Source organism: Streptomyces sp. CWNU-52B, from assembly GCF_047444975.1.
GTDB lineage: Bacteria > Actinomycetota > Actinomycetes > Streptomycetales > Streptomycetaceae > Streptomyces.
On sequence record NZ_JBLFJV010000010.1, the window covers coordinates 1 to 55,925 of the forward strand.

A 55,925-nucleotide genomic window follows, 5' to 3' on the forward strand; every position below is an offset into this window, starting at 1 on the left:
GGGGGCTGGTCGCGCAGTTCCTCGCGCCCCTGGGTGGGTGGGGTCTGGGGTTGTGTGTTGTCTGCGGGTGCGTGGGGGCTGAGCGCGCAGTTCCCCGCGCCCCTGGGTGGGTGGGGGTGGAGGCTGGTGGTCGGGTGCGGGTGGGGGGTGCGTCGGGACATGCGTCCGCAGCCGGAAACGCGTCGGGCCGACCACGTTCCTGGAGGTGGGTGGGAGTCGTCGTACGCTGCGGCCACACATCCCGCCACACCCCCTACACCGAACAACCGGCCCGAGCCCCCACCAGTCAGGGGCGCACCCAACAGCGCCGCTGAACCCCCACCTACCTAGGGGCGCGGGGAACTGCGCACCCAGCCCCCACCGGGCCGCACCCGACACCGAACCTGAACCCCACCTACCCAGGGGCGCGGGGAACTGCGCGACCAGCCACCACGCACCCGCACCCACAAACCCGCCCAAGCCCCCAGGGACACATGGGTTAAGTGCACCACCACAAGAAGCGGTCGCAGGATTCTGTCGGGGTTGGGGTCGGGTCGTCCGGGGTGGGGTCCGGGGTGGCGGGGGGCGAGGCCTCCGGGTCGTCCGGGGTGGACGGGTTCGAAGCGGGGGGTGACGACGTGGGATCGCCCGTCGGTGATCCTTCCTCCGTCGATTCCTCTCCCTCGCCCTTCCCTTTGTCCTTGTCCTTTTCGTCCTTGGTCTCGGTCTTCTCGTCCTTGGCCTTCTTCGACTTCGTCGGGGTCGGGGACTCGTCCGCCGATCCCGACGAAGTCGAACCGCCCCCGGAGGAACCCGACCGCCCCGGAGACGCCGACGCACTCTCCGACGCCTCCTCCGCCGCCGACGCCTTCGGCTCGGACGACGGCGCCTCTATGCCCAGCTCCGCCAGACTCAGCCCGCCGGCGGCCAGCAGCAGCCCGGCAGCCACCAGCAGCACCCGCTTACGCCGCCGCCGGTGCAACGCGGCCTTCCGGTCCCGCCGGTTCGCGCGGACCCCGCGAGCCCCCCGGCTACCCCGCCGCCGCGACCGCCGCCCCGCTCCGCCCTCCGGCCCGCCGTCGCCGTCCTCGTCCCCCAGGTCGTCGCGTTCGTCGCGCTCACCGGTGCTCTCGCGGTCCTTCAGGGAGGCCGCGTACTCCCGGCAGGCTTCGGCCGATGTACCGCACCCCGGGCAAGCGAGGGCGCCGTTGAGGTGCCGTTGGCACGGGTGGCAGTAGTCCATGACGCCGGAAGACTAAACTCCGCCCAGGTCACATTCACAGGCACAGCCGTGAAGGTTCTGTGCCGAACTACCCGTTCCCATGTGCTCAGTTGGGGACAGGCCGGAACATACGCCGCCTTCTCCCGCCGACCTGTCCGAAACCGTTGTCCGTACGACCCATTGACACTGCCGCCGCCCCGTCCTTACTGTCTGGCCAGCATTTCGAACGTGTGACGAAATCTCGAACAGAGCCGTAGAGTACGAGCCGTAGAGCATCAAGGGGCAATTTCCGTGCGTATCACCGGAATCAGCACTCACGTGGTCGGGACGCCGTGGCGCAACCTGACCTATGTCCAGGTGCACACCGACGAGGGGATCACCGGAGTCGGCGAGACCCGCATGCTGGGGCACACCGACGCGCTGATCGGCTATCTGCGCGAGGCGCAGACCAATCACATTCTCGGCTCCGACCCCTTCGCTGTCGAGGATCTCGTGCGCCGTATGAAGTACGGCGACTTCGGGCGCGCCGGCGAGATCGTGATGTCCGGTATCGCCGTGATCGAGATGGCGTGCTGGGACATCAAGGGCAAGGCCCTGGGCGTACCCGTGTGGCAGCTGCTCGGCGGCAAGGTCACCGACCGCGTGAAGGCGTACGCCAACGGCTGGTACACCACGGAGCGCACCCCGGAGGCGTACCACAAGGCGGCGAAGGCGGTCGTCGAGCGCGGGTACAAGGCGCTGAAGATCGACCCCTTCGGGACGGGCCACCTCGAACTCGACCACGAGCAGTCGCTGTACGCGGTCTCGCTGATCGAGGCGGTCCGGGACGCGATCGGCCCGGAGACCGAGCTGATGCTGGAGATGCACGGCCGCTTCTCGCCGGCCACCGCCATCCGGCTCGCCCGGGACCTCGCGCCCTTCAAGCCGGCCTGGCTGGAGGAGCCGGTCCCGCCGGAGAACCTGAAGGCGCTGGAGAAGGTCGCGGCGAAGGTCGACATCCCGGTCGCGACCGGTGAGCGCATTCACGATCGCATCGAGTTCCGCGAGCTCTTCGAGAGCCAGGCCGTGGACATCATCCAGCCCGACGTCGGCCACATCGGCGGCATCTGGGAGGCCCGGAAGCTGGCGGCGACCGCGGAGGCGCACTACGTGCTGGTCGCGCCGCACAACGTGGGCGGGCCCGTGCTGACCGCGGCGAGCCTCCAGGTCGGTTTCACCTCACCGAACTTCAAGATCCTTGAGCACTTCAACGACTTCGCGGACGCGGACATCAAGAAGGTCGTGAAGGGCGCTCCGCAGGTCGTCGACGGCTATTTCGAGCTGTCGCACGAGCCCGGTCTCGGCGTCGAGCTGGACACGGACGCGGCGGCGGAGTTCCCGCAGCAGCAGGCGCGCTTCGACCTGTGGGCGGACGGCTGGGAGCAGCGCAGGCCGAAGGGCGGTGCCAAGTGACGGCGCCCGGATCGGAGTTGCCCAGGGGCCTGTGGGAGGCTGTCCAGCGCCGCCGAACGCCTCCGCCGCGGTCGCGCGCCGCGGTGGACCGAAGGGGGCCCCGCCTCCTCGGGATCCCGGCCCGCCCCACCGTCACGGAGCTGTCATGAGCACCGCACCCCAGGCCGCCGCCGTCGCCTCGTCCCAGGCTGTCGTGATCGAGGGGCCGGGCGAGCACCGGCTGGCCCCCCACGAGCCCACGGCACCCGCCGCGGGCCAGGCCCTCGTACGGGTCCACGCGAGCGGGATTTGCGGCAGCGACCGCGAGGTGTACCAGGGCAACCGCCCCGAGGGGTACGTCCGTTACCCGCTGGTCCCCGGCCATGAGTGGTCCGGCACGGTCGAGGCGGTCGGTCCCGGGGTCCCCGAGGGGCTCGTGGGCCGCAAGGTGGTGGGCGAGGGCTTCCGCAACTGCCAGGTCTGCGACCGCTGCCACGAGGGCGAGACAACGTTGTGCACGGCCGGCTACGAGGAGACGGGCTTCACCCAGCCCGGAGCGATGGCGGCCACGCTCACGCTGCCCGCGCGGCTGCTGCACGTGCTCGCCGACGACGCCGATCTGACGGCGGCGGCGCTCCTGGAGCCCGCGGCCTGCGTCGCGGCGGCGGCTCTCAAGGCGAACGCGCGGCCCGGCGAGCGGGTGGCGGTCGTCGGCACGGGCACGCTCGGGATGTTCGCGGTGCAGTTCCTGAAGGCGGGTTCGCCCTCGGAGCTGCTCGTGGTGGGCACCCGCCCGGACCGCGAGGAGCTGTCGAGGACCTTCGGCGCCACCGACTTCCGTACCCGGGACCAGGAGCTGCCCGCCGACTTCGACGTGGTGATCGAGACCGCCGGTTCGGCGTCCGCCGCGACCACCGCCGCCGCCCTGCTGAGGCGCGGCGGCCGGCTGGTGCTCACCGGCATCCCGGCCCCGGGCGCCGAGGGCCTCGACCCCACCGATCTCGTCGTACGGCAGCTGGAGGTGCACACCGTGTTCGGGGCGCCGCCCGATGCCTGGGCGCACACGGTACGGGTCTTCGGCGCCGGTCTCATCGATCCGCTCCCGCTGGTCACGCACGAACTGCCGCTGGACGAGTTCGCCCACGCCATCGAGCTGGTGGGGTCGGGCGATCCGAAGGTCGGCAAGGTGCTGCTGCGGCCCTAGCAGGCTTCGGCGGCGCCCTTCCGGCCCGGCCCCGATCCGTACGCCGGTGCGGAGACCTGACGCTCCGTACCGGCGTGCGACTCCCGACCCGAACCCTGTCCGACGTCCCGGGATCCCGAAGTTCCGGGATGTCGAACGCATCGAACGCATACTTTGCCAGAGCTAAGGAAAGCTTGTGACCGACGCTTCTCCCAAGGCGGCCCGTCGACCCGGTGAGCAGGCGCTCGCCGCGCTCGGCCTGGGCGCGCCCGCCCTGTCCCCCGCCGACGCCTCACCGCACGCCTTCCCGGGAGGCGGCCGCTGGCGCACCGAGATCCCCTCGTGCGAGGGGCCCGAGGCGCTGGCCGTGGTCCTCAAGGAGTCCTCGCGGCTCGATGTGCCGATCCACCGGATCAGCCAGGGCAGCGGTATCTGGATGCTGACCGACGCCGAGATCACCGAGATGGTCGACGCCACCGCCGAGCGCGACATCGAGCTGTGCCTCTTCACCGGCCCGCGCGGCACGTGGGACATCGGCGGCTCGACCCGTACCGACTCACGGGGTGGCGGCACCCGGGCCCGCGGTCACGACGCGGTGGCCGGCTGTCTTGAAGACGCCGTGCGCGCAACGGAGTTGGGCGTAAAGTGCCTCCTCGTGGCTGACGAGGGCGTGCTGTGGACCCTGCACAGGGCCCGTGTCTCCGGGATCATCCCGGCCGACACCACGCTCAAGGTCTCGGCGCTCATCGGTCCGGTCAACCCGGCCGCGTACGCCGTGTACGAGCAGCTCGGCGGAGACTCCATCAACGTGCCCAGCGATCTCACGCTGGACCACCTGACGGAGATCCGCAGAGTGAGCGCAGCCCCTATGGACATGTACATCGAGGCCCCCGACGATCTCGGTGGCTACGTGCGCATGTACGAGGTCGCCGAGCTGATACGGCGCGGCGCACCGCTGTACCTGAAGTTCGGCCTGTCCAAGGCCCCCGGGATCTACCCGTACGGCCATCACATGAGGGATCTGACGCTGTCCACGGCACGGGAGAGGGTCCGGCGCGGCCGGCTGGCCCTGGACCTGCTGGCGCGGCACGGGGCGGACGGTGACATGGCACCGCTCGGCTCCCGACTGCCGGGCGCGCTCCAACGTTTTGACATTCCCTCATAACGTTCCGAGTACACCCCCTTCACAAAAGCCGACGTGGCCGAACACAATCCCACACACCTCCTCTCGGTCGATCCGCGCTCCACCGCCCCACAACTCCAGACCGAGCCCGTCAGAGCATCAAGGAAGATGATCATGCGCAATCGCAAGGCAGCCCTCTCCGCCATAGCCGCGGCAGCCTCCCTCGCCCTTACCCTCTCCGCCTGCGGGCAGGACAGTGACGGCGGCAGCGAGGGCGACAAGGGAGACGCGAAGGGTTCCACCGTCGGCATCGCGATGCCGACCAAGTCCTCCGAGCGCTGGATCGCCGACGGCGCCAATGTCGAGAGGAACCTCAAGGCGGCCGGCTACAAGACCAAGCTGGCCTACGGCGAGGACGACCCGGACACCCAGGTCTCGCAGATCGAGAACATGATCACGCAGGGCGTGTCGGCGCTGATCATCGCGGCGATCGACAACAAGTCGCTGGACAACGTTCTCCAGCAGGCCAAGGAAGCCGACATCCCGGTCGTCTCCTACGACCGCCTGATCCTCAACTCGCCGAACGTCGACTACTACGCGTCGTTCGACAACGAGAAGGTCGGCGAGCTGCAGGGCGGCTACATCGTCGAGAAGCTCGGCCTGAAGGACGGCTCGAAGAAGGGCCCGTTCAACCTCGAACTCTTCGCCGGCTCGAACGACGACAACAACACCCAGTACTTCTTCAAGGGCGCGATGAAGGCCCTGCAGCCGTACATCGACAAGAAGCAGCTGGTCATCAAGTCGGGCCAGACGAAGCTCAACCAGGTCACCACGCTGCGCTGGGACGGCGGCACCGCCCAGAAGCGCATGGACGACCTGCTGACGTCGGCGTACAAGAGCGACAAGGTCGACGCGGTGCTCTCGCCCTACGACGGCATCTCCATCGGCATCCTGTCGGCGCTCAAGTCGGACGACTACGGCTCCAAGAACAAGCCGCTGCCGGTCGTCACCGGGCAGGACGCCGAGGTCGCCTCGCTGAAGTCGATCAAGGCGGGCCAGCAGACGGCGACCGTCTTCAAGGACACCCGTGAGCTCGCGAAGGTCGCCGCGAACATGGTCGACTCGGTGCTCAACGACAAGAAGCCCGAGATCAACGACACCAAGTCGTACAACAACGGCTCGAAGGTCGTGCCCGCGTTCCTGCTGACCCCGGTGAGCGTGGACAAGACCAACTACCAGAAGGTGGTCATCGACTCCGGCTACGTCAAGGCCGACGCAGTCAAGTAACCGCCACCTCCTAGGGATTGGAAGGCACGACCATGGCGGGACCCGTCCTGGAAATGCGCTCGATCGTCAAGACCTTTCCCGGCGTCAAGGCGCTGTCGGACGTCTCTCTGAGCGTCCGGCCGGGCGAGGTCCACGCCATCTGCGGGGAGAACGGCGCCGGAAAGTCGACCCTCATGAAGGTCCTCTCCGGCGTCCATCCGCACGGGACCTACGAGGGCGACATCCTCTTCGAGGGTGAGTCCTGCCGGTTCAAGGACATCAGGGCGAGCGAGCAGCACGGCATTGTGATCATCCACCAGGAGCTTGCCCTGGTGCCGTACCTCTCCATCGCGGAGAACATCTTCCTCGGCAACGAGCACGCCACGCGCGGCTTCATCAGCTGGACCGAGACGCTGAAGCACGCGACCGAACTGCTGCGGCGGGTCGGGCTCGACGAGCACCCCGACACCCGCGTCGCCGACATCGGCGTGGGCAAGCAGCAGCTCGTCGAGATCGCGAAGGCACTGTCGAAGAAGGTGAAGCTGCTGATCCTCGACGAGCCGACGGCGGCTCTGAACGACGAGGACAGCGGCAAGCTCCTGCAGCTCATCCTGGGTCTCAAGGACCAGGGCATCACCTCGATCATCATCTCGCACAAGCTCAACGAGATCGAGACGGTCGCCGACTCGGTGACCATCCTGCGCGACGGGCGGTCCATCGAGACCCTCGACGTGAAGGCCGCGGAGACCACCGAGGACCGGATCATCAGCGGCATGGTCGGGCGCGACCTCGACAACCGCTTCCCGGAGCGCACCCCGCACCAGCCCGAGGTGGGCGCCGCGCCGGCCCTGGAGATCCGCAACTGGACCGTGCACCATCCGCTCGACCAGCAGCGCAAGGTGGTCGACGACGTGTCGATCCAGGTGCGCCGCGGGGAGATCGTCGGTATCGCGGGGCTGATGGGCGCCGGGCGCACCGAGCTGGCGATGAGCGTCTTCGGGCGCACCTACGGCCGGTACGCGGGCGGCACCGTCCTCAAGGACGGCACGGAGATCCGGACGAAGACCGTGTCCGACGCGGTCAAGCACGGGATCGCGTACGTGACCGAGGACCGCAAGCACTACGGCCTCAACCTCATCGACACGATCAACCGGAACATCTCGCTCAGCGCCCTCGGCAAGGTCTCCAAGGGTGGTGTGGTCGACGAGCACAAGGAGCGGCAGGTCGCCGAGGGCTTCCGCACCTCGATGAACATCAAGGCGCCGACCGTCTTCGAGCCGGTGGGCAAGCTGTCGGGCGGCAACCAGCAGAAGGTCGTCCTCAGCAAGTGGATCTTCGCGGGGCCCGACGTGCTGATCCTGGACGAGCCGACCCGCGGCATCGACGTGGGCGCCAAGTTCGAGATCTACACGGTCATCGACCGGCTGGCCGCCGAGGGCAAGGCGGTCGTCTTCATCTCCTCCGAGCTGCCGGAGCTGCTCGGAATGTGCGACCGCATCTACACGATGTCCGCCGGGCGGCTGACCGGTGAGGTCCAGCGGGCCGAGGCCACGCAGGAAGTGCTGATGCGCCAGATGACGAAGGACAAGAGGTAAAGAGCGATGAGTACGAACGTGACCGCCAAGTCCCCGGCCCCGGCACCCGCCGGCAAGGGCGGCTCGACCGGCGGCGACAGCCTCGTGCAGCTGATGACGGCCGGCCTGCGTCGCAACATGCGGCAGTACGGCATGCTGATCGCGCTGGGCCTGATCGTGGCGCTGTTCGCGGTGTGGACCGACGGCGACCTGCTGCTGCCGCGCAACGTCTCCAACCTGGTACTGCAGAACAGCTACATCCTGATTCTCGCGATCGGCATGATGCTCGTCATCATCGCGGGCCACATCGACCTGTCGGTCGGCTCGCTCACCGCCTTCGTGGGCGCGGTGGCGGCCGTGATGATGGTCAAGCACGACTTCCCCTGGCCGCTCGCCGTGGTGCTGTGCCTGCTCCTGGGCGCCGCCGCGGGAGCCGCGCAGGGATTCTTCATCGCGTATCTCGGCATACCGTCCTTCATCGTCACCCTCGCCGGCATGCTGACCTTCCGCGGTCTGACGGAGATCTTCCTGGAGGGTCAGACCCTCGGCCCGTTCCCCGAGGGGCTGCAGAAGGTCTCCAACGGCTTCCTGCCCGAGGTCGGCCCGGACACCAACTACCACAACCTCACGCTGCTGCTCGGTTTCGCCGTGATCGCGTTCATCGTGCTGCAGGAGTTCCGTGACCGCAGGCGCCAGCAGGAGTTCGCGCTCGACGTACCGCCCTTCAAGCTGTTCCTGCTGAAGATCGTCGCCCTGACCGCCGCGGTGCTCACGGTGACGATGATGCTCGCCAGCTACAAGGGCGCCCCGGTGGTGCTGATCATCCTCGGCGTCCTCGTGGTGGGCTTCGGCTATGTGATGCGCAACGCCGTCATCGGCCGTCATGTGTACGCGATCGGCGGCAACCTGCCCGCCGCGAAGCTGTCCGGTGTGCGGGACAAGAAGGTCACCTTCCTGGTCTTCCTCAACATGGGCATGCTCGCGGCGCTCGCCGGACTGGTCTTCGCGGCCCGCTTCAACGCGGCCTCGCCCAAGGCCGGTGTGAACTTCGAACTCGAGGCGATCGCCGCGTCGTTCATCGGCGGCGCGTCGATGAGCGGCGGTGTGGGTACGGTCCTGGGTGCGATCATCGGTGGTGTCGTCCTGGGCGTGCTGAACAACGGCATGAACCTCGTCGGTGTCGGCAGTGACTGGCAGCAGGTCATCAAGGGCCTGGTGCTGCTCGCGGCGGTCGGCTTCGATGTGTGGAACAAGCGCAAGGTCGGTTCGTAACGTGCCAGGTGGGGCCCCGTGGACGTACGGTCCACGGGGCCCCATTTTTTGTTGTGCGCGTTGTGCGCGACATGAACCACCCACGTCTCGGGAAGTCAGGAACCGGTGAAAGAACTCTTTGGCGAACTCGCCGACGGAACGTTGGTCCACCGCTGGTCGCTGGAGAACGGCGGCACCCGGCTCAAGGTCCTCAGTTACGGCGGCATCGTCCAGTCCCTGGAACTCCCCGACCACCGCGGCCGGTACGCCGGCGTCTCGCTCGGGTTCGACACCGTCGAGGCGTACGAGACGTCCAGCCCGTACTTCGGCGCGCTCATCGGCCGGTACGGCAACCGCATCGCCAAGGGCCGGTTCAGCCTCGACGGCGAGGACCACCGGCTGCCCGTCAACGACGGCGGCCACAACCTGCACGGCGGGCCCGAGGGCTTCGACCGGCAGATCTGGGACGTGGCGGAGTTCACGTCCGGCTCCGACACGGGGCTGGTGCTGCGCCGCACCAGCCCCGACGGCGAGATGGGCTACCCCGGCACCCTGACGGCGCAGGTCACCTACACCCTCACCGGGCAGGGCGACTGGCGTGTCGACTACGAGGCGGTCACCGACCGCACCACGGTCGTCAACCTCACCAGCCACGTGTACTGGAACCTGGCGGGCGAGGGGACCGGCTCCGTCCAGGACCACGAGCTGACCGTCGCCGCGTCCCGCTACACACCGGTCGACGCGGGCCTCGTCCCGACCGGCGAACTCGCCGAGGTGGCGGGCACACCCTTCGACTTCCGTACGCCCAAGGCGGTCGGGGCGGACCTGCGGCGGGCCGATCCACAGCTTCTGCATGCCCAGGGCATCGACCACAACCTGGTGCTCGACAAGGGGCTCACGGCACGGCCCGAGCACATCGCGACCGTCCGCGAGCCGGTCTCCGGCCGCACCCTGAGCATCGCGACGACCGAGCCCGGCGTACAGCTCTACACGGGCAACTTCCTGGACGGCACCCTCGTCGGGTCCGGCGGCCGGGCCTACCGGCAGGGCGACGCGCTGTGCCTGGAGACCCAGCACTTCCCCGACTCGCCGAACCGTCCGGAGTTCCCGTCGACCGTGCTCAGGCCCGGCGAGACGTACCGGTCGACGACGGTCCACTCGTTCGGTTTCTGAACACACGACGCGGGTAGACGACGCGTGCGCGTTACCCGAAACGTGCCCCAAACGCTCCGGCGTACGCCAATCTCCCCAGCTTTCCCATCAGTTGAACACAGGCAGTCCTCCGCCCGTACTTAGGAGCGGCCCGCGTATCCCCGCACGGGCCGCCCCTCAAGGACGGAGGGTCCATGGCCGACAATGTCACCTCGCTGTTCCGCACCGGCGCGCACAGCCCCTCGATGGCCGCGCTGGCACGCGAGAGCGGGGAGGCGGGTCCGCTGGACTTCTGCATCCCGTGCAATCCGTATTTCCCCACGCCCGCGATGTTCGACGAGCTGACCCACCGGCTGCGGGACATCATCACGTACTACCCGAGCAGCGCGGACACCATCACCGCCGAACTGTGCAACCTGCTCCAACTCCCGCCGCAGTGCGTGGCGATGGGCAACGGATCCACCGAACTGATCACCTGGATCGATCACCTGCTGGTCCGGGAGTCGCTCGCCATCCCCGTCCCCACCTTCGGCCGCTGGACCGACCAGCCGCTGGAGACCGGCAAGCGCGTCGACATGTTCCCGCTCCAGGAGAGCAACGGCTTCGCCCTCGACCCGGCGCAGTACATCCAGTTCATCCGCTCCCGCGGCACCCGCGCGGCCGTCATCTGCAACCCGAACAACCCCGACGGCGGCTTCCTGCCCCGGCAGACGGTTCTGGCCTTCTGCGACGCGCTCGCCGATCTGGACCTGATCGTCATCGACGAGTCGTTCCTGGAGTTCGCCGACGCGGAGAACGAGCCGAGCATCGTCGAGGAAGCGGTGATGCGCCCCAACGTCATCGTGCTGCGCAGCCTCGGCAAGAACTTCGGACTGCACGGCATCCGGTTCGGCTACATGGTGGCCAACCCCGGCCTTGCGGGCAGGATCCGCTCGATGCTGCCCAAGTGGAACCTGAACGCCTTCGCGGAGACCGTGGTTTTCATGCTCAAGAACCACGGGCCCGAGTACCTGGAGAGCCTGCAACTGGTGCGCCGCGACCGGCTCGACATGGCACACCAGCTCTCCGCGCTGCCGGGTCTGACGGTCTACCCCTCACAGGGCAACTTCCTCTTCGTGCGCCTCCCCGTGGGCGCCGAAGGCACCGTGGTCCGGGACCGGCTGCTGACCGAGCACCGGGTCCTGGTCCGCGAGTGCGGCAACAAGATCGGTTCGTCCAGCCGCTTCCTGCGGCTCGTGGTGCGCCCCCAGGCAGACGTCCGACGCCTGGTGTCCGGCCTGGAGTCGGTGCTCTACGGGACCAGGAGGGGAAACGCCGTGCCCGAGCTGAGCACAGGGACCAGCTACAGCTCGGGCACGGCGGCCGTCGACCGGCTCGTCGGTTCGACCAACGGACAGGGCTTCCCGGGGCTGGCGAGTGCGGCGAACGGCATGGTTCCGCAGCCCCAGCCGCTCACCGCCGGTCTCAACGGGATGGTCCAGCAGCCGCAACCACAGCCGGTGCCGATGCCGGTACAGATGCCGGCGCCGGTGGCGCCGCAGCAGCAGCCGCCCCAGCCGATGGTGGCCGCGGCGAACGGGGTGGTCGGGCAGCCGCAGCCGCTGACGGCCGCCCAGACCCGGGGCACGAACGGCATGCCGGGCGGGCTGACCGCGCTGAACCCCCAGGGGTATCCGCAGCAGGGGTTCCCGCAGCAGCCCCAGGCGATGCCGCAGCCGGTGCCTCAGCAGCAGCCCGTACCGCCCCAGCAGCCGGCGGGCTGGCCGAACACGGCCGGGGCGTCCAACGGAGCGGGGTGGCCTGCGGCCGGCGCGGCGACGGGGGTGGGCTGAGGCCGGGCCGCCAGGCGCGCCGAAAAGAATCGCGCAGTTCCCCGCGCCCCTTTTCAGGGACGCGGGGAACTGCGCGATCGGCCCCCGCCGGGGCCGCACCCGGCCGGCCTCGGTGTCACGTCGCGGTGAAGCGCCACTGCTGGCACGTGTTGTTCAGCCAGGTCCACTGACGGACGTCCGCTCCGTCGGCGGTGGAGCAGTCCGCGACATCCGCGACCTTCCCCGTCGCCTGGTTCACGATCCGCGTGTAGCCGTCGCTCGTGACCAGGAACCGGAACCGCTGGCAGGTGTTGTCGAGCCAGGACCACTGCCGCAGGTCCGCCCCGTCCGCGGTGGAGCAGTCCGCCGTGTCCAGCACCTTCCCCGACGCCACGTTCACCAGCCGGCTCGTGTCGTCGCCCCGGTCCTCCACCCGCCACTTCTGATGGTTCCCGCCGTTGCAGGCGTACTGCTGGACATTGGCCCCGTCGGCGGTCGAACCACCCACCACCTCAAGGCACTTGCCACTGTTGCGATTGGTGAGCGTGTACGTCGTCGACGTACTCGAAGGCTCCCCCGCCGGCCCCGCCAGACTCGCCCCGAGCGCGACCGGCGTACCGAGGTTCGGCGACCCGTCCGCGTTCCACGTGAACTTCTGCGCCCGCGTGGTCCGCCCGTTGTCGCAGCCGTCGCTCGCGCTGTCGTTGGCGTGGTAGACGATCCAGCTCTCGCTGCCGTCGGGCGAGGTGAAGAACCCGTTGTGGCCGGGCCCGTACACCCCCGCCGCGTCGTTGCGCTGGAAGACCGGCGTCGACTTCTTCGTCCAGGACGACGCGGACAGCGGGTTGGAGCCGGTCAGGGTCAGCTGCCCGAGCTTGTAGTCGGGCGTCCAGCAGCCGCTCGCCGAGTAGATGATCCGCGTCACCCCGCCCCGCTGGAGCACTTCGGGCCCCTCGTTCACCGTCCCGCCCGACGTCTCCCAGCCGTACGTGGGTGTCGAGATCGTCGAGAAGGAACCGCTGAGCGTGTACGGGTTGGACATCGGCGCGATGACGAGGTTCTGCGTCCCGCCGCTCGCGCTGCCCAGCAGATACAGCTGCCCGTTCACGTTCATGACGCTCGGATCCAGCATCCAGGCGCTGTTGAGCTGGTTCTTGTACGTGTACGGGCCCAGCGGGTCGGATCCCGAACTCTCCAGGACGTGGGTGCGCTGGGTCGGGTTGTAGTCGGAGACGTTCTGCCCGGCGACGAAGTACAGGTACCACTTGCCGCCGGAGTAGAAGAGCTCGGGCGCCCAGATGTTGCAGCAGCGCGAGGCCGCGTCGCCCTTCCACACCTGCACGCTGGGCGCGGTCGAGAGCCCGGCCAGGGTCGGCGCCTTGCGCATGGTGATGACGTCGGTCCAACTCGTCGTCACCAGGTAGTAGTTGCCGTCGTGGTACGAGATCCAGGGGTCGGCGCCCTTCACCGACTTGACCGGGTTGCTGAAGGTGGCCGCGCTCGCCGACGGCTGCCCCACGGACAGGGCGAGGAGCAGCGCCGCCAGCAGGGTCAGTAGGCGACGGGCCATCCGCTGCTCCAGTTCAGGAGGTTGATGCCGAGCTTGGGAGTGCCGTTGTCCTGGCCGTCGTAGTAGTGGTAGACGATCAGGTCGCCGTCCGAGTCCGCCATGATCGACTGGCCGCCGGGGCCGATGTACCGCCCGTGCGACTCCAGTACGGGCGTCCCGCCGTTGTTCGTCATCGCCACGCCGCTCTTGTCGTAGTACGGCCCGGTGACACTGGTGGCCCGGCCGACCTTGACCTTGTACGTGGAGCTGGTGCCGGCGCAGCAGGTGTCGTACGAGGCGAACAGGTAGTAGTAGCCGTTGCGCTTGACGATGTACGGCGCCTCGACGGCCTTGGTGCCGGTCGGACGGGACGCGATCGAGTAGCGCGTGGTGTTGGTCGAGAGCTGCTTGCCGGTCGACGGGTTGATCTGGATCATCTTCAGCCCGGTCCACCAACTGCCGAAGGACAGCCACCATTTGCCGTCGCCGTCCACGAAGAGGTTGGGGTCGATGGCGTTGTAGTCGCTGGAGGTGGTGGACGTGTAGACCGTGCCGTAGTCGCTCCAGGAGCCCGGCAGTCCGGTCGTCGAACCGGCGAGGCCGATGGCCGACTTGTTCGAGCCGAAGGTCGAGACGGCGTAGTACATCAGGTACTTGCCGCCCTGGTACGAGATGTCGGGCGCCCAGGCCTCGGTCGCGTACCCCGCCCACCAGCTCGGCTTGGTGCCGAAGGCGTCGGCGCCCGCGCTGAAGGCGATGCGGTCGGTCGACGTCCTGTAGCCGAGGCCGCCGCCGGTGGCGTACAGCAGGTACCGGCCCGACGAGGTGCGGATCATCGTCGGGTCGTGGACGACGGTCGAGCCGGTGACGGTGCCCGGGTTCGGGTACGCGGAGGCGGTGCTGGGGACGAGGGCGAGCAGGACGGCGGCGGGCAGGGCGAGAAGCGCCGCCCGGCGGGTCCTGGTACGGCTGGTCCGGCTGGCCCTGCTGGAGGTGCTGGAGGTGCGGCTCACGCGGATCCTCCTACGAGTGGGGGTTGTGAGTGGGGCTGCGAGTGGGGGGAGTCGCCCGCGACGAGTTGTTCGACATCACGGACATTGGTCACGACTTCGAACGGGACCGTAGAATCGAACCCCTCGCGCGTCAACGGTTCGCACAGCACCTCGCGCCCCGGGAAACGTCGAAAGTTTTTCGGCACCCCGGCTGTCTCACAAGAGACTTGACGCATCGTCACTTTGCCCGACACACAGCGTCCCGACAGCTTCCGTTCCTAAGGTGCCGTGTTCATGACAGACACATCGATCGGACGTCGAACCCTGCTCATCGCCACGGGTGCCACCGCGGCGGCGTTGACCGTGGGCGCCACGGTCCAGGACACCCCCACCGCGGCCGACCGGGCGCCGGCGGCCTCCGCGGCCGTCTGCACCCTCACGAAGGAGATGACCGAAGGCCCGTACTACCTGGACGGACAGCTGGTCCGCGCCGACATCAGCGAGGACAAGACCGGCATCCCCCTGCACCTCGTGCTCACCGTCGTCGACGACGACACCTGCGCCCCGCTCGCGAACGCGCTGGTGGAGATCTGGCACTGCGACGCGCTCGGCGAGTACTCCGGGTTCGTCGGCGGGAACGGGCACGACGAACCCGACAACGGCACGTTCCTGCGCGGCGGGGTCCTGACGGGCTCCGACGGCGTCGCGCGCCTCACCACGGTCTACCCCGGCTGGTACCGGGGGCGCTGCGTCCACGTCCACATCAAGGTGCACACCGACGTCACGCTGACCCCCGACGGCTCCTTCGAGGGCGGCCAGGAGCTGCACACCGGGCAGCTGTTCTTCGACGAGTCCCTCACCACGCAGGTCGCGCGGGTACCCGTGTACGCGGCCAACACGGTGCCGCGTACGACGCTCGCGCAGGACGGCATCTACGACGACGGAGGCGCCGCCTCCGGACTCCTGACCCTCACTCCACTGGGCAGCTCACCGACGGCGGGCTACACGGGAGCCCTGACGCTGGGCGTCGAATCCGGCTGATCGCCCCGTCTTTCAGGGGCGCGGGGAACTGCGCGACCAGCCCCCACCGGGCCCGCAGGGACATCGCCCCCCGTCACCCCACCCCACCGCGGCTGAGCACCCGCATCCCGCCCGCGTCCACGACCCGCACCTGGAGCGACCCGCACCCACAGCGCGTCCACACCGTCTGGCCGCCCGCGGTGCCGTGCCGCGACACCACCTGGAAGGGCTCCGCACGGTCCGGCCACCCGCAGTACGGGCACGCGTCACCCCCGGGCCGCCCACCCCGCGCCGTACCGGCCTCCTGGGCTGTGCTGGTCATCGTCAACTCCTCCTAGGGGGTGGCCGTACGAGCCGTCCGGACGTCGCGACACAGCCAGCGTGCAACGGCACCTCCATGTACGTCCAGGTTGTCTTTCTGGACCACACCTTGAAGCCCAGCCTTTACAATGTCCTCCATGATTGACCTGCGCAGACTCCACGTCCTGCGGGCGGTCGAGCACTACGGCACGGTGACCGCCGCCGCCCGCGCCCTGCATCTGACGACCTCCGCGGCCTCCCAGCAGGTCCGCCAGCTCGGCCGTGAGCTGAAGGTGGACCTGCTGGAGCCGCAGGGGCGCGGTGTCCGGCTGACCCCGGCCGCGCGGAGTCTGCTCACGCACGCCGACGCGATCCAGGCCCGCTGGGACCAGGCGGAGCTCGACCTGCGGGCCGAGGCCGACCACGACGATCCGGCCGGACTGCTGCGCGTGACCGGCTTCCCGACGGCCGTCTCGGTGCTGCTCGCCCCGATGGCGGCCCGGCTGCGCGACCGGCACCCCCGGCTGGTCGTGCGGATCCAGGAGGTGGAGGTGCCGGAGAGCTTCGACCTGCTCTTCGAGGGCGGGACCGACCTCGCGATCGTCGAGGCGACGTCGCGCAACCCACCGCTCGGCGACGCCCGCTTCGATCAACAGCCGCTCCTGGACGACCCGTTCGACCTGGTCGTACCCGAGACGCACCGGCTGGCGGGGCGTGAAGGGGTGGACGTGGCGGAGGCGGCGCGCGAGGACTGGATCGCGCCGGTCCCGGACAGCCCCTGCCTCCCGCACGTACTGTCCGCGTGCGGCGCCGCCGGCTTCACCCCCGAGGTCGTCCACCGGGCGATGGACTGGAACGCCATGGCCCACCTGGTCGCCCACGGACTCGGTGTCGCCCTCGTCCCCCGGATCGCCCACCTCGCCCCCCACCTGCCGATCACCCGCGTCCGCTGCACCGGCGTCCCGCACCGCAAACTCCTCACCTGCACCCGGGCCGGGGGCCACGGACGCCCGGCGGTCGCGGCGGCCCTGGGCGCGCTACGGGAACTGGCGACCACAGCGGTGTCGTGAACACCACGGGACGGCGGACTAGGGTGCCGACCACAGAGGCGGTGGACGCGGTGCCGGGAAGGTGAGGGGCTGTGGAGGTACTGGGGCACGGACACGGGGAGGGTCTCGACGAGTTGCTGCGGTTCGTGCGGCGGCAGGGCAGCCCGGCGGAGGTGCTGGAGATGCTCCGCCGGCGCATCGGGGCGGACGTCGCGTGGATCGGGCGCGGGGGCGCGGTCGAGGCGGCCACGGCCGGATTCCCCCGGCGGACGGTGTCCGCGCTGACCTCGCACGTGGCGCGCCTGGCCGGTGGGCAGGTGGCCGCGGCCACCACCCGGGTCGGTGAGCTGGAGGTACGCCTCGAAGCGTTCGGAGGGCGCGAGCCGCGTCCGGTGCTGGTGACCGTCAGCGCGTCGGCGCTGCCGCGGGAGTCCGCCGCGCTGGCCTCGCAGGCGGGCGGCATCGTCGACCTGCTGAGCCGGGCGTCGGAGGCCGACGACGGCACGCGGGGGTACGAGGCGAAGGCGGCGCAACTGCGCTTCGCGGTGCTGACGGCCCTGCTGGCGGGGGACGTCACGATGGCCCGGCGGATGACCACCGGCGACGTCCCGCCGATCCTGAACGCGGAGCGCGTCCGGGTCCATCTCCTGCACTGCACGCCCGCCGACCGCGACCGGCTGACCCGGACCTATCTGGACCCGTCGGGCTACCACGGCCCGGGGCTGATGGTGAACTGCCCGGTGTTCAAGGAGCAGTTGATCTGCCCTGTCGCCGAGGACCCGGAACTCGGCGGCCGTTTCCAGCAGGGTGAGGTGCTGCGCCGGCTCGTCAGGGAGAACCCCGGGTACGCGCTGGGGGTCAGCCGGCCCCATCCGCTCGCCGCCACCGGCGAGGCCTACGGCGAAGCCGTGCACGCCCTCGCCGTGGCCCGTAACTCCCCCGGCCGGCTGGCCGCCTACCGGGGACGGCCCTCGCTGGTGCACGTACTGCCCCGCCGGGCGGCCGTCGCCTGGGCGAGCGCGTATCTGGAGCCGCTGCAGGACGTGCCCAAGCCGACGGTGGACGTCGTCCGCCTGGCCGTGACGTTCTCCCGGTCCGGCGTGGCCCGCCTGCTGCACCTCAGCCGCACCACGGTGACGGCCCACTGCCGCCGGGCGGAGGAGGCGCTGGGCATCGACCTCGGCGAGGTCCGTACCCGGGCCGAGCTCGATCTGGCCCTGTCCCTCAACGCGCTCCCGTCCGACCCCGCCGACGCCGCCCAGCAGGTCGCGCCGCCACTCGGTGAGCTGCTGCGCACGTACGCCGCCACGACCTGGGCGGAGCCCTTCCTGCACCCGCTGTGCGACACCCGGCACCGCGATCTGTACCTCACCGTGGCGGCCTGGATCGACGCCAACACCGACGCGCAGCGAACGGCGGCGCGGGTGGGCCTGAGCCGCAACACGGTCCGCACCCACCTGCGAGCCGCCGAACGCCTCCTCAACCGCGACCTGCTGACCACCGGTTCAGGCATCCACGACCTCGTACACGCCCTGCGCGTGACGGGTGGACAGCGTGCACACCTGTCGCGCGAATCTGGCCAGCGTGCACGGTGGCCGACGACGCACGTCGCCTCATAACGTGCACAGTGCGCGGCGGATGGCCCACGGGGGAGGCCATTCGCCGCGGCTCCGCCGCGCGGCGGTTCGGCTCCGCCCGGTCCTGCGGGAACGGCCGGTGTCGGACGGGCGTCGAGGGCGGTCATTCGGTCGATACCTCCCGGCCGGCCTCCCCACCGTTCTCGCCGTCCGGCGTGGCGGGCAGACGCATGCCCCGTGACTCGGCCACCCGCAGGGCGTCGGCCAGACACTCGGCCAGCCGGATGCCCGCGTAGCGGACCTCCGTGTACGGCGACATCGGGTCGTCCAGCAGCGGACGCGCGAGGGTGAGCACGTCGACGCCCATGGAGAGCTGCGCCGCCTCCAGCTCGTCGGCGAGGCGGGACAGGTATCCGCCATCGTTGTCCGTGATCAGGTAGTTGGGTCTGCCGTCGAGGGACGGCCAGGGCAGGAGGCGGGGCGCGAGGGGGCTCGTCACCGTCGCGGGCTCGTCGGTGTGTTCCGTCAGACGATCCGTCATGCGCTCCATCAGGCAGCCACCTCCCGCGCGCCGACCAGGCACCCGTCGAGGTCGATCCCCAGATCGGCGGCGAGGTAGGGGCGTACGAGGGCGGGGTGGGAACCGTCGAGAGGGGTGGCGAGCCCGTACGGGGAACGGTGGCGGGGAAGCCGTGGCGGCAGGGGCGCTGAGGGGTGCCGTACGGCGGAGATGTGGAGGCAGACGTAGGCGCGATGGCGGGTACGGCGCCGTTTACCGGTGCCCGCGCAGAAGAGGAGACGCATCCATTCGAGGGTGCGACGGATAGGGTCGTGCATGTCGACGCTCCTGATTCAGCGTTGGCCGTGCCCCGGGAGGTCTAGCCACCTCGCCGGGGACCTTTCGTCCCAGATCACCTCAGACGCTACATCGGGATGCAGCCCTCTGCATACAAGTACAGAGGGATCCACACGATCGTGGAAGTCACCATCGCTCTACGTTGGACATATGAGCGACAAGGAAGAGCCGGAAGAGCCGAAGGCAACCCTGGACCCGCTGAGCGCACGACCGCTCTACGTACAGCTGGCCGACGTCATCGCCAGGAAAATCGAGTCTGGCGAGCTGGCACCGGACAGGCCCATCCCCTCGGAGAACCACCTCGCCGACGAGTACGGCGTCGCACGGCTCACCGCACGGCGTACCGCTCAGGAACTGCGCGAGCGCGGGCTCATCATCACCGTGCGCGGCAAGGGATCCTTCGTCGCCGAACAGCCACCCGGCGACGAGCCCGACGATGGCGCGCCGGACGCCTGAGTCTTGCCTGTGGGCTGCCCCATCAGACAGACGCCGGATGACCGATGACGAACGCGCTCTGCCGGTCGTACTTCGTGACGGCCGCAGCGAATTGGGGCTCGGCGCTCGACAGAAGGGCTACGACTCCCGGCCGTTACGCTCGTGGCATGAGTGAGCATGTGCAGGTCTCGACCGTCACCCCCGCCCGACAGGACGCCGTCGAACTCGCCAAGGGGCTTGACGGGTCACGGGGCAGGGACTCCGCCGACCGGCCCCCGATCGCTCAGGGGCGCTTCTCGACGTCCTTCACCGAGGTCGGGCCCAGCTGCTTGGCGCTGGCGTACTCCGGCATCGTCATGGGCTTGTCGAACAGGAAGAAGGACTGGTTCGTGCCGACCGTGAACTCCATGTACGCGCCCGTCGTGGCATCGAAACCGTAGTAGGCGTTGCAGGTCGAACCCGACGTGTACGTGCCGTCCATGCCGGGCTGTGCGAGGACCGCGACGCCACGGTCGGACGACTCCACCCTCTCTGTCGGGGTGAGCATCTTGCAGCGCGGCACCGGCAGGCCCTTCATGATGAAGTACCCGTACTCGCCCGTGGCGTTCTGGATGTAGACGTACGAGAGTTTGCCCCGCTTCCCCCACGTCTTGACCCACTGGTTGATCGCTTCCCGGGTCGGTGAGTACTCCATGCGGCCCGCCGGCTGCTGGGCCACGAGGTGGTCGTAGTTGCTCTGCTTGGCCTTGTTCTCCTTGTCCTGGCTGGAGTCGCCGGTGCAGGACGTCAAGGCGAGGCCCACGACGAGCGCGACAACGGCGGCCAGGGCCATGCGTGCGAACTTCTTCATACGGTGCTGCCCTCTTCCTGGAATGAGGGTGGAGATCAGGACGGGACGGGGATCAGTCGGTGCACTTGGTGCGCTCGGCGGCGACATCCAGCCGGTACGGCAGATCCTTGTCACGGAAGGGCGCGCGGTGCTCCTGGGCGGCCTTCGAGTTGTAGTCGTTGACCGACTCGATCCGCGTGGCCTTCAGCGCGGTGACCGACTGGTCGATCTGCGTCGTGCGGGTCTCCGAAGCGGTCTTCCGCTCCTCCTTGAGCACCTGGATCGTCCCCTCGGCGTTCTGCACGGCCTCGCACAGATCGAAGAACTCCTCGTACGTGGTCTGCCGGAACTCGCCCGAGGCGACGACGTTCTCGCGCTCGTCCCCCTCACCGCGGAAGGGGGCGGTGATCCACGCCGCACCGCCGAAGGCGAACACCCCGACCACGTACAGCACCGCCAGTCCGATGACCCCGCCGACGGCCCAAGCCCCTATCCGCGCCCCCTCGCGCAACTGCCCCATGGCCCATCCCCCTTCACGGGCGGTCCCGTGGCGTGGAACCACCTTCCGCGAAGAAGGACACGACGCCTGGCGAAACGGTTCCGCCGGCGTGAGTGTCAGGAAGGGCTACCGGCGCGGCCGAGCCACGACTGGCGCATGCCGCAGTGGATGCGGACGCCACCCGGGGAACAACTGCGCCCTCAGGCCTGCCCCGCAGCCGCTCGCGAGCGATCCAGGTCCGAGAGCCCGCTGGTGATCAGCTCAGGGCCTTCTCGATGGCCTCGAAGATGTCGGCGTCGGTCTCCTGCTGCCAGGGCGGCAGGTCGGGCCAGTCGGCCACGTAGCCGGGCTTCGGGTCCTCGAAATGCTTGAACATCTGCGCCGTCCAGCACGTCGCGACGAAGCGGCTCTTCTGCTCTCGGGACAGCCGCGCCGTAGTGCCGTCGCTGATCTCGACGAAGTGGCGGACCTGCTCATAGACGGAACCCGCAGCCTCGCGCTCCCACTGCGGGGTGTCGTCCCACGGCGTGACGTAGCCGGCCTTCGGCTCTCCCGGAAAGTGCTGGCGGACTCCGGCGATCCAGGTCTCCCGGAACAGTCGCGCACCCTCGGTCTGCGGCATGCCTACCCCTCTCATCACTGCGTGTGCAAAGCGGCGATCTCCGCCCCCAGCTCCGCCACGCGGTGGTCACGGCTCACGGGAGCGAACTCGTCACGCAGCGCTTGGAGTCTACGGGCGACGTACCCCGATCCTGAGGATCGAGCCAGTTCGACGGCTTCCCTGCCGTACTCCACCACCTGGTCGATGTCCCGCCGCTTCGCACCGACAGCTGCCAGGCCGGCGAGCACCGCTCCGCGGCGTCGGTAGGACTGCCCGGCCGCCAGGGCTGTCTGCCCCAGGGCGTCCCTCAAGGCGTTCTCCGCCAGGTCCAGACGGCCGAGCTGTACGTAGCGCGACCCCCGCTCCTCCGCCAGACGCGCGCCGTTGAACCGAAGCCATCCCGCGTTGACACTGTCCGCGCCGAGGTCGCGAACACTCTCCGCCCGGTCCAGCGCGCGCTCACACGCGTCCAGGTCACCGAGGCCGGCGTACGCCTCGGCCTGGACGGACGCGACCCACTGCCGGGTCGCAAGACTGCTGTCCCCTCGGTCGGCCAGTCGCCCGGCCGCGTCAAGCATCTGTGCGGTCTGCCGGTACCGCTTCTCGGACATGTCCACGTAGGCGTGACGGACAAGCGCGCATGCCCACAGGTCGTACGCTTCGGCGTCCTTGCCGGCCGACGCGGCAAGCGAGTACGAAGCGGCCGCGTCGGCGTACCGATTGCCGTCGAACGCCACCTCGCCGGCCAGCTGAAAGAGGTCGGCAGCCGCCCTCAGCAGGGGCCGCGCACTGCCATGGTTGCCTGCCAGCGCCTCGTTCAGCATCGTCAGTTGGTCCCGGACGACGAGACAGACAGAGTTCTTGGAGCGGGCCAGTCGGTAGACCTGCCAGAGGTGTCTGTTCATACGCGTGAAGTCGGCAGGTGCTCCCCGACGGACGCCCTCGGTCAGAGCCTCGGCCTCCTCGACCGGCAGGGCATTAAGGGCTCCGCTGACAGTCAGTATGCGGAGGAATTCACGGCGGATCATTTCGTCGGAATCTCCCTCGCTAGGGGAAACACTGGACTGGTGACCGGCATTCTCCTGGCCTGCGGCTCGCGGTGGCTTCAGGATGACGTCCAGCTCTTGGAGGCTCACTTCGAGGGTGGCGGCCAGACCCCGTCGCTGAGGCGGCTGAGGAGCGACTCTCCCGCTTTCCCAGCGTCCGATTGTTGTGCGGTCCACACCCAGCGACTCGGCCAGCTTCTCCTGACTGTAGCCCAGGGCCCTGCGCCGTTCCGCCAGTCCCATGGTGCCCCCTTCCCAAGGGCTGCGGCCCCTTCGGCGCCCGTGCACGGACCTGCGTCAAGACTGCCGCATCGATGCCGTGGAGACCGCCGGCTCATGGCGCTTTCCTGGATGTTGCCCCGGACGAGCAACGGGATTCACAAAGGAGTTCGGTCATGACCACAAGAAGCGAAGCTCTGGCGCGCGAGCCGGACGGCAGCGCGCGGGCGCAGTACCTGGGTGACGAACAGCGAGTTCTCATGACGCTCCGGGTCTCCCGTGACTCCGGCCGGTCTTGGGGCCAGGTGACGCATGTGCGGGAGGACGAGGATCAGGTGGTCCTCGGCAACCCTTGTGGCTTTCCACCGTGCAGATGCCCACGCTGCACGGGCCGCTCCGCACACTGCGAAACTTCCGCTCGGATGGAGTCGTAGTGCGGTGCACACACTGGCGTTGGGCACCCCTGGATCTGGTGCGGGAAACACGGGGAAGGTCGGCAGCGGAGTGCGTCGACAGCGTCGTGCAGTGCCAGTTGTCCGCGCACGACGACGGTGAGCACTACGGTCTCCTCGACGACCTGGGCGAGTACGGGACCGCGCTGTGGCTCCGCTGGTCGGGGCGGACCGACGTGGATCTGGCCGTACTGCCGGACTGCCCGGTGGCCGCCCCGGGAGCCGACGGTGAGGGTTGCTGTCTGTTCGCCGGCCATGCCGAGCAGCACAGCTGGGAGGACGTTGCGGAGGAGGCCTCGCGCTTCAGATGATCACCAGCCCGCGCAGTGGCACGTTCCGCGTCGCACGCCTCGACACAACGGAGTGCGCAACGCGGCACCCGCATCCAACTGCAGGACTCACCGACCGCCCCCGCTCGCGGGCGATCCCGAACCAGTCCGGTCGAGGCCGACCGGCAGCCCGAGGCCGAGCGCGGCAGCCGCAGGTCACGGCAGCGCATCCACGCCTTCCGTGCCCTGCGCGACCGGCTCCCGTTGATGTTTGACAGCCCAGAACTCTCGTCGCGTGCACGGCGGGAGCTGGAGAGCATGCGGTACGCGATCCGCCTCACCGAGGCGTGAGAGGAGTCCACTGTGTCGGACGAGGATCTGACCCCGGTCGCTCGATTCCTGTACGAGGCCGGGACGCTGAAGGCGACGAAGCGCACCGGGTGGTGGATGGCCGGTGTCCGTGATCCCGAGTCGGTCGCGGAGCACTCCTGGCGGACCTCCCTGATCGCGTCCGTCATCGCCAAGCTGGAAGGTGCCGATCCGGCTCGCGCCGCGTTCCTCGCGGTCTGGCACGACTCTCAGGAGACCCGCACCGGCGACGTCAACCACCTCGGGAAGAAGTACAGGGCAGGCGGGGCGGACCCGCGTGCCATCACCGCCGATCAGGTCGCCGAGTTCCCCGAACAGCTGGCCCGGGCCGTGACCGAACTCGTCGCCGAGTACGAGGCGAAGGAGTCGCCGGAGGCGGTCTGCGCCCGCGACGCCGACAAACTGGAGTGCATGATCCAGGGCATCGAGTACCGGGCGCAGGGATACGAGAACGCTCAGCGCTGGATCGACAACAGCCGCGGCCGGATCATCACGAAGTCCGGGCAGGCCCTCGCGGATGCCGTCCTGGAGACCGGTTCGCTCGACTGGCTCCGCGCCGCGCTCGGCGAGGCCCCGAACTGACCTACTTCACCGAGCTTCGCCCTGCCGCCGCATGCGACAGGGCGAAGTAACCGGCCTCCGGGGAAGGCCCGGTATCGCGTCCCCGTCACGCCAGCCTGATCACGTTCCAGGACAAGGGTTCCAGCGTGGCGGTGAGGCCGCCGTCGGACTGGAGCGATGTTCCCGTCACCTCGTGCGGGACGACCCTGTTCGGCTCGGTGCCGGTGTTGCGGGCGTCCGGGTCCGGGTCGGACAGGGCCGTGTGTGCCACGACCGTCGTCAGGCCCAGGGCGCCCAGGGTCACCTCCAGCGGCAGCGCCTCCGTCTGGCTGCGGTTGACGGCGAAGAGCGTGACCGAGCCGTCCTCGGCCCGTACCGCGGTGGCGTGCAGCAGGTCCGTCTCGCCGTATCTCTTCGTCTCGTACGTCGGTGAGTCGACCCGTACGTCGAGGACCTGGCCCCGGCCGTACCGCGAGGCCTGGGAGAAGGGGAAGAAGGTCGTCTGGCGCCAGGCCGCGCCGCCCGGCTCCGTCATGATCGGCGCGATGACGTTGACCAGTTGGGCCAGGCACGCGACGGTCACCCGGTCCGCGTGCCGCAGCAGTGCGATGAGCAGCGAGCCGAAGACCACCGCGTCGGTGACGGAGTAGACGTCCTCCAGGATGCGCGGGGCCTCCTGCCAGTCCTCGACGGGGTGCGGGTTGGGGCGGCTCTGGTACCAGACGTTCCACTCGTCGAAGGAGAGGTTGATCTTCTTCTTCGACTTCAGGCGGGCGCCCACGTGGTCGCAGGTCGCCACCACGTTCTCGATGAAGGACTCGGTGTCGACGGCGGAGGCCAGGAAGGAGTCCCGGTCGCCGTCGTGCTCCTCGTAGTACGCGTGCAGGGAGACGTAATCGACCAGGTCGTACGTCTCCTGGAGCACCGTCGCCTCCCACGCGGCGAACGTGTCCATGCCCTGCCCCGAGGAGCCGCACGCGACGAGTTCCAGGTCCGGCTCGATCTGCCGCATCGCGCGGGCGGTCTCCGCGGCGAGGCGCCCGTACTCCTCGGCCGTCTTGTGCCCGGTCTGCCAGGGCCCGTCCATCTCGTTGCCGAGGCACCACAGCCGGATGCCGAAGGGGTCCTTGTCGCCGTGGGCCACGCGCAGGTCGGACAGGGTCGTACCGGCCGGGTGGTTGGCGTACTCCTGGAGTTCCAGGGTCTCGGCGACGCCGCGCGTGCCGAGGTTGACCGCCATCATGGGCTCCGCCTGCGGCCCGACCTTCTTGAGGAACGCGATGTACTCGGAGAGGCCGAAGCGGTTGGTCTCCGTGGAGCGCCAGGCGAGGTCCAGGCGGCGGGGGCGGTCCTCGGCGGGGCCGACCGAGTCCTCCCACTTGTAGCCGGAGACGAAGTTGCCGCCGGGGTAGCGGATGGTGGTGACGCCGAGTTCCCTGACCAGGTCGAGGACGTCCTGGCGCAGGCCCGCCTCGTCGGCCGTCGCGTGGCCCGGCTCGTATATGCCGGTGTAGACGCAGCGGCCGAGGTGTTCCACGAACGAGCCGAAGAGACGGGGATTCACCTCACCGACGGTGAAGGCGGGGTCGAGGGTGAAGCGGGCTGTGTCGTGCATGGTTACCTTGTTCGCCTTTCGGGAGGGGCTGAGGGGTGGGTGGCCTGCGGGTCATTGGCGGGTGCGGGTTCGTCGTGGCTGGTCGCGCAGTTCCCCGCGCCCCTGAAAAGGGGGGTTACTGGCCCGCCAGCCCCGTGTGCGCCACCCCCGCCACGATCTGGCGCTGGAAGAAGACGAACACGATGATCAGCGGCAGGCCCGCCATCAGGCCGCCCGCCATCAGCTGGGCCCACTGGATGCCGTACGAGTTCATGACGGTCGCGATGCCGTTGGGCATGGTCATCAGGTCGGGGTTGTTGGTCACCATGTACGGCCACAGGAAGTTGTTCCAGGACGCGATGAAGGTGAAGATGCCGACCGCCGCGAGGGACGGGCGGGAGAGCGGGAGCACGATCGTGAAGAAGACCCGCCAGCGGCCCGCGCCGTCGATGAACGCGGCCTCCTCCAGTTCGCGCGGGATGCCCTGGAAGAACTTGTAGAGGATGTAGACCATCGCGGCGGGCGCGCACTGCGGCAGGATCATGCCCCAGTAGGTGTCGACCATCCCCATCTGCTGGACCGTGGTGAACAGCGGCACGCCCAGGACCGCGGGCGAGACCATCAGACCGGTCATGACCAGACCGAGCAGCGCCTTCTTGCCGCGGAACTCCGTGCGGGCGAAGCCGTATCCGGCCAGCGCGCTGACGCTCAGCACCACGGCCGTCACGCACACCGAGACCACCAGCGAGTTCACGAACCAGTTGGTGATGTTGCCGGTCTCGAAGATGGCCCTCCACGCCTGGGCCGTCCAGTCCTTCGGCAGCCAGTGCGTCGGCACCTCGACCGCCTCGGTCTCCGACTTGAGCGAGGTGAACAGCGCCCAGACGAGCGGCGCCAGGAACACCACGGAGACGGCGGCGCCGAGGAGGGTGAGCACGATCTGGCTGGGCGTCCAGGGCCTGCGGGGTGCCTTGCCCACCTCGACCCCGTCACGGGCCGCCTCTCGGGCCGCCCCGCGGGCCCCCTTGCGCGACGTGACACCTGTCTGTGCGGCGGTGCTCATCGGCCGCCCTCCTCACGGTTGCGCAGCAGCCACATCCGCGCGAGGGCGACGACCGCGATGATCACGAAGAAGATGATGGAGATCGCGGAGGCGTAGCCCACGCGGTAGCTGGTGAAGCCCTCTTCCAGCGTGTACTGCACGAAGGTGCGGGTGGAGCCCTCCGGGCCCGGCAGGAAGTCCATCATCACCACGGCCTGGTCGAAGACCTGGAGCGAGGCGAGGATCTGCAGGGCGAGGACCAGACCGGTGATGTTCCGCAGCATCGGCAGGGTGATGTGGACCATGCGGTGCCAGGCGTTCGCGCCGTCCAGCTTGGCGGCCTCGTAGAGGTGCGCGGGGATGCCCTGGAGGGCGGCGAGGTAGAGCAGGAAGCTGAAGCCGACCGTCCACCACAGGGTGCAGATGACGACGGCGAGCATGGCGTACGACTTGTCGGTCAGCCACGCCGTATCGACGCCGAAGACGTAATTGACCATTCCCGTGCCGGGGTTGAACAGCCACTGCCACAGGTTGGCGGCGACCGTGGACGGCAGCAGGAACGGGGCGAAGAAGCACAGCCGCCACAGCCACTTGCCGCGCTCGATGTGGTGGGCGAGCATCGCGAGGAGGAAGGCCAGGACCGTGATGCAGGGGACGACCAGGAGCGTGAAGTACGCGCTGTGGCCCAGCGATTCCCACACCAACGGGTCGTCCAGGGCCTCGCGGTAGTTGTCGAGGCCGATGAAGTTCGTGGCGTCGCCGGAGATGTTGGCGTCCGTGAAGCTGAGGTAGACGCCGCGCAGCAGCGGCCAGATCACGAACAGCGCGAACAGCACGAGGAACGGCGCGACGAACCAGGCGCCGTGCTGGAAGCCCTGCTTGCGGCGGACGGTGGTGCCGGCGGTGGCGGTCCTCGCGCGCGCCGGGGCGATGACGGTCTCCGCGCTGGTCGTCGTCATGCGACCGCACCTCCCTGCGCGGCGGTCCGGCCGTCCATGGGGTTCTTCGAGGCGAGCAGTTCGGTGAGCGTGCTCTTCATGCTGCGGGCGGCCGCGTCCGGCTTCGCGGAGCCCAGCGTCGAGGAGACGACGATCGGGCCGACGCGCTGGGCGAGGATGCCGGTGGACCCGGCGAACCACACCTTGGGCTCGGTGGCCTGGTGGTCCATCGCCGAGACGTACTCGCTCTGCGGGTTCAGCTTCTTGTACGCGGCCGTGGTGAGGGTCGGTGTGTACGCCGGTATGTGGCCGCCGGCCGCCCACTGCTGGGCGTGCTGGACGATGTACGCGGCGAGTTGGTGCGCGCCCTCGTCGGCTGCGCCGCCCCGGCCGGACTGGTGCGGCAGCACGAAGGCGTGCGACTCGGCGTGGGTGGCCCGCTTGCCGAAGACGGGCGGCAGCGGGGTCGCGCCGTACTCGATCTTCGCGCCGTCGAAGACCGGCACCGACCAGTTGCCCTCCCAGACGAACGGGCCGCCGTTGACGAACTGTTCGGCGCCCGCGCCGCCCGCGAAGCCCGGATCGGAATACCCGTCGGTGATGTGGCGGCGCAGGAACTCCAGTACCTGGACGGCTTTTTCGGTGTCGAAGGTGACCTCGGTGTCGGCGTCGTCGAACCAGGTGCCGCCGAGCTGGGTGTAGAACGCGACGAAGAACCACCACTGGAAGTTCTGGTCGCTGGACCACATGCCGATGGTCTGCAGGCCCTTCTTGGTGGCCTTCTTGGCCTCCTTGAGCACGTCGAACCACTCGTCGACGGACGTGACCGGCACGATGTGGCCGTCGTCGCCGAGCAGGCCCGCCTTCTTCAGCACGTCCTTGCGGTAGAAGCAGAGCTGTACGTGGATGTCGAGCGGCAGGGCGTAGAGCGTGCCGTCGATGACCGCGCGCTTCCACAGCTCGGGGTTGAAGTCCCCTTCCCGCACGCCGTACTTGGCGAGCAGGTCGACGTCCCAGGGGTCCAGGAGGCGGCCGGGTGAGAAGCCGGTGACCCGGCCCATGTGCATGACGCCGAGGTCCGGCGCGCGGTTGCCCGCGGCGGCCATGGCCAGCTTGGTGTAGAAGGGGCTCCCCCACTGGAGGGTGGAGTCCTTGACGTCGATGTCGGGGTTCGCCGCGCGGAAGGCGTCCAGCATCGCGATCATGTTGTACCCGTCGCCGCCGCTGAAGAGGTTCCAGTAGCGGACGCGGGTGTCGGCGCCGGAGGCGAGCGCGTCCGCCCCGGTGCCGAGCGCGGCGAATCCGAGGCTTCCCGCGACCGTCAGCCCGCCCAGTCCCGCCAGGAAGTGCCTGCGATTCAGGCCAGGTAGTCCCATTCCCTGCCCTATCTGTTCGAGTTGCCACTGTTCGAGATTTCGATGAGTGCTCGTAACTTCGAACGGACCGTAGATAGGAAGCGCTTACTCGTCAATGGTTTGCGCAAAAACAGCGGCCCCCGGCCGGACTCGGAGACCGAGTCCGGCCGGGGGCCGAAAGTGCTGTACGTGCTCTGCCGCAGGTCCCGCCGGTGCCGGCCCGCGGGTCCCGCCGGTGTCAGCCCGCGAACGAGGGCTGGGCGAGGCCCTTTCCGGCTCCGGGGACCACGAGCACCGAACCCGCCAGCGGGTGCGGCGCCTCCAGACCCGTACGGGCTGTCGTGATGTACAGGTCGGTCAGGTCCGCGCCGCCGAACGTGCAGGCCGTGGGGCGCGGTACGGGCAGTTCGACCACGCGGTCCAGCTTGCCGGAGGGCGTGTAGCGGCGGACCGCCGCGCCGTCCCACAGGGCGACCCAGACGCAGCCGTCCGCGTCGACGGTGAGTCCGTCGGGGTAGCCGACGCCCTCCTCGATGGCCGCCAACGGGCGTCTGTTGGTGGCCTGTTGACCCTCGGAGGCGACGTCGAAGTCGAAGACGTCGATCCGGCCCGTCGGTGTGTCGATGTAGTACATGAGGCGGCCGTCGGGGCTCCAGCCCGTGCCGTTGCTCACCGTCACGTCGTCGAGGACGGAGGTGACCGTGCCGTCGGGGGCGATCCGGGACAGCGTGCCGCCGCCGGGTGCCTCGTCGTACCGCATGGTGCCCGTCCACAGGGCGCCGTCGGGCGCGACCGCCGCGTCGTTGGCACGGCGGCCGGGCACCACCTCCCGGTGCAGCCAGCGAAAGTTCCCGGAGCCCGCGGACCCCTCCGGGTCCGGACCGTAAAGGCCCACCCCGTCACGGAGGTTGACCACCAGGCCGCCGCCCGCCCGCGGCTTGGCCGCGCCGACGTGCTGCTCGGTGACCATGACCGTGCGCCGGCCGGAGACCGGGTCGTACGTGCACACCCGGGAGCCGAGGATGTCGATCCAGATCAGCCGCTGGGCGTCGGCGTCCCAGGTGGGGCCCTCGCCGAGGGCGGCCTCCGCCCGGACGGCCACCTCGTACCCGTGCGTGCGCGTACGCGCCCGCGCCGCTCCCGTCCCGGGCGTCATCCGACGCTCCGGTAGCCGAGCCGCTCCGACAGCTCGGCCGCGCCCTTGGCGGCGAGCTGCTCCAGCTCCACCCGGCGGTCCTCGCTCCAGCGGATCATCGGTACGGAGATGGAGAGCGCCGACACGACCTGGCCCGTGCGGTCGCGCACCGGCGCGGCGACACAGCTGACGTCGGGGTTCGACTCACGGCTCTCCACCGCGATGCCGCGCGCCCGGATCCCGACGAGGGCCTCGCGCAGGGCGGCCGGGTCGGTGATGCTGTTCGGCGTCATCCGGATCAGGTCGGCGTCGTCGGGGATCCGCGAGGTCAGCTCGGGCTCGGACAGCGAGGCGAGCAGCATCTTGCCCACGGAGGTGCAGTGGGCGGGGAGCCGGCGGCCGGCGGCGGACACCATGCGCACCGCGTGCGTGGAGTCGACCTTGGCGATGTAGATGACGTCCGTGCCCTCCAGGATCGCCACGTGCACGGTCTCGTCGCAGGTCTCCGCGACGGACCGGGCGACCTGGTGCCCCTCCGCCGCGAGGTCCAGCTGCTCGGAGTAACGGCTGCCCAGCTGGTAGGGCCGCACGCCCAGCCGGTAGCGTCCCGGCTGGCCCGGCACCGGCGTGATGTACGAGCGGGCGGCGAGCGTCGTCACCAGTTCGTGCACGGTGGTGCGCGGCAGCTGGAGCCGGCGCACGATGTCGGGGGCGGAGAGTGTGCCGTCCCCGTCGAGGAAGAGCTCGAGTATGTCGAGAGCCCTGGTTACGGCAGGCACGAGGCGTCCCACAACTGGCCCCCTCCCTTGTGTTCGAAATTTCAACAGCCGATCGGCATAGCGAACACAGGCTACTCATACGGGTCAGGGCCGAGCAATGGGCGTGCCACAACGTGCCGCAACGGGTGGGGCGCACCTGACGTGCACGGGGAGGCACGCGGTGGACAGGGGGCGGGTGGGAAAGAGGGAAAGGGAGAGGAAAGACGCGTCAGCGCCTGGCACGGGGATCACCCAGCTCCCCCCGTAACCGCTGCGCCCGCAGCACCAGCTCCAGCTCGAAGCGGCGGTCCGGGTCGTCGACCTCGTCCCCCCACAGCTCCCTGATCTGCCGAAGGCGATACCGCACGGTCTGCGGGTGGACGCCGAGTCGCGCGGCCACCTCGGGAGCGCCGCCCCGCGTCTCCAGCCAGGCCAGCATCGTCTCCGCGAGCCGCCGCCCGTGCGTGGGGCCGCAGTGGGCGAGCGGCTCCAGACAGCGCAGGGCCAGGTCGTCGATCAGCTCCTCGGGCTGCAGCAGGACCAGCGCCTCGGTGTGCTCGGTGCAGTACAGCACCTCGCCGGCCGGCAGCAGCCCGCGCTCCATCAGCCGTACCGCCGCCTCGGCCCAGCGCAGCGACTTCGCCGCGTCGGCCAGCGGCACGGGCGGGCCGATCGCGCCGGCCCAGCCGGTCAGCGCCCGGTGCAGCAGTTCGGGGCGCCCGGCGGCATCCGGTTCGGGCACGACCATGCGGGGCTGCTCGTACTCCATGTCCAGCAGCACGCCCTGGCTCACGGCGGGGGCGACGGCCTCCCGGGCGGGCCGCAGCAGGACACCGACCGCGACCTTGGCGGGCAGCGGCCAGCCGATCCGCGCGGCCCGCTCCGACAGGGCCTCGGCCGGATCGCCCCGGTGGTGCTCGGCGAGCAGCAGCTCCATCAGCCGGCGCTGCAGCCGCAGCCGCTCCCCGGCCTGCCGGGCGGCCGCCTCGGCGTAACCGCGTACGGACTGGTCGACCAGCCCGTCCAGGTACTCGTATCCGGCGTCGACCAGCTCGTACATCGCGGGCGGCGGGATCTCCACGCGCTGCCCGATCTCCGCGAACCGCCGCCACGCGAGCCGTACGCCGAGCCGGTAGATCGCCTGGAGCGAGTCGAGGCTGCGGCCGTCGAGGCCCTCGCCGCGGCCGAACTCCTGGAAGACCTCGGGGTGGGCGCGCGGCCGGCCCTCGGCGGTCTCCAGGTGCTGGACGAACACCTCGATGGCCCGGCGGATGCCGATCAGCGCCATCGGCTCGCCGGAGTCGTCCAGCACGACGGGCAGATGGGGGTACTCGTGCCGGATCTGCCGCAGGATCTCCTCGGCGAGCACGGGCGCCTCGGCCATCGCGAGCGCGGCGAACTGCCGCACCTGCAGACGCGGTACGTCGTGCCAGGCCGAGCGGGCGGTGACGGGTCCCGGCGGGAGGGCGGCCATGGTCAACGCTCCCGGCCGGCCGTCTCGTAGGTGATGAGTGGTGTGTTCGGCTGGTCGGGGGTCGCGTCGAGCAGTGCGACGACGCCGAGGGCGGCGCCCACGGCGAGGAGGGCCGCGGCAGCCACGGTCAGCAGGGCGGCGAGCAGTCTGGGCATCGCGGGTCAGCCTCTCTGTCGGAGGTCCGCCCCACCCCGGGCGTCCGCGATCACGGCTCGCGAGCCCCGGCCCTGTTCACCGTTCACCGGTCCCGCCCGGCAAGTCCCCAGTGTCGAGAACGCATTGACACTTCGTCAAGGGTGCGCCTACGGTTCCCGGCCCATACCGCACGTGCACCCTCCCCCACCGTGCCGGCACCCCCACGTGCCGTGCCACCAAGAGCCTTTGGAGTGCCCGGATGCGCCGTAAAGCCACACCCTTCTCACTGGTCGTCCTGGGTCTGGGCGTGTTCCTGCTCGTCCTGGCCCCGCTGCTCGCCTGGTACGTCGAACCGCGCGCCCAGCGCACCCCGGTCGACATCGACACGACGACCGTCTTCACCGGAACGGGCAGTTATTTCGACACCGACGAGATCGAGACCGTCCGCGACAAGAAGATCACCATCACCCGGCAGGTCCGCGGCGACGTCGCCGACAGCGAGAGGAGCGGCCGGGCGGTCTGGGACGTGTCCACGTCCGTCGACACCGCCAAGTCGCTGCCCGCGGCCGACCCGCACGACTCGCTCCAGTGGACCGTGGAGCGCTGGGTGACCGACCGGAGGACGAACAAGCCGGTCCACTGCTGCCAGGAGGAGCCGTACTTCGAGGGCGAGGCGTATCTGAAGTTCCCCTTCGACGTGCAGAAACGCTCGTACATCTGGTGGGACAACACGCTCGGCTCGACGGTCACACTGGCGTACCAGGGCAAGAAGCGGATCCAGGGGTACGAGGGCCTGCGGTTCACCGGCACCGTGCCCGCGACCAGGACCGGTACCCGGCTCGTCCCGGGCACCCTCGTGGGTGTGAAGGACGCCGGGCAGGTGCTCGCCGAGGAGTGGTACGCCAACCACGGCATCGAGCTCGTCGCCGACCAGCGCACGGGCCGGATCATCTACGCGGCGATCGGTCCCCGTAAGACCCTGAGGGCGCCCGGGGGCGAGAAGGACGCCGTCGTGCTGCTCGACAGCGAGCGGATCGCCTTCACCCCGAAGACCCAGCAGGAGCAGGTGGATCTCGCCGACCAGGACAGTGGTCTGCTGCGCCTGGTGGGGCGGACGTTGCCCCTGGGAACAGGAATCGCCGGCTTCGTACTGGCTGCCGTGGGTGCCGTTTTGGTCACCCGAGGGCGTCCGTATCCCGATACGCCCGAGAGCTCCCAGCAACCGCTCACAATGTGATGAGACGTCAGCTCGACAAAGCCCCGAAATTGTCACTTCGGTGAGTAGCCGCAGCGAACCAGCGGGCGAAAACTGTCCACCCCACCCGAACACAGCCCGCCCACACTCCCGTCACAGCCGGACCCCGACGCTCCCGCCCCACCCGCCACTGTCACCGCCGCCGTCACCACCACCGCCAGACCCGAACCCCCCACGGAACACCCCCCACCCCCACGCTGGTTCCGCACCCCGAGACGAGTTGGAGCACCCATGCCCCAGCACGTACCTCCGTCGTTGCGCGCCGCTTTCCCCCGCTCCGCGCAGCGACACCAGGCGCTCCCCCCACAGCCGCGCCGCATCGTCTTCCTCGCCCGTCGTGACGTCGCCAACGAGGCCGCGGGCGGTTCCGAACTCCTCGTCGACAGACTCGCCGAGGGGCTGACCCACCTCGGCCACCAGGTCACGCTGCTGTGCGGCGGGCCCGCCTCGTACCGCGACTACCGTGTCGTGTCGGCGGGCGGCGACCTCGGCCACTACCTGCGCGCGAGATCGGCGTTCCAGCGTCAGGTGGGCGACTGCGATCTGCTCGTCGAGGTCTGCAACGGCATGCCGTACCTGGCTCCGTTGTGGCACCGCGGGCCGACCCTGTGTCTGGTCAACCACGTGCACACCGACCTGTGGCGGATGCGGTTCGGCGGGCCGCTGGCGCCCGCCGCCCGGCTGGGCCGAAGACTCGAACACTGGGCGCTGGCCGGCGCGCAGCGGGGCGGCCTGCTCGTGGCCGTCTCCCCGTCGACGGCACACGCGCTGCGCGCGATCGGGGTCGAGCGCGAACGCATCCGGGTCGTGCACAACGGGGTGGAGGAGCCTGGCCCGCCCGCCGAACGCTCACCGGAGCCGATGTTCCTGGCCATGGGCCGGCTCGTCGAGTACAAGCGGATCGATCTGCTGCTGCGCCTGTGGGAGCGGGTCCGCCCGGTCACCGGCGGCCGCCTGGTGATCGTCGGCGACGGTCCCGAGCGCGAGCGGCTTCGGCACCTCGCGGGCCCCGGCGTCGAGTTCACCGGCCATGTCTCCGAGGCCGAGAAGCACCGGCTGCTCAGTGCCGCGTGGCTGCTGCTGCACCCCTCCGCGGTGGAGGGCTGGGGCCTGGTGGTGACGGAGGCGGCGGCCCGCCGGACCCCCGCGATCGCCTTCGACGTGCCCGGCCTGCGCGACTCGATCGTGGACGGCGAGACGGGGCTGCTGGCGCGCGGCGAGTCGTCGTTCGCGGCGGCCTGGTGCGCCCTCGCCCTGTCCGCCCACCGCCGCACCCTGATGGGCAAGGCGGCCGGCGACCGAGCGGCCCAGTACCGCTGGAGCCGGACGGTACGCCAGTTCAGAGCGGTGGCGACGGAGGCGGTGAGGGACTGGACACCATGACCCCACGGCGTGACACCCCCCGCCCCGAGCAGGAGCCCCTTCCGCAGGAGCCCGCGCACCGGGAGACCCCGCGGCGAGAGGCCTCTGGGCAGCCGGCCCCTGGGCGGAACGGCCCACCGGACACCGGCACCGACACCGGATCGGAAACAGGCCGGGGACCGGGCACCGGATCCGGCACCCGTACCCGCTCCGGTCTCAAAGACCCCTCCCTGCGGCGCTCCCTCGCCCTCTTTCGGGCCTTCCGTCATGAGCAGGACGACCCCGCTGCCTGCTACTCGCTGCTCGCCCGGGACGCCGTCGACCAGGTGGAGGCGTACGACGGGCCGGTGGACGGGCGGACCGTGGTGGACGTGGGCGGCGGGGGCGGCTACTTCACCCGGGAGTTCCGGCGGCGCGGCGCACACGGCTTCCTCTTCGAGCCGGACCCGAGCGAACTCGGGCCCGCGCCCCCGGAGGGGTCCGTCGTCGCCGACGGGTACCTGCTGCCGCTCGCGGACGGCGTCGCCGACGTCTGCTTCTCCTCCAACGTCCTTGAGCACGTCGCCGACCCGGGGACCTTCCTCAGCGAGATGGTCCGCGTCACCAGACCCGGCGGGCTGATCTACGTGTCGTTCACCAACTGGCTGTCCCCCTGGGGCGGTCACGAGTGGGCGCCCTGGCACTACCTGGGCGCCGAACGGGCCCGCGCCCGCTACCGGCGCCGTACGGGCAGGCCCGCCAAACACACCCTCGGCGAGAACCTCTTCGCCGTGCACATCGGACCCACCCTGCGGCAGGTACGCGCCCGCGACGACGTCCTGGTCGTCTCGGCGCGCTCCCGCTACTGGCCGTTCCTCGCCCAGGCGGTCGCCAGGGTGCCGGGACTGCGTGAGTTCGCCACCTGGAACCTCCTCCTCATCCTCCGGCGGTGTCCATGACCAGCACGGTCCAGGCCCCTCCCCCGGCGACGACCCGCCCCCTCGTCCCGGACCCGGGCCCCGCCCAGGGGCCCCGGTCGAGGCGGTGGCTGCTGGGCTTCTGGGCCGTGGTCCTCGTGCTGTTCCTGGCCGTGCACCCGGGCCGGCAGACCTTCGACACGAAGCTCGGTGTCGCACTCGCGCCCCGCCGGTTCCTGTCCGACCTGGGCCAGTTGTGGCACGACCAGGGCGGCTTCGGCGGCATCGCGGACCAGTACGTCGGCTACGCCTTCCCGATGCTGCCCTACTACTGGCTGACCGACCTGGTCAGCCTCCCGGTGTGGCTGGCCGAGCGGCTGTGGATGTCGCTCGTCGTCGCGGTCGCCTTCTGGGGCGCGCTGCGGCTCGCGGAGCGGCTGAACATCGGCAGCAGCGCGTCCCGGCTGCTCGGCGCGGTCGTGTACGCGCTGTGGCCGGTGTTCACGATCGTCGTCGGCTCGACCTCGGCCGCCGCGCTGCCCGGCGCCTTCCTGCCGTGGGTGCTGCTGCCGCTGACGAACGACCGCTACAGCGCCCGGGTCGCCGCCCTGCGCTCGGCGCTGCTCATCCCCTTCATGGGCGGTGTCAACGCCGCCTCGACGCTGGCCTCCCTGCTGCCGGTCGGCCTCTGTCTGCTGTCCCGGCCGCGCGGCCCGCGCCGGCGCAAGCTGATCACCTGGTGGGTGCCGGGCGTGCTCCTGGCGACGGCCTGGTGGGTGGTGCCGCTGCTGGTCCTCGGCATCTACGGCGAGAACTTCCTGCCGTACGTGGAGAGTTCGCAGACCACGACGGACACCATGTCGGCGACGGAGACACTGCGCGGCGCCGGCAACTGGGTCGCCTATCTGCACTTCGGCGAGGCCTGGCTGCCCGCGGGCTGGACCGTGGCGGCCTCGGCCGTCGTCATCGTCTCCTCGGCGCTCGCGGCCGGGCTCGGCCTCGCCGGGCTGGCCCGGCGGGACCTGCCCGAGCGGCGGTGGCTGGTGCTGACCGTGCTGTCGGTCGCGCTCATCACCCTGGCCGGCTACGGCGGTTCGTTCGGGGCGCCCTTCCACGGGGTGGTCCAGGACTGGCTGGACGGCGGACTCGTACCCTTCCGCAACATCTACAAGTTCCAGCCGGGCCTCGCCCTCGCGCTGGGGCTCGGGCTGACCCATCTGGTCGGGGTCGCCGCCCGGCCCCAGGGCGCCCGGCCGATCCGCGGCCGCCGGTACGCGGCACTGGTCGCGGCGGTCCTCGTCCTGCCGGGGCTCGCCTGGCCGTACCTCAACGGGTCGATCCTGCAGCCGGGTTCGTTCCAGGAGCTGCCCAAGTACTGGCAGTCCACGGCGGACTGGCTGGAGAAGTACTCGCCGGACTCCCGCGCCCTCGTCGTGCCCGCCACCGCGCACGGCATCTACACCTGGGGCTCCCCCATCGACCAGCCCCTCGACGTGCTCGCCGACTCCCGCTGGGCCCAGCGCGACTACGTGCCGTTCGGCACCGCGGGCAACCGGCGCGCGATGGACGCGGTCGAGCAGTCCCTGCTGACGGGCGGCGAAGTCCCGGGTCTGGCCGACTACTTGAGCCGGGCCGGCGTCCACTACGTGGTCGTACGCAACGATCTCGACCCGGACCAGCTCGGCTACGTACCGACCACGACCGTGAAGCGGACCCTGGAGGAGTCGGGCTACCGGCGCACCACCGGCCTCGGCCCGCTGATGACGGGCGGGCGCATCGCGGAGAACACCCCGATCCAGATCGAGGGGCTGTACCCGCGCCAGCGCGCCGTCGAGATCTACGAGCCGCCCGCCGACGTGCCCCGGCCTGGCCAGGCCGGGCTGAAGGCCGTCGCCCACACCGCCGTCGTGTCGGGCGGGCCCGAGGCGCTGCTGCCGCTGTCCGCCGACCCGACGATGCGGGACCGGGCGAGCGTGCTGACCGGCGACAACCACCCCGGGCTCGGCTCCCCCGAACTCCAGGTGGTGGGTGACGGGCTGCGGCGCGCCGACACCCGGTTCGGCCTGGTCAACGCCAACACCTCGTACACGTACACCCGCGACGAACGCAATCACTCGGGCAGCTTCCAGGACGCCGGGGAGGAGCCGCACCAGATCCTGCCGACGGAGGGGATACGGCACCAGACGGTGTCCGAGCTGCGCGGGGCGCGTTCAGTGACCGCCTCGTCCAGCGGCAACTGGCTGTTCTACCTCCCGCAGTACGACCCGGTGAACGCCTTCGACGGCAACCCGGACACCGCGTGGGCGGAGGGCGCGGCGGGCTCGGCGGACGGGCAGTGGCTGCGGATCGGCTTCACGGAGGAGACGGAGATCCCGTCGTCGATCCGGGTCACTCCGCTGCCGCAGGACAGTGTGCGCGCGGCGCCGACCCGGGTGCGGGTGGAGACGGAGCGCGGTTCGGAGACGAGCACACTGCGGGCCGACGGATCACGGCAGCGCATCAAATCCCCTGAGGGGGCGACGAGTTGGCTGAAGGTCACCGTCGTCGAGTCGGCGGCCCGGCACTCCGGTCTGTCCGGGGCGGGCTTCTCCGAGATCAGCGTTCCGGACGTCCAGGTGACCCGGCTGCTGAAGCTCCCGACGGACGCCGAGAACACCGAGGCGTCCGCCGAGACGATCTCCCTGCACCGGGCCACCGACCCGGGCGGCTTCTCCCCTACGGGCACGGAGGTCGGGCTGCACCGCCGCTGGACCTCGGAATCGGCGGGCACGTACGCGGTGAAGGCGAGCGCGGTCCCGGTGCCGGGCGACGCGCTCGACGCGCTGCTGTACGACGTGGCGCCCGAGCAGCGGGAGCGGATCACGGCGACGGCCGGTTCGACGGCCCTGCTCGGCACGGGCCTGTCGCCGCGCAACCTCACCGACGGCGATCTGACCACCGCGTGGATCGCCGGGGACGACCCGACCGTCCACCTGAACTGGCCCGGCAAGCAGGCGGTGGGCGAGATCGTCCTCGCCCCGGCCGGCGGCCTGTCCACCCGGCCGACCGAGGTCGACATCAGTTCCCCGGACGGTTCGACGACCGCCGGTGTGGACGAGAACGGCGTGGTCCGCTTCGACCCGATCACCACGGACCGGTTCGACATCACCGTCACCGAGACGGCCCCGATGACCGTCCACAATCCGCTCGCGGACGAGGACCTGCAACTGCCGGTCGGGCTGACCGAGGCGTACATCCCCGCCCTGGACGACCGCTACCGCACCCCGAAGGCCCTCTCCTCGCGCGCCTTCGAGCTGCCCTGCGGCAAGGGCCCGACGCTCGCCGTCGACGACGAGCTGTACGAGACGAGCGCCAAGGGCACGGTGGGTGACCTCGTGGAGCGGCGACCGGTCGAGCTGACGCTCTGCCAGGAGGGCCGCGCGGACACCGAGTTGTCGCTCGGCTCGGGTGCCCACCGGGTCGAGGCGGGCGACGCCGGGCCGCTGGCCGCCACCGATGTGACCCTGACCCGCGGCACGGTCACCACGCCCACGGCCCTCGACCGCGAACTGGGCATACACGACTGGCTCGGCGACCGCCGCGAGGTGACCGTCGGCTCGGGCGCCGCCTCCTACCTGACGACGTACGAGAACTTCAACGACGGCTGGAAGGCCACGCTGAACGGCCGGGAACTCAACCCGGTACGCCTCGACGGCTGGCAGCAGGGCTGGCGGATCCCGGCGGGCGAGGGCGGCACGGTGAAGCTCTCGTACGAGCCGTCCACGCTGTACGAGGCCGGGCTGATCGGCGGTGGGGTCGCGGTCGTCGTACTCGCGGGCCTGGTGCTGTTCCGGCGGCGCTCGCCCAACCCGGACGCGCCCACGCCGGTGCCGCCGCTGCCCGGTCCGCTCCTGGGCACGGTCGCGCTCACCCTGGTGGGGATCGTGATCGCCGGGTTCTTCGCACTGCTGGTGCCGGTGCTGGCGCTGCTCGCCCGGCGACGGCACGCGCTGCTGGTGCCGGTCGCGTTCCTCGCGCTCGCCGGGGCCGGGATCGTCGCCGCGACGGGCGCCGGGGAACCGGTCTCCGAGGGCGCCGGATCGTTCGGTCGTACGGCCCAACTGCTGGCGTTGATCGCGCTGTTCGCGGGACTGGTGTCGGTCGGCGAGCCGTCGCACGGCAGGCGGGGCGCTGCGCGGGGCGGCGGACCGGGTGAGGGGCCGAGTGAGCCGAGTGGTGGGCCGGGCCACCCGGACCACGCAGGTCAGCCGGCCGCAGCCGCCCTACCGCCTCCACCACCGGAGTTCGAGGCCCCGACGCACCCACTGCCGCAGCGGCGACGGGGGGAGAACGCGGGCCCGGGGGCGACGACCTCGCCTGCCCCGCCGGGGGTACCGGAGGCGACAGCTTCACCTGGCGCGCTGAGGACGCCCGGGGCGCCGGGGACGCCGGGGACGCCGGGGACGCCGCAGGCGATGGTCGCGCCTGCCGCGCCTGGGGCACCCGGGGTGCCGAGGGTGCCGGGAGCTCCAGGGACTCCGAGGACGCCGGGCGCGCTGGGGACGCCGGGAGCTCCGGGGACGCCGGGGACGCCACAGGCGACGGTCTCGCCTGCCCCGCCGAGGGCACCCGGGACGCCGAGGACGACGGAGGCGACAGCCTCGCCTGCCCCACCGGGGACACCCGGGACGCCGGGCGCGTCGAGGACGCCGGGGGTGCCGTCGTCCTTCATGCCGGCGGAGCCACCCCGTGCCGAGTCCGGTCCGACGCTCTCCGCCCGCGGACCGGGATCCCCCCGACCGGGGCCTGGGACCGGGGCTGAGGGGGCGGAGCCCGAGGACGGCAGAGGGACGGGGCGGAGAGGGAGGACCGGGAAGCCGAGGGAGGGCGGAGGCTCATGACCGCGCTGGACCGCCCGACACGCGACGGCACGGACGGGCCCGGCGGGCCGCCCGCGCGCGTCCCCTTCCCCGTGGTGGACGAGGTCGCCCGGCACTGCCTCCAGGAGGAGGAGCCGGAGACCGTCCACATCGAGGTCCATCTGCCGGGCCCCCTCGACCCGGACCGCCTGCGGAGGGCGTTCACCGGGGCCCTGCACCGCCACCCCCGGATCCTGATGCGCGAGGCGGCGCGCCCCTGGTACGGGCGGCGGTACGAGTGGGAGCTCACCCCCGAGGCCGACGTGGAGGCCGTCCTGTTCCCGGCGCCCGACCGGGACGCCCTCAAGCACGCCCGGGACAGGGCGCTGCGCGACGCCCCGCCGCTGACGGCCTCGCCACCGATCCGCCTGGAGGTCGTCCGAAGCCAGGGGACGGGGGCAGGCTCGGGAGCGGAGGCGGCGGAGGGTGACGGTGGGGACACGGTCCTGTTCCTGACCATCAACCACACCGCCCTCGACGGACCGGCCTGCCTACGAGTCCTGGCGACCGCAGCGGAGCTGTACGGCGGCCGGGACAACTCCCCGACCGCTCCCCCGACCCGCACGGCCCCCGAGGCACCGCACGCCTCCGACACCCCCGCCACCTGGGCGCCGCCGGCCCGGGTGGCACACGGGACGCCCGAGCCTCCCCAGCACCACGGCAACGGCATGCTCGTCGCCGAACTGAGCGTGCCGCACCGGCCCAAGGGCGCCCCGTACACCGTGAACGACCAACTCATGGCCGCCACCGCCCTGATGATCACGCACTGGAACCGGGAGCACGGCGCCCGCCCGCGCCCGCTGCACATCACCATGCCGGTGGACGACCGCCCGCGCGGCACGGACATGCCGATCGGCAACGGCACCCGGCTGGTCGAGGTCCCCTTCGCCCCCGAGGAGCTGGACGCCTCGGACATGGCCGCGCTGCTGCGCCGCACGGCGGACCGCACCCGTGCCCTCAAGGTCCGACCACGCCCCCAACTGGGCCACGGCGCCTCACTGTTGACGGCCCCCGTGGTGCCCGTCGCCTGGCGGGCCGCCTTCACCAGGGGGCTGCGGAGAGCGGCCGGGCCCTGGACGTCGACGACCTTGCTGAGCAACATCGGCCGCGTCCCGTACGCCCTCGACTTCGGCGCGGAGGCGGGCCGGGCCCACGCCGTGTGGTTCTCGGCGCCGGCCCGGATGCCGCGCGGGCTGACGGTGACGACGGCGTCCACGGCGGGCCGCCTGCATGTCGCGCTCCGCTGGTCCCGCGCGCTGCTGAGCCACGGCGACGGCCAGCACCTGCGTGACCTCTTCGAGCACTACCTGCACGCGACGGAACACCCCACGGGAAGTGCCCCATGACCACGGCCCCGTCCCGCCGCCCCCCGCACACTCCCCACGGGCTGCGGGACTTCTACGAGAACCCGGCCGTCCCGGTCGCCTCCGGCACGCCCCGCAGCCTGCGCCAGGCCCGGATGCTCGCCGCCGCGCTGGGCCCGGCCACCTCCGGCCGGCGCACGGTCCTGGACATCGGCTGCGGCGACGGCACCGCCGCGGCGACCGCCGCACCGCTCCTCGCCGGGCACCGCATCGTCGGCGTCGACTGGTCCCAGGACGCCCTCAGACGCGCCCACGCCCACCTCCCGTACGCGGTGCGCGGTGAACTCACCGACGGCGGGCTGCCGTTCAGGTCCGCCTCCGTCGACGCCGTCCTGTTCAGCGAGGTCGTCGAGCACCTCGTCGACCCGGACGCGGCGCTCGACGAGATCCATCGGATCCTCCGCCCCGGAGGTCATCTCATGCTCTCCACACCGAACTTGGCCACCTGGTACAACCGTGCCCTGCTCCTGGCCGGTGTCCAGCCCGTCTTCTCCGAGGTGAGCCTGCGCGCGATCCACGGCCGGCCGGGCAAGGAGGTGGTGGGTCATCTGCGGCTCTACACGGCCCGCGCGCTACGGGAGTTCGTGGCGGCGTCCGGCTTCGAGGTCGTGGGGCTGCGGGGCGCGCCCTTCCACGGCGTACCGCGGCCGCTGCGCCCGCTGGACCGACTGGCGTGCCGTGTCCCGTCGATGGCCTCGATCCTGCTGCTGCACGCGCGAAGGACGTAGACCATGTGGTGGGGAGTGGCCGCGGCCCTGTTGGCGAACACGCTCTACAGCGCCGGATTCGTCCTGGAGAAACGGGCGTTGGCAGCACTGCCCGAGGTGAGCGTGCGCCGGCCCGCCCGGCTGCTGCGGCTGGTGCTCGGCAGTCCGCTGTGGATCAGCGGGTCCCTCGCCCTGGCGTCGGGCTTCGGCGCGCAGCTCGTCGTCTACCGCACCCTGCCGATCGCCGCCGCGCAGGGCATCTTCGTCTCCGGCCTCGTCATCCTCGTACTGCTCTCCTCCGTGCTGCTCGGCGAGGAGACCTCGGGCCGCGAACGGTACGCGCTCGGTGCGATCCTCCTCGCGCTCCTCATGGTGGTGCTGTCCCTCAAGGAGGGCTCCGACACGGTCAGCCGCAGCGCCCCGGCACCGCTGATCCTGCTGCTCTGCGTGCCGTCGCTCGCGCTGGGCGTCTGGCTGTACGGGTCCGCCGAGCGCCGCGCCCGCCACCGGCACCGCATGCCGACGACGGGCGTCGAGTACGGGGTGGCGGTGGGCCTGCTGTACGGGGTCAGTTCGCTGGCCATCAAGGGCGTGTCGAGCCACCTCGACGGCGGCGGGCTCGGCGCCGCGGTGCTCGGCGTGCTGCGCTCCCCGTACCCGTATCTCCTGCTCTTCACCGGGGCGTTCGGCCTGGTGATGTCGCAGGCGGCGCTGCAGCGCTGCCGGGCCTCGCTGATCGTGCCGGTCTGCACGACGGTGACGTGTCTGTTCACTGCGGTGCTCGGCACGCTCGCGTTCGGCGAGACGCTGCCCGCCGATCCGCTGCGGCTGGCGTTGCGGATCGGCGGTACGGCGCTGGCGGTCTCCGTACTCCTCGCGATGCCGAAGCACGACCCGCCGCCACCGCAGCCTCCACAACCCCCGCCCCTTGCAAAGGAGTTACCAGGTCATGAACCCCGACGACCCGCTGCTGAAGATACTGGCGTGCCCGCTCGACAAGGGGCCGCTGCTTCTCCTCGGAAAGGAGCCGGAGGGCCGGGAGATCACTGACGTTGCCACCGGTGGCGCCGGGAGCAGGGGGGACGCCCTCTACAACCCGCGGCTGCGCCGCCGCTACCCCATCGTGGACGGGATCCCGCAGCTCCTGCCGTCCTCCGGCGAGCAGGTGACGGACCGCGAACACGAGGAACTGTTGCGGCGTATCACCGAGGACGGCGAGGTCAGCGAGGACGGCGAGGACGGCGAGGCCGGCGGGCCCCGGTCCCCCGCCTCCGGGACGATGACGCCATGACCCTGGCAGCCCGTCTGGTCCCCTTCGTACCGGTGCGGCTGGTCGCCGCGGCCGCCAGGTTCGTCTATCCGCGCTTCGAGCCCGAACTGGCCCGGCTCGGCGACCTCTGCCCGCGCGGCTGCGGCACGGCGGTGGACGTGGGCGGCTGGTACGGCCCCTGGACCCGCCGTCTCTCGGACCGGGCGCGCCGCGTGGTGACGGTCGAGCCGGTCCCGCACCTGGCCCGGCTGCTCGCCGCCGTGACCCCCGGGAACGTACAGGTGGTCCGCGCCGCCGCGAGCGACAGGGCGGGCACGGCCCGGCTCTGGCTGCCGCCGGGCGACCGGGGCGACCGGGGCGTCTCGTCCCTCGTACGGCGGGACATCCACGCCCGCGCCCTGGACGTTCCCTGCGTCACCCTGGACAGCCTGAACCTCCGTGACGTCGACTTCATCAAGATCGACGTGGACGGCAACGAGCTGGCGGTGCTGCGCGGCGCGGGAACCCTCCTCACCCGGGACCGCCCGGCCCTGTTCATCGAGCTGGAGGCCCGTATCCAGCCCGTCGACGCGGTGGTCTCGTACCTCTCCGAGCGGGGTTACGAGGGCTGGGTGCTGCCCGGCGACACCTGGCTGCCGCTGTCCTCCTTCGACCTGGAGGCCCACCAGGCGCGCGCCGCGCACGTGGTCTCCCAGGGCCTGCTGCGCCGGGTGCTGCCGTTCCGGGGCCCGGGGTACGTCCGGTACGTGAACTCGGTGCTGTTCCTCCCCGACGGCCGACTCCCGGGCGAGCGATACGCACGGCACGCACGGCACGTACCGCGTGTACGACAGGATGGAACGCATGCCCCCCGCCAAGCGACCGGCTAGCCCGCGCACCCCAGGCACCCCGCCCGCCCCGTTCACGCCGCTCGACTTCCAGCTGGTCCTGCTGCGCCGGATGGCCGACCACAACCCGGACCTCGTGGAGGAAGCCCGCCACACGCTGGGCGCCTCGGTCGCCCAGATGCGCGAGTCCAACCGCCGCTGGCAGGCGATGCGGCACGCGCCGCGGAGCAGGGGCTCGGTCGCCCGCTACCGCTCGATCCTCGGTGACCCGGAGTCGGTGACACCGCGCAGCATCGGCGACCTGTCCTGCGAGGCGTTCCGGTGGCCGGTCCCGCTCTGGCCGGACCTGCGCTTCGAGGTGCTGGTGGCCCCGGGCGGCGTGGCCTGGAACGAGTGGCTGGTCCGCGCTCCAGGTGCCCCCGCCCCCGAGCTGCGCACCCTGGCGGACCTGGCGCCCTGGTCCTGCACGGTCGACGAGGCCGCCCGCGCCTTCGCACCGGCCCGGCCGCTGGAGGGGTCGGCGCCGACGCGGTGGGGGCTGGCGTTCGCGGCGCCGGACGCGTCGGGCGTACGACGGGACTGCGCGGCGGAGTTCACCTGGGGTCTGCTGCAGCGCGTGGCGGTGACAGGCGAACGGCCTTGATCACGGCTTCGGCGACAACCGGCACGGAGGCTTCGTGCAGGAAGAGGAAGAGGTTGGGCTCGACGAGTTCCAACTCCATGACGCGGGGTGTCCCGTCGTCGCCGTCCACCAGGTCCACGCGGGCGTAGAGCAGCTCGGGCGCACCGGGGACGGCGGCCAACGCGCGCTCGGCCACGGCGAGTTCGGCGGGGGTCGGCTGCCAGGTCCGCAGGTTCGGGTGCGGGACCTTCTGATCGTCGAACGCGGTGCCGGGTTCGAGGACGGCACCCTTGCGGATGGCGTGCAGGAAGCGCCCGCCGAAGAACTGCAGGGCCCGTTCGCCGGCCGTGTCGATGCTGCGGACGTACGGCTGCACCATCGCGGTCAGCCCTTCGGCGTGCATCCGCTCAAGGTGCCGTACGGCGGCCTCCTGGTCCTTCGGCGTGTAGCGCGCCGCATACCGGGCGCCGGCCCCCGAGGTCGGCTTGACGACGTACTCGCTGTCGGCGGGCAGATCGACCGGGTCGCCCGGAGCGAGATAACGGGTGTCGACGACGGGCACCCCGGCGGCGGCGAGGTCACCCAGGTACCGCTTGTCGGCGTTCCACCGCACCACCTCGGCCGGGTTGGCCAGCGTCGTGACAGCCCCGCACCGCTCGGCCCACGCCAGGTACTCGGCGGCCCGCCAGCTGTAGTCCCAGGTGGACCGGATCAGCACAAGGTCGAAACCACCCCACTCGACATCGGAATCGTCCCAGCACACGACCTCGACCTCGGCCTCGACGTCGATGTCGCCCCCGGCCTTCCGCACCGCGTCAGCGAGAACGGGCAGGTCACGGTCGTACCCCGACTCCCGCACCTCCTGGCAGGTGACCAGCGCGATACGGAACGTACTGCGTGCCACGGCGGGCTCCTCAGAACTGGAACGTCTGGTCGGTCTTGAGATCGCAGGCTAACAACCCGCCCGGTGACGGAATCGGGCACCGTAGGACCACGCATGGAACAACTATAGTTACGTTTTGTTCGTAGCCACACGATCGATTACTCACCCGCTGACGCACCCGAAGGAGCCCGAACGCCATGGCCAGTGATGTCACGACCTCCGCCGCTGCTGGAACACAGGCGTGCGGGCGGCTTCCGATCGAGCATGGGGATTTCATTCGGCAGGTGCTGGACCGGGTCGGTGACAAGTGGTCCCTGCTCGTGATCGCCAACCTTCAGGGCGGGCCGCGCCGTTACAGCTATCTGCAGCAGTCCGTGCCCGGCGTCTCCCAGCGGATGCTGACCCTCACCCTGCGCAAGCTCGGTGAGGACGGGCTGGTCACCAGGACCGCGTACGCCGAGGTGCCGCCCCGTGTCGAGTACGCCCTGACCCCGCTCGGGGAGAGCCTCCTCGGTGTGGCCACGCCGCTCGTCCAGTGGGCGTCCACCCATCACGCCGTGATCCGCGAACACCGGGCTCTGGCGCAGGCGGGCTGACGGCCGTCGGCTCCGGTCGGCGTCAGGCTGCCGGGCTCCGCCGCGACGTGAAGTTCTCACCGTGCTTACGGGCCTGCGCGTGAGCCTCCGCCAGTGACGCGTCGTGCAGGCCCCTGAACTGGGCCAGCACCGGCACCACCGGGGCCAGGCCGAACTCGACGGTGATGAATTCCAGCGCGAGGCCGAGTTCCCGTTCCAGGATCTCCCGCAGGTTCGGCACCAAATGGTCCCGGCCCTCGTGCGGCGCGCCCGGTCCGTACGCGCCACCCCGTGACGAGATCACCAGAGCCGGACGCTCGGCGGCCGGCGGCGGCCCGTCCGGCATCGAATACGTACGCCCGAAAATGACGACCTGGTCCAGCCACGCCTTGAACGACGAAGGTATTCCGTAGTTGTACAGCGGCACCGTGAAGAGATAACCGGCCGCTCCCAGGAATTCCTCGACCAACTCGTCCTGCAGCGCCGCCGCCTCGGCCTCCTCGGGCGTGTGACCGGCGGGATCCGTCAGACGTGACGAGATACCCGCCGCGGTCAAATGGGGAATCGGCGCGGCGGCCAGATCACGGTGGACCACCTCTCCCGTCCAACCGTCCAGGAACGAACGCGCGACCCGACGCGAAATCGACTCGGCGTCGAACGACGTGGCATCGATGTGCAGCAGATACGACATGACTCTCGATTCACTCAGTGCCGATAAACCCACGGCCGCCAACACGCTTTCGACTTCCCAGACGTCTATGGCTTCCGACGCGCTCATGACGTGCACGCAGGCCCAGCATGCATCACCGGTGAATCGCCTACAAAAGGCACATCGGTGTCCGTACCGAATAAGAATGTGCGTCATAATCTACGTACGGTTCGCTCGCGCATACCCCAGCCGGGCCGGCTTCACGGCTGGGTGCGTCGCTCGACGGCGTCGAACGCGGGCGCGAGCAGGGTCAGCGCCGCGCGGAGCTGGTCGGGCAGCGAGCCCGAGGGCACGACCAGCCCTCCGGCGCCGAGGCTCCCGGCGGCCTCCCCGCTCCCGGCCGGCCGGAGCCAGCCTTCCAGCACGACGCGAACCGCCGCGGCCACACTTGCCGCGAGAACGCGGGCGGTGGCCGTGTGCGCTCCGGCGCCGTCCAGGTGTTCAGCTATCGCCGCCGCGAGAGGAGGTTCGAGGTCGGCGGTGGTTTCGAGGAACGCGGCGCGCAGCGCGGTCCGGGTGGTGATCAGCAGCAGCGCCTCGTGCTCACGCTCGCCGGTGTTCGTGTACTGCTCGACCACCGCTTCGGTGACGGCGTCGGCCAGGCGGACCCCCGCGGGCCGGGCCGCGACCGCCGCCGCGATCCGCGTCTCGCGGTCCGCGGTGACGGCGGCGACGATCGCCTGCTCGCGGCTGGCGAAGTAGTTGTTGTAGGTGCGCGGCGAGACCCCGGCCGCCTCGGCGATGTCCTCGACCCGCACCTGGTCCGGTCCGCGCTCCACGGCCAGCCGCAGGGCCGCCTCGCGCAGCGCCTCGCGTGTGGCCTGCTTCTTCCGCTCCCGCAGCCCTGGTGGTGTCGTCACGGTGCCAGCATTCCACGCAGAGTGCGTGCACGCAAAATTGCGTGCACGCACTTTTCCTGTCAGGCTCGGCCCACCCGGGACCGACCGACCCGACCACGACCACGACCGACAGAGGGGCCGTCACGATGCGAGCCAGAGGAATGACCTACGACACCGGATTCGTGGCGCACGGGCAGATCTCCCGCGAGCGTTTCGACCCCGCGGTGGTCCGGCGCGAGCTCGCCATCATCCGTGACGATCTGCACTGCAACGCGGTCCAGATCATCGGCGGCGACCCGGACCGACTGGAGCTGGCCGCCGCTGCCGCCGCCGAACTCGGCCTGGAGATCTGGTTCTCGCCCTATCCGCTGGAGCTGGACCAGGAGCAGATCCTCGCGCTCTTCCGCGACTGCGCCGAGCGAGCGGAACGGCTCCGGCGGCAGGGGGCCGCGGTCGTGTTCGTCGCGGGGGTCGAACTGAGCCTGATGAACCGGGGGTTCCTGCCCGGAGAGAGCCCCGAGGAGCGCGTCGAGCAGCTGATGGGCCAACCCGAGCGGCGCGCAGAAGCGCTGCGCGAACTCGGCGTGTGCTTCAACGCGTTCCTCCGAGACGCGGCGGCCTCGGTCCGCGAGTGCTTCCGGGGCAGGCTCACCTACGCGTCCGTCCAGTTCGAGCAGGTCGACTGGACCCCCTTCGACATCGTGACGTTCGAGCTGATCCGTTCCGCCGAGGTCGCCGACCGGTTCCGGGACGCAGTGCGCACCCTGGCCCAGGACCCGAAGCCGCTCGCCATCACCGGGTTCGGCACCGCCGCCTACCGTGGCGCGGGAGACCGCGGTGGGCGGGTGCTGGAAGTGGTCGAGCACGACCCCGAGACCAAGGCCCCGGTACGACTCGACGGCATCTACGAGCGTGACGAGGCCGGCCAGGCCGCGTATCTGAGCGAACTGCTGGAGATCTTCGAGACCGAGGGCGTGGACAGCGCGTTCGTGTTCCTGTTCGCCCTGCCCGGCTACCCGCACCGCCCGGACGGCGACCCCAGGGACGATCTGGACCGGGCCGGCCTGGGCATCGTCAAACTCCTCGAAGGGCGCCGGGGACAGACCTACCCCGACATGGAGTGGGAGCCCAAGGCCGCCTTCGCGGCGGTGGCGCAGCGCTATCGGAGGTGACGGGCGCCGCGTGCGGTGACCATGGCGCCCGCGCCACCACCCACCGCTCCGCGCCGGAAGCGGCTAGGAAACGCCCGGCAGCCGGCGCGGCTCCACGCGGTCCTCGGTGGCCCTGTCGCCGTCCCGGGTCACGATGTACGCGCCCTTGCCCGCGGTCTCCGTGACGGCCTCGACCAGTTCCGTGCCGCGGTAGACCAGGCCCACCCCGTCGTCGGTGCAGTGGGTGGTGGGGAGGGTGCCGTCCGCCACCAGGCCGTGGATCAGCGGGCGGCGGCCCGGGTCGCTGTCGTAGTGGACGCCGTTGCCGTACGGAAGGAAGCCCAACGCGTCGGTCACGGGCCGCAGTTCACGGCCGAACGAGTCCGTGGTGCCGCCCTGGAACCAGCAGATCGAACCCGCGCTGACCCCGCTGAGGACGACACCCGAGCGCCAGGCCTTGTGGAGGACGGTGTCGAGTCCGTGCACCCGCCAGACCGCGAGGAGGTTGGCCACCGAGCCGCCCATCACCCAGACGACGTCCTGGTCCAGGACGGTGCCCTCGACGTCGTCGAGGTTGGGTCTCGGAAAGAGGTGGAGGGGGACCAGGTCGAAACCGGCCACCCGGGCCGCCTCCGTCATACGGGCCGTGACGTGTTCGGCGTCACCGAGGGCCGTGCCGATGTACAGCACCCGGGGGCGGCGGCCGTGCGCGCCCGACAGGTCGACCGCGTGGTGCACGAGCGCGTCGAACTCCACCATCGTCCGGGCACCCGCACGGTGGCCGCCGGAGGTGGCGAGGATCGTGGGCTCCCGCCCGTTCCCTGCGGATGAGAGGGCGGGCGCGGATTCCGGCGCGGATTCGGGCTCAGGTGTGATGGGCGCGGTCATGGCTCCCGATCCTAACGACGCCGCCCGCAACCGCCGGTCGTCACACTCACGGCGCCCACGACCGCCGTCAGGCCCCCTGTTCCCCGTCCCCCTCCGGGTCCCAGTCCAGCAGCCGCACCCGCGCCACCGTCTGTACGTGTCTGCGCATCGCCGCGGCGGCCCGGCCCGGCTGCTGGGCCACGATCGCGTCGAAGATCGCGCGGTGCTGGGTGAGGGAGCGAGTGGGCCGGCCCGGCTGCCGCAGCGACTCGTGGCGGCTCTCGGTGATCTGTTCGGCGATGGACCGCATGAACTCGGCGAGGATGCCGCTGTGCCCGGCGGCCGTGACCGCCGCGTGGAACAAGCGGTCGCCCTCGATGCCGTGTTCGCCCGCCGTGATCTCGTTGCGCATGTGCGCGAGGGCGGAGTCCATCGCGGCCACGTCCTCGTCGGTACGGCGCTCGGCGGCCAGTTCCGCGAGCTTGGTCTCCAGGGCCTCCCGGGCGTCGAGCACGTCGGGCAACCGGCGTCGGCGGTCGACGAGTTGCTCCACCGGTTCCGCGTCGAGGGTGTCGCCGACGAGGTAGGTCCCACCGCCGTGGCGGACCTCGACCAGCCCCTGGACCTCCAGAACCACTATGGCCTGCTTCACGGAGGCGCGGCTGACCCCGAGCCTCGCGGCCAGGTCGCGCTCGGGCGGGAGGCGGTCACCGGCACCCAGGCCGCCCTCGGCCGCGTAGCTGCGCAACCGGTCGAGGACCTGCTCGTACAGGCGCGGCTTGGACCCCATGGGCCGCAGTGCGTCGGTCATGTCCGGTCTTCCCCCTTACCTCTCGGTCTGGTGGATGAGTGGCTGAGCCAATTTACGTCATCTCTCTTGACGCTCTCCACGGCGGCCACCCAATGTGGTTCAGCCACTTGGCCAATCAGCACCCCGTTGGTCAAGTGGCTCAGCCACTCACCCACTTGGCCGACCGAACCGCTCTCCCCCGGCCATCCCCCCAGCCCTACTCTTTCCCCCCACCCCTCTCCCCTCCCTCATCCTCCGCTCGACAAGGGACCCAAAGACGGGAGCCCGTATGTCCGCCGAACTGATATCGATCCTCGTGCTCGTCGTGGTGTTCGTGATCGCCACCACCCGCTCCATCAACATGGGCGCCCTCGCCTTCGCCGCCGCCTTCGGAGTCGGCGAACTCGTCGCGGACCTCGACGCCGACAAGATCTTCGCCGGTTTCCCCGGCGACCTCTTCGTGGTGCTCGTCGGCGTGACGTACCTGTTCGCGATCGCCCGCGCCAACGGCACGACCGACTGGCTGGTGCACGCCTCCATCCGGCTCGTGCGCGGGCGGGTCGTACTGATCCCGTGGGTGATGTTCGTCCTGACCGGCGCGCTCACCGCGATCGGCGCGGTCAGTCCGGCCGCCGTCGCCATCGTGGCGCCGATCGCCCTGAGCTTCGCCGCCCGGTACTCCATCAGCCCGCTGCTGATGGGCGCGATGGTCGTGCACGGCGCCCAGGGCGGCGGCTTCTCCCCCATCAGCATCTACGGGTCGATCGTCAACGGCATCGTCGAACGCGAGGGCCTCCCCGGCAACGAGGTCGCCCTCTTCCTCGCCTCGCTCATCGTCAACCTCGTCATCGCGGGCGTGGTGTTCGTGGTGTTCGGCGGGCTGAAGCTGCGGAACGACGACAGCGTGCTCTCGGGAGCGGCCGCCACGGCGAGAACGGCAGCCGGGAAGTCGGGCGGCACGCCCACCGGCTCCGGAAAGAGCTCCGGAACGGGCCCCGGCGCAGGCGGCGAAGCCGAAGGAACGGAAGGAACCGGCGAAACCGATGTGACCGACGGCGACGCCTCCCGGCTCAACCCCGCCCGCATCGCCACCCTCGCCGCCCTCGTCGCCCTCGTCGTCGCCGTGCTCGCCTTCGACCTGGACGCCGGCCTCACCTCCATCACCCTCGCCGTGCTGCTCAGCACCTTCTGGGCCGAGGACAGCCGCAACGCCGTCACCCAGATCGCCTGGCCGACGGTCCTGCTGATCTGCGGTGTGCTGACGTACGTCGGTGTCCTGGACGAGATGGGCACGATCGACTGGGCGGGCGAGGGTGTCAGCGACATCGGCGTCCCGCTGCTCGCCGCCGTGCTGCTCTGCTACATCGGCGCGCTGATCTCCGCGTTCGCCTCCTCGGTCGGCATCATGGGGGCGCTGATCCCGCTCGCGGTGCCGTTCCTGGCGCAGGGCGAGATCGGGGCGGTCGGCATGGTGGCGGCGCTCGCGGTGTCGGCGACCGTGGTGGACGTGAGCCCGTTCTCGACGAACGGAGCCCTGGTCCTCGCCGCGGCACCCGGTGTCGACCGGGAACGCTTCTTCCGACAGCTGATGGTGTATGGAGGGATCGTGGTGGCCGTGGTCCCCGCCGTGGTGTGGCTCGCGCTGGTCGTGCCCGACTGGGGATGACGACCCCGGCCGCCGACGACCGCCGACGACCGCCGCAGATCGCCCATGACCGACGCTCGACCAGCAAGGAGTACGCACGCGTGTCCCCTCTCTTCCCGGCCCTGACCGAGGCACTGGCGGACCCGGACGGCACCGCCGCGCACCGGCCCGCCCTGCGCTTCGGCGACCGCTCCCTGACCTACGGCGAACTCGCGGCGACCGCCGCCCCACTGGCCGCCCGGGTCGCGGAGGCCGGGCGGATCGCCGTCTGGGCCACGCCCACCCTGGAGACCGCGGTCGCCGTGGTCGCCGCGCTCCAGGCCGGTGTCCCGGCCGTGCCGCTCAACCCCAAGTCGGGCGGGAGCGAGCTGGGCCACATCGTGGCGGACAGCGCGCCGACCCTGGTGCTCGCCCGGCGGGACGACCGACTGCCGCCCGCGCTCGACGCCTTGGACCGCGTCGACGTCGAGATCGACACCACCAGTGCGGTACGCGCCCCGCGGCCGACGGCACCCCCGGACGCCTCGGACGCCTCGGACGCCCCAGACACGCCGGACGCTCCAGGCGCCCCGGACTCCCCCGCCCTGATCGTCTACACCTCCGGCACCACCGGCCCCCCGAAGGGCGCCGTCATCCCCCGCCGGGCCGTCGCCACCACCCTGGACGCCCTTGAGGACGCCTGGCAGTGGACCGGCGACGACGTCCTCGTGCACGGCCTGCCCCTCTTCCATGTGCACGGCCTGATCCTGGGCATCCTCGGCCCGTTGCGCCGCGGTGGGTCCGTACGGCATCTCGGCCGCTTCGAAACAGCGGGCGTGACAAGGGAGTTGAGCACGGGCGCCACCATGCTGTTCGGGGTCCCGACGATGTACCACCGGATCGCGGAGGCCCTGCCCGACGACCCGGCGCTCGCGAAGGCGCTGGCACGGGCGCGGCTGCTCGTGTCGGGCTCCGCGGCCCTGCCGGTGCACGACCACGAGCGGATCGCGGAGGCGACCGGCCGACGGGTCATCGAGCGGTACGGGATGACGGAGACCCTGATGAACACGAGCGTCCGCGCCGACGGCGAGCCCCGCGCCGGTACGGTCGGCCTCCCCCTCCCCGGCGTCGAGCTGCGGCTGACGGAGGAGGACGGGACGACCCCCGTGACGGCGTACGACGGGGAGAGCGTGGGCGAGATCCAGGTCCGGGGGCCCAACCTCTTCACCGAGTACCTCAACAGGCCCGACGCGACGGCGGCGGCCTTCACCGAGGACGGCTGGTTCCGCACCGGGGACGTGGCGGTGCGCGACCCCGACGGGTACGTGCGCATCGTCGGCCGCAAGGCCACCGACCTCATCAAGAGCGGCGGCTACAAGATCGGGGCGGGCGAGATCGAGAACGCCCTCCTGGAGCACCCGGGAGTCCGGGAGGCCGCGATCACGGGCGAACCGGACGCCGACCTCGGCGAGCGGATCGTGGCGTGGATCGTCCCCGCCGACCCCCGGTCCAGGCCGCCCGCCGAGGAGTTGGCCGACCATGTGGCCGACCGCCTCGCACCCCACAAGCGGCCCCGGGTCGTCCACTACCTCGACGCCCTGCCCCGCAACGACATGGGCAAGATCATGAAGCGCGCGCTGACTCATGACTGAGGGTTCCCGACGGTTCTCGGCCCGGGAGGCGATCACCCTCGTCTCCACCGACTTCACCGAACTACCCGCCCCCACAGGCCCGTTCACGGAAGGTGCGTACGGGCCGGACGGCCCCCTGTCCTGGCAGGGTTACGACGCCTCGCGGGCCCGCGCCAAGGACCGCACCGGTGAGGAGGAGTCCGTCGTCTGCGGCACCGCCACCCTCGGTTCGACCGCCGCCGTGCTGATCTCCTTCGAGTTCGGCTTCCTCGGCGGTTCGCTGGGCGAGCGCACGGGCGACCGGCTGGAGGCCGCGTACACCTACGCGCGCGAACACCGCCTCCCTGTCGTCTCCCTCGTCGCGACGGGCGGCAGCCGTATGCAGGAGGGCATGCGCGCGCTGGTCCAACTCCAGCGTGTGGCGCTGCAGTCGACGCTCAACCGGGCGGCCCGCCTCCCGCAGATCGCCGTCCTGCGCGACCCCACCACGGGCGGCGGCTGGGCCACCCTGGGCGCGGGCGCCGACGTGGTCCTCGCGCTGCCGGGCGCGCAGGTGGGCTTCGCAGGGTCCCGGGTCCGCCCGCCCGACGCGGACCCGGCCGCGTACAC

52 protein-coding genes (1 of these 52 running past the window's edge) are annotated in these 55,925 nt (G+C 70.8%); 29 read left to right on the forward strand and 23 right to left on the reverse strand.

Annotated elements, in window-relative coordinates; genetic code table 11:
- Positions 1-478: 478 nt before the first annotated feature.
- Positions 479-1,222: a hypothetical protein gene (locus tag ACLVWQ_RS12490; protein WP_414108501.1), complete on the reverse strand. Its 744-nt coding sequence runs from the start codon at positions 1,220-1,222 to the stop codon at positions 479-481.
- A gap of 270 nt (positions 1,223-1,492) precedes the next feature.
- Here ACLVWQ_RS12490 and ACLVWQ_RS12495 point away from each other — a divergent pair, with 270 nt between their 5' ends.
- The 8 genes from ACLVWQ_RS12495 (at position 1,493) to ACLVWQ_RS12530 (ending at position 12,013) form a co-directional block, all read left to right on the forward strand.
- Positions 1,493-2,653 (forward strand): mandelate racemase/muconate lactonizing enzyme family protein, encoded by a 1,161-nt coding sequence (locus tag ACLVWQ_RS12495; RefSeq protein WP_414108502.1) that lies wholly within the window; start codon positions 1,493-1,495, stop codon positions 2,651-2,653.
- Positions 2,654-2,798: 145 nt separating this feature from the next.
- Positions 2,799-3,836, forward strand: coding sequence for a zinc-dependent alcohol dehydrogenase (locus tag ACLVWQ_RS12500; protein WP_414108503.1), 1,038 nt, complete (start codon positions 2,799-2,801; stop codon positions 3,834-3,836).
- A 175-nt stretch (positions 3,837-4,011) separates the two neighbouring features.
- On the forward strand, positions 4,012-4,980 hold the full coding sequence (locus tag ACLVWQ_RS12505) for a hypothetical protein (protein WP_414108505.1): 969 nt from the start codon (positions 4,012-4,014) through the stop codon (positions 4,978-4,980).
- Between the two features lie 132 nt (positions 4,981-5,112).
- Positions 5,113-6,225 carry a multiple monosaccharide ABC transporter substrate-binding protein gene (gene chvE, locus ACLVWQ_RS12510; protein ID WP_414108506.1) on the forward strand — a complete coding sequence of 371 codons (1,113 nt, stop codon included), beginning with the start codon at positions 5,113-5,115 and terminating at the stop codon, positions 6,223-6,225.
- A gap of 32 nt (positions 6,226-6,257) precedes the next feature.
- Entirely contained in the window at positions 6,258-7,799 is a 1,542-nt protein-coding gene (gene mmsA, locus ACLVWQ_RS12515; RefSeq protein WP_414108507.1) for a multiple monosaccharide ABC transporter ATP-binding protein, read from the forward strand.
- 6 nt (positions 7,800-7,805) lie between these two features.
- The gene (mmsB, locus tag ACLVWQ_RS12520) at positions 7,806-9,050 is read left to right on the forward strand and encodes a multiple monosaccharide ABC transporter permease (RefSeq protein WP_414108508.1); all 1,245 of its coding nucleotides are present in this window, start codon (positions 7,806-7,808) and stop codon (positions 9,048-9,050) included.
- A gap of 105 nt (positions 9,051-9,155) precedes the next feature.
- On the forward strand, positions 9,156-10,202 hold the full coding sequence (locus ACLVWQ_RS12525) for an aldose epimerase family protein (protein WP_414108509.1): 1,047 nt from the start codon (positions 9,156-9,158) through the stop codon (positions 10,200-10,202).
- A 173-nt stretch (positions 10,203-10,375) separates the two neighbouring features.
- Positions 10,376-12,013 carry a pyridoxal phosphate-dependent aminotransferase gene (locus ACLVWQ_RS12530; RefSeq protein WP_414108511.1) on the forward strand — a complete coding sequence of 546 codons (1,638 nt, stop codon included), beginning with the start codon at positions 10,376-10,378 and terminating at the stop codon, positions 12,011-12,013.
- A gap of 115 nt (positions 12,014-12,128) precedes the next feature.
- Here the strand turns inward: ACLVWQ_RS12530 and ACLVWQ_RS12535 are convergent, their stop codons facing one another.
- Both ACLVWQ_RS12535 and ACLVWQ_RS12540 read right to left on the reverse strand, forming a co-directional pair.
- Positions 12,129-13,562 (reverse strand): family 43 glycosylhydrolase, encoded by a 1,434-nt coding sequence (locus tag ACLVWQ_RS12535; protein WP_414108513.1) that lies wholly within the window; start codon positions 13,560-13,562, stop codon positions 12,129-12,131.
- On the reverse strand, positions 13,544-14,554 hold the full coding sequence (locus ACLVWQ_RS12540) for an arabinan endo-1,5-alpha-L-arabinosidase (RefSeq protein WP_414108514.1): 1,011 nt from the start codon (positions 14,552-14,554) through the stop codon (positions 13,544-13,546). Before ACLVWQ_RS12540 ends, ACLVWQ_RS12535 begins: the two co-directional genes overlap by 19 nt.
- Before the next feature lie 273 nt (positions 14,555-14,827).
- On the opposite strand from ACLVWQ_RS12540, the gene ACLVWQ_RS12545 reads away from it, so the two are divergent.
- The gene (locus tag ACLVWQ_RS12545; protein WP_414108515.1) at positions 14,828-15,574 is read left to right on the forward strand and encodes an intradiol ring-cleavage dioxygenase; all 747 of its coding nucleotides are present in this window, start codon (positions 14,828-14,830) and stop codon (positions 15,572-15,574) included.
- A gap of 73 nt (positions 15,575-15,647) precedes the next feature.
- On the opposite strand, the gene ACLVWQ_RS12550 is transcribed toward ACLVWQ_RS12545, so the two are convergent.
- Positions 15,648-15,875: a hypothetical protein gene (locus ACLVWQ_RS12550; protein ID WP_414108516.1), complete on the reverse strand. Its 228-nt coding sequence runs from the start codon at positions 15,873-15,875 to the stop codon at positions 15,648-15,650.
- A 136-nt stretch (positions 15,876-16,011) separates the two neighbouring features.
- Here ACLVWQ_RS12550 and ACLVWQ_RS12555 point away from each other — a divergent pair, with 136 nt between their 5' ends.
- A complete protein-coding gene (locus tag ACLVWQ_RS12555; protein ID WP_414108518.1) occupies positions 16,012-16,923 on the forward strand; it encodes a LysR family transcriptional regulator in 912 nt (303 codons plus the stop codon).
- Between the two features lie 71 nt (positions 16,924-16,994).
- A complete protein-coding gene (locus tag ACLVWQ_RS12560; RefSeq protein ID WP_414108519.1) occupies positions 16,995-18,521 on the forward strand; it encodes a helix-turn-helix domain-containing protein in 1,527 nt (508 codons plus the stop codon).
- 121 nt (positions 18,522-18,642) lie between these two features.
- Here ACLVWQ_RS12560 and ACLVWQ_RS12565 read toward each other — a convergent pair whose 3' ends face one another.
- Positions 18,643-19,020 (reverse strand): hypothetical protein, encoded by a 378-nt coding sequence (locus ACLVWQ_RS12565; RefSeq protein ID WP_414108520.1) that lies wholly within the window; start codon positions 19,018-19,020, stop codon positions 18,643-18,645.
- An 8-nt stretch (positions 19,021-19,028) separates the two neighbouring features.
- Positions 19,029-19,316, reverse strand: coding sequence for a hypothetical protein (locus tag ACLVWQ_RS12570; RefSeq protein ID WP_414108522.1), 288 nt, complete (start codon positions 19,314-19,316; stop codon positions 19,029-19,031).
- Positions 19,317-19,485: 169 nt separating this feature from the next.
- Here ACLVWQ_RS12570 and ACLVWQ_RS12575 point away from each other — a divergent pair, with 169 nt between their 5' ends.
- Complete coding sequence (locus ACLVWQ_RS12575; protein ID WP_414108523.1) at positions 19,486-19,791, forward strand: GntR family transcriptional regulator; 306 nt, start codon at positions 19,486-19,488, stop codon at positions 19,789-19,791.
- 262 nt (positions 19,792-20,053) lie between these two features.
- Here ACLVWQ_RS12575 and ACLVWQ_RS12580 read toward each other — a convergent pair whose 3' ends face one another.
- The 4 genes from ACLVWQ_RS12580 to ACLVWQ_RS12595 form a co-directional block, all read right to left on the reverse strand.
- Complete coding sequence (locus ACLVWQ_RS12580) at positions 20,054-20,620, reverse strand: hypothetical protein (RefSeq protein ID WP_414108524.1); 567 nt, start codon at positions 20,618-20,620, stop codon at positions 20,054-20,056.
- 52 nt (positions 20,621-20,672) lie between these two features.
- On the reverse strand, positions 20,673-21,119 hold the full coding sequence (locus ACLVWQ_RS12585) for a hypothetical protein (protein WP_414108525.1): 447 nt from the start codon (positions 21,117-21,119) through the stop codon (positions 20,673-20,675).
- Positions 21,120-21,354: 235 nt separating this feature from the next.
- Positions 21,355-21,720: a hypothetical protein gene (locus ACLVWQ_RS12590; RefSeq protein WP_414108527.1), complete on the reverse strand. Its 366-nt coding sequence runs from the start codon at positions 21,718-21,720 to the stop codon at positions 21,355-21,357.
- Between the two features lie 14 nt (positions 21,721-21,734).
- Positions 21,735-22,988 (reverse strand): helix-turn-helix transcriptional regulator, encoded by a 1,254-nt coding sequence (locus tag ACLVWQ_RS12595; protein ID WP_414108529.1) that lies wholly within the window; start codon positions 22,986-22,988, stop codon positions 21,735-21,737.
- 496 nt (positions 22,989-23,484) lie between these two features.
- On the opposite strand from ACLVWQ_RS12595, the gene ACLVWQ_RS12600 reads away from it, so the two are divergent.
- Both ACLVWQ_RS12600 and ACLVWQ_RS12605 read left to right on the forward strand, forming a co-directional pair.
- Complete coding sequence (locus tag ACLVWQ_RS12600) at positions 23,485-23,727, forward strand: hypothetical protein (protein ID WP_414108530.1); 243 nt, start codon at positions 23,485-23,487, stop codon at positions 23,725-23,727.
- A 321-nt stretch (positions 23,728-24,048) separates the two neighbouring features.
- On the forward strand, positions 24,049-24,636 hold the full coding sequence (locus tag ACLVWQ_RS12605; protein WP_414108532.1) for an HD domain-containing protein: 588 nt from the start codon (positions 24,049-24,051) through the stop codon (positions 24,634-24,636).
- Positions 24,637-24,721: 85 nt separating this feature from the next.
- On the opposite strand, the gene ACLVWQ_RS12610 is transcribed toward ACLVWQ_RS12605, so the two are convergent.
- The 8 genes from ACLVWQ_RS12610 to ACLVWQ_RS12645 all read right to left on the reverse strand — a co-directional run bounded on the left by ACLVWQ_RS12610 (position 24,722) and on the right by ACLVWQ_RS12645 (position 33,066).
- Entirely contained in the window at positions 24,722-26,230 is a 1,509-nt protein-coding gene (locus tag ACLVWQ_RS12610; RefSeq protein WP_414108533.1) for an alpha-N-arabinofuranosidase, read from the reverse strand.
- Between the two features lie 115 nt (positions 26,231-26,345).
- A complete protein-coding gene (locus ACLVWQ_RS12615) occupies positions 26,346-27,272 on the reverse strand; it encodes a carbohydrate ABC transporter permease (protein ID WP_414108535.1) in 927 nt (308 codons plus the stop codon).
- Positions 27,269-28,210 carry a carbohydrate ABC transporter permease gene (locus ACLVWQ_RS12620; RefSeq protein ID WP_414108536.1) on the reverse strand — a complete coding sequence of 314 codons (942 nt, stop codon included), beginning with the start codon at positions 28,208-28,210 and terminating at the stop codon, positions 27,269-27,271. Before ACLVWQ_RS12620 ends, ACLVWQ_RS12615 begins: the two co-directional genes overlap by 4 nt.
- Positions 28,207-29,565 (reverse strand): extracellular solute-binding protein, encoded by a 1,359-nt coding sequence (locus ACLVWQ_RS12625; RefSeq protein WP_414108537.1) that lies wholly within the window; start codon positions 29,563-29,565, stop codon positions 28,207-28,209. Before ACLVWQ_RS12625 ends, ACLVWQ_RS12620 begins: the two co-directional genes overlap by 4 nt.
- Positions 29,566-29,782: 217 nt before the next feature.
- Positions 29,783-30,700, reverse strand: coding sequence for an SMP-30/gluconolactonase/LRE family protein (locus ACLVWQ_RS12630; protein WP_414108538.1), 918 nt, complete (start codon positions 30,698-30,700; stop codon positions 29,783-29,785).
- Positions 30,697-31,470, reverse strand: a complete 774-nt coding sequence (locus ACLVWQ_RS12635; protein WP_414108540.1) for an IclR family transcriptional regulator — start codon at positions 31,468-31,470, stop codon at positions 30,697-30,699. Before ACLVWQ_RS12635 ends, ACLVWQ_RS12630 begins: the two co-directional genes overlap by 4 nt.
- Before the next feature lie 196 nt (positions 31,471-31,666).
- Entirely contained in the window at positions 31,667-32,911 is a 1,245-nt protein-coding gene (locus tag ACLVWQ_RS12640) for a PucR family transcriptional regulator (protein ID WP_414108542.1), read from the reverse strand.
- Between the two features lie 2 nt (positions 32,912-32,913).
- A complete protein-coding gene (locus ACLVWQ_RS12645) occupies positions 32,914-33,066 on the reverse strand; it encodes a hypothetical protein (protein ID WP_414108544.1) in 153 nt (50 codons plus the stop codon).
- A gap of 239 nt (positions 33,067-33,305) precedes the next feature.
- Here ACLVWQ_RS12645 and ACLVWQ_RS12650 point away from each other — a divergent pair, with 239 nt between their 5' ends.
- From ACLVWQ_RS12650 to ACLVWQ_RS12695, 10 genes are all read left to right on the forward strand, one after another.
- Positions 33,306-34,283 carry a DUF3068 domain-containing protein gene (locus ACLVWQ_RS12650; protein WP_414108546.1) on the forward strand — a complete coding sequence of 326 codons (978 nt, stop codon included), beginning with the start codon at positions 33,306-33,308 and terminating at the stop codon, positions 34,281-34,283.
- 249 nt (positions 34,284-34,532) lie between these two features.
- A complete protein-coding gene (locus ACLVWQ_RS12655; RefSeq protein ID WP_414108547.1) occupies positions 34,533-35,684 on the forward strand; it encodes a glycosyltransferase family 4 protein in 1,152 nt (383 codons plus the stop codon).
- Positions 35,681-36,601, forward strand: coding sequence for a class I SAM-dependent methyltransferase (locus ACLVWQ_RS12660; RefSeq protein WP_414108549.1), 921 nt, complete (start codon positions 35,681-35,683; stop codon positions 36,599-36,601). The genes ACLVWQ_RS12655 and ACLVWQ_RS12660 overlap by 4 nt, the downstream gene beginning before the upstream one ends.
- Complete coding sequence (locus ACLVWQ_RS12665; protein ID WP_414108661.1) at positions 36,598-41,439, forward strand: alpha-(1->3)-arabinofuranosyltransferase family protein; 4,842 nt, start codon at positions 36,598-36,600, stop codon at positions 41,437-41,439. The genes ACLVWQ_RS12660 and ACLVWQ_RS12665 overlap by 4 nt, the downstream gene beginning before the upstream one ends.
- A complete protein-coding gene (locus tag ACLVWQ_RS12670; RefSeq protein ID WP_414108550.1) occupies positions 41,436-42,803 on the forward strand; it encodes a condensation protein in 1,368 nt (455 codons plus the stop codon). Before ACLVWQ_RS12665 ends, ACLVWQ_RS12670 begins: the two co-directional genes overlap by 4 nt.
- A complete protein-coding gene (locus tag ACLVWQ_RS12675; RefSeq protein ID WP_414108552.1) occupies positions 42,800-43,549 on the forward strand; it encodes a class I SAM-dependent methyltransferase in 750 nt (249 codons plus the stop codon). The genes ACLVWQ_RS12670 and ACLVWQ_RS12675 overlap by 4 nt, the downstream gene beginning before the upstream one ends.
- A 3-nt stretch (positions 43,550-43,552) precedes the next feature.
- Positions 43,553-44,578, forward strand: coding sequence for a hypothetical protein (locus ACLVWQ_RS12680; protein ID WP_414108553.1), 1,026 nt, complete (start codon positions 43,553-43,555; stop codon positions 44,576-44,578).
- Positions 44,478-44,819 carry a Trm112 family protein gene (locus tag ACLVWQ_RS12685; protein WP_414108554.1) on the forward strand — a complete coding sequence of 114 codons (342 nt, stop codon included), beginning with the start codon at positions 44,478-44,480 and terminating at the stop codon, positions 44,817-44,819. Before ACLVWQ_RS12680 ends, ACLVWQ_RS12685 begins: the two co-directional genes overlap by 101 nt.
- Entirely contained in the window at positions 44,816-45,667 is an 852-nt protein-coding gene (locus ACLVWQ_RS12690) for an FkbM family methyltransferase (RefSeq protein WP_414108555.1), read from the forward strand. Before ACLVWQ_RS12685 ends, ACLVWQ_RS12690 begins: the two co-directional genes overlap by 4 nt.
- On the forward strand, positions 45,633-46,268 hold the full coding sequence (locus ACLVWQ_RS12695) for a hypothetical protein (RefSeq protein WP_414108556.1): 636 nt from the start codon (positions 45,633-45,635) through the stop codon (positions 46,266-46,268). Before ACLVWQ_RS12690 ends, ACLVWQ_RS12695 begins: the two co-directional genes overlap by 35 nt.
- Here the strand turns inward: ACLVWQ_RS12695 and ACLVWQ_RS12700 are convergent.
- Positions 46,219-47,151, reverse strand: a complete 933-nt coding sequence (locus tag ACLVWQ_RS12700; protein WP_414108558.1) for an ATP-grasp domain-containing protein — start codon at positions 47,149-47,151, stop codon at positions 46,219-46,221. The two genes, ACLVWQ_RS12695 and ACLVWQ_RS12700, sit on opposite strands and share 50 nt — an antisense overlap.
- A 176-nt stretch (positions 47,152-47,327) precedes the next feature.
- Here ACLVWQ_RS12700 and ACLVWQ_RS12705 point away from each other — a divergent pair, with 176 nt between their 5' ends.
- Entirely contained in the window at positions 47,328-47,726 is a 399-nt protein-coding gene (locus tag ACLVWQ_RS12705; protein WP_414108559.1) for a winged helix-turn-helix transcriptional regulator, read from the forward strand.
- Between the two features lie 22 nt (positions 47,727-47,748).
- Here ACLVWQ_RS12705 and ACLVWQ_RS12710 read toward each other — a convergent pair whose 3' ends face one another.
- Positions 47,749-48,483 (reverse strand): FMN-dependent NADH-azoreductase, encoded by a 735-nt coding sequence (locus ACLVWQ_RS12710; RefSeq protein WP_414108561.1) that lies wholly within the window; start codon positions 48,481-48,483, stop codon positions 47,749-47,751.
- A 131-nt stretch (positions 48,484-48,614) separates the two neighbouring features.
- Positions 48,615-49,274 (reverse strand): TetR/AcrR family transcriptional regulator, encoded by a 660-nt coding sequence (locus ACLVWQ_RS12715; RefSeq protein WP_414108563.1) that lies wholly within the window; start codon positions 49,272-49,274, stop codon positions 48,615-48,617.
- A 140-nt stretch (positions 49,275-49,414) separates the two neighbouring features.
- On the opposite strand from ACLVWQ_RS12715, the gene ACLVWQ_RS12720 reads away from it, so the two are divergent.
- Positions 49,415-50,425, forward strand: coding sequence for a hypothetical protein (locus ACLVWQ_RS12720; RefSeq protein WP_414108663.1), 1,011 nt, complete (start codon positions 49,415-49,417; stop codon positions 50,423-50,425).
- 63 nt (positions 50,426-50,488) lie between these two features.
- Here the strand turns inward: ACLVWQ_RS12720 and ACLVWQ_RS12725 are convergent, their stop codons facing one another.
- Positions 50,489-51,163, reverse strand: coding sequence for a Type 1 glutamine amidotransferase-like domain-containing protein (locus ACLVWQ_RS12725; protein ID WP_414108664.1), 675 nt, complete (start codon positions 51,161-51,163; stop codon positions 50,489-50,491).
- A 196-nt stretch (positions 51,164-51,359) separates the two neighbouring features.
- Complete coding sequence (locus ACLVWQ_RS12730) at positions 51,360-52,082, reverse strand: FadR/GntR family transcriptional regulator (protein ID WP_414108564.1); 723 nt, start codon at positions 52,080-52,082, stop codon at positions 51,360-51,362.
- Positions 52,083-52,350: 268 nt separating this feature from the next.
- Here ACLVWQ_RS12730 and ACLVWQ_RS12735 point away from each other — a divergent pair, with 268 nt between their 5' ends.
- The 3 genes from ACLVWQ_RS12735 to ACLVWQ_RS12745 all read left to right on the forward strand — a co-directional run.
- A complete protein-coding gene (locus ACLVWQ_RS12735; RefSeq protein WP_414108565.1) occupies positions 52,351-53,727 on the forward strand; it encodes an SLC13 family permease in 1,377 nt (458 codons plus the stop codon).
- 80 nt (positions 53,728-53,807) lie between these two features.
- Entirely contained in the window at positions 53,808-55,337 is a 1,530-nt protein-coding gene (locus ACLVWQ_RS12740; protein ID WP_414108566.1) for an acyl-CoA synthetase, read from the forward strand.
- A protein-coding gene (locus ACLVWQ_RS12745; RefSeq protein WP_414108568.1) for a carboxyl transferase domain-containing protein crosses the window boundary here: on the forward strand, positions 55,330-55,925 show its 5' portion. 790 nt of this gene lie beyond the right edge of the window; the window shows 596 of its 1,386 coding nt (coding positions 1-596); the start codon lies at positions 55,330-55,332; the stop codon falls past the right edge of the window. The genes ACLVWQ_RS12740 and ACLVWQ_RS12745 overlap by 8 nt, the downstream gene beginning before the upstream one ends.

Coding starts and splice junctions, on each gene's coding strand:
- ACLVWQ_RS12490 (WP_414108501.1), bottom strand. CDS start 1,222: ATGGACTACTGCCACCCGTGCCAACGGCACCTCAACGGCGCCCTCGCT.
- ACLVWQ_RS12500 (WP_414108503.1), top strand. CDS start 2,799: ATGAGCACCGCACCCCAGGCCGCCGCCGTCGCCTCGTCCCAGGCTGTC.
- chvE (WP_414108506.1), top strand. CDS start 5,113: ATGCGCAATCGCAAGGCAGCCCTCTCCGCCATAGCCGCGGCAGCCTCC.
- mmsA (WP_414108507.1), top strand. CDS start 6,258: ATGGCGGGACCCGTCCTGGAAATGCGCTCGATCGTCAAGACCTTTCCC.
- mmsB (WP_414108508.1), top strand. CDS start 7,806: ATGAGTACGAACGTGACCGCCAAGTCCCCGGCCCCGGCACCCGCCGGC.
- ACLVWQ_RS12530 (WP_414108511.1), top strand. CDS start 10,376: ATGGCCGACAATGTCACCTCGCTGTTCCGCACCGGCGCGCACAGCCCC.
- ACLVWQ_RS12535 (WP_414108513.1), bottom strand. CDS start 13,562: ATGGCCCGTCGCCTACTGACCCTGCTGGCGGCGCTGCTCCTCGCCCTG.
- ACLVWQ_RS12545 (WP_414108515.1), top strand. CDS start 14,828: ATGACAGACACATCGATCGGACGTCGAACCCTGCTCATCGCCACGGGT.
- ACLVWQ_RS12550 (WP_414108516.1), bottom strand. CDS start 15,875: ATGACCAGCACAGCCCAGGAGGCCGGTACGGCGCGGGGTGGGCGGCCC.
- ACLVWQ_RS12555 (WP_414108518.1), top strand. CDS start 16,012: ATGATTGACCTGCGCAGACTCCACGTCCTGCGGGCGGTCGAGCACTAC.
- ACLVWQ_RS12565 (WP_414108520.1), bottom strand. CDS start 19,020: ATGACGGATCGTCTGACGGAACACACCGACGAGCCCGCGACGGTGACG.
- ACLVWQ_RS12570 (WP_414108522.1), bottom strand. CDS start 19,316: ATGCACGACCCTATCCGTCGCACCCTCGAATGGATGCGTCTCCTCTTC.
- ACLVWQ_RS12575 (WP_414108523.1), top strand. CDS start 19,486: ATGAGCGACAAGGAAGAGCCGGAAGAGCCGAAGGCAACCCTGGACCCG.
- ACLVWQ_RS12580 (WP_414108524.1), bottom strand. CDS start 20,620: ATGAAGAAGTTCGCACGCATGGCCCTGGCCGCCGTTGTCGCGCTCGTC.
- ACLVWQ_RS12585 (WP_414108525.1), bottom strand. CDS start 21,119: ATGGGGCAGTTGCGCGAGGGGGCGCGGATAGGGGCTTGGGCCGTCGGC.
- ACLVWQ_RS12590 (WP_414108527.1), bottom strand. CDS start 21,720: ATGCCGCAGACCGAGGGTGCGCGACTGTTCCGGGAGACCTGGATCGCC.
- ACLVWQ_RS12595 (WP_414108529.1), bottom strand. CDS start 22,988: ATGGGACTGGCGGAACGGCGCAGGGCCCTGGGCTACAGTCAGGAGAAG.
- ACLVWQ_RS12610 (WP_414108533.1), bottom strand. CDS start 26,230: ATGCACGACACAGCCCGCTTCACCCTCGACCCCGCCTTCACCGTCGGT.
- ACLVWQ_RS12615 (WP_414108535.1), bottom strand. CDS start 27,272: ATGAGCACCGCCGCACAGACAGGTGTCACGTCGCGCAAGGGGGCCCGC.
- ACLVWQ_RS12620 (WP_414108536.1), bottom strand. CDS start 28,210: ATGACGACGACCAGCGCGGAGACCGTCATCGCCCCGGCGCGCGCGAGG.
- ACLVWQ_RS12625 (WP_414108537.1), bottom strand. CDS start 29,565: ATGGGACTACCTGGCCTGAATCGCAGGCACTTCCTGGCGGGACTGGGC.
- ACLVWQ_RS12630 (WP_414108538.1), bottom strand. CDS start 30,700: ATGACGCCCGGGACGGGAGCGGCGCGGGCGCGTACGCGCACGCACGGG.
- ACLVWQ_RS12640 (WP_414108542.1), bottom strand. CDS start 32,911: ATGGCCGCCCTCCCGCCGGGACCCGTCACCGCCCGCTCGGCCTGGCAC.
- ACLVWQ_RS12645 (WP_414108544.1), bottom strand. CDS start 33,066: ATGCCCAGACTGCTCGCCGCCCTGCTGACCGTGGCTGCCGCGGCCCTC.
- ACLVWQ_RS12650 (WP_414108546.1), top strand. CDS start 33,306: ATGCGCCGTAAAGCCACACCCTTCTCACTGGTCGTCCTGGGTCTGGGC.
- ACLVWQ_RS12655 (WP_414108547.1), top strand. CDS start 34,533: ATGCCCCAGCACGTACCTCCGTCGTTGCGCGCCGCTTTCCCCCGCTCC.
- ACLVWQ_RS12660 (WP_414108549.1), top strand. CDS start 35,681: ATGACCCCACGGCGTGACACCCCCCGCCCCGAGCAGGAGCCCCTTCCG.
- ACLVWQ_RS12665 (WP_414108661.1), top strand. CDS start 36,598: ATGACCAGCACGGTCCAGGCCCCTCCCCCGGCGACGACCCGCCCCCTC.
- ACLVWQ_RS12670 (WP_414108550.1), top strand. CDS start 41,436: ATGACCGCGCTGGACCGCCCGACACGCGACGGCACGGACGGGCCCGGC.
- ACLVWQ_RS12675 (WP_414108552.1), top strand. CDS start 42,800: ATGACCACGGCCCCGTCCCGCCGCCCCCCGCACACTCCCCACGGGCTG.
- ACLVWQ_RS12680 (WP_414108553.1), top strand. CDS start 43,553: ATGTGGTGGGGAGTGGCCGCGGCCCTGTTGGCGAACACGCTCTACAGC.
- ACLVWQ_RS12685 (WP_414108554.1), top strand. CDS start 44,478: ATGAACCCCGACGACCCGCTGCTGAAGATACTGGCGTGCCCGCTCGAC.
- ACLVWQ_RS12690 (WP_414108555.1), top strand. CDS start 44,816: ATGACCCTGGCAGCCCGTCTGGTCCCCTTCGTACCGGTGCGGCTGGTC.
- ACLVWQ_RS12695 (WP_414108556.1), top strand. CDS start 45,633: ATGGAACGCATGCCCCCCGCCAAGCGACCGGCTAGCCCGCGCACCCCA.
- ACLVWQ_RS12705 (WP_414108559.1), top strand. CDS start 47,328: ATGGCCAGTGATGTCACGACCTCCGCCGCTGCTGGAACACAGGCGTGC.
- ACLVWQ_RS12710 (WP_414108561.1), bottom strand. CDS start 48,483: ATGAGCGCGTCGGAAGCCATAGACGTCTGGGAAGTCGAAAGCGTGTTG.
- ACLVWQ_RS12720 (WP_414108663.1), top strand. CDS start 49,415: ATGACCTACGACACCGGATTCGTGGCGCACGGGCAGATCTCCCGCGAG.
- ACLVWQ_RS12725 (WP_414108664.1), bottom strand. CDS start 51,163: ATGGTGGAGTTCGACGCGCTCGTGCACCACGCGGTCGACCTGTCGGGC.
- ACLVWQ_RS12730 (WP_414108564.1), bottom strand. CDS start 52,082: ATGACCGACGCACTGCGGCCCATGGGGTCCAAGCCGCGCCTGTACGAG.
- ACLVWQ_RS12735 (WP_414108565.1), top strand. CDS start 52,351: ATGTCCGCCGAACTGATATCGATCCTCGTGCTCGTCGTGGTGTTCGTG.